The organism is Sinisalibacter lacisalsi (genome assembly GCF_014640115.1).
Lineage (GTDB): Bacteria > Pseudomonadota > Alphaproteobacteria > Rhodobacterales > Rhodobacteraceae > Sinisalibacter > Sinisalibacter lacisalsi.
This window is the reverse complement of sequence record NZ_BMGI01000005.1, coordinates 167,386-219,742: the sequence shown is the minus strand read 5'-3', so window position 1 is coordinate 219,742 and position 52,357 is coordinate 167,386. Positions and strand designations below refer to the sequence as shown.

The following is a 52,357-nucleotide window of genomic DNA, read 5'->3' as shown; positions in this document are numbered from 1 at the left end:
CTCGGGCTGGCGATCAGCCGTGAAATCATGAACAAGCTCGGCGGGGCGATCGCCTATCTGCCGGGGCAGGGCGGGGCGGCGTTCCGGGTGACGCTGCCATCGCCCGAGGGCTGATCGCGGGCGACGATCTGCGATCTCAACACTTTGTAAACCTTGTCCTGCCACACCTTCCTGCAAGCCAGCCGGTGTGTGGAAATGCAGGAAACAGACCATCCAAGCGCGATGCGGCGCAAGGCCGGGGCGGGGCGTCCGCCGCCCGAGATCGGCCAGGTCACTCCCGAAAAGGCCCTGCGCGCCGCCGTGGCGCAGGCCGCGCAGGACGTGGCCGCGCTGGTGGCGGTTGCGGGAAGGGTGGTGGAGGCGCGGGTCACGCTGGAGCGGGCCGGCGAGGCGCTGCCCGAGCAGCCTTTGCTGGCGCTGGTCGAGGGGCCGGGCGGCGGCTTCGGCCTGGTCGTGCTCGATGCCCAGGCCGTCGCGGCGCTGATCGAGATGCAGACCACCGGCCGCGTCGTGCCCCGCCCGGCCGAGCCGCGCGCGCCAACGCGGACCGACGCGGTCATGTGCGCCGATTTCATCGACCGCGTGCTCGAGAGCCTTGAGCAGCGGGTGGGCGAAGCGGGGCTTGACCTCGCGCCCGCGCTCACCGGCTACCGCTACGCCATGGCGCTGGCCGAGCCGCGCGCGGTGGCGATGACGCTCGACGATATCGCGTACCGGAGCTTTTCGGTTTCGGTGGATTTTGGCCACGGCGCCAAGACCGGCCAGCTCCAGATCCTGCTGCCGCAGGATCCACCGGGCCGGGGCGCGCGCGCGCTGGGCGACGCGGAGGGCTTCACCGAGGCGCTGCAGGACCGGGTGATGGCGGCGAAAGCGCATCTCGTGGCCCGGCTCGCCCGCCGCCGGATCACGCTGGCCGAGCTGGGTGCGCTGCAGGTCGGCTCGGAGATCACGCTGCCCCGCGCCGCTCTCTCGGAGGTTGCGCTGGAGGATCTGGAGGGCCGGGTGGTGGCGCGCGGCCGCCTCGGCCAGGCCCTCGGCCATCGCGCATTGCGGCTTGCCGCGCCGGCGGATGCCGGGGCGTCCATGGCCGGGCAGGGCGTCGCCGCCGCCGGTCTCTCCCTCCCCGTGGCCGACACCGCGCCTGCGCCTGCCGCCGCCCTCCCGGGGCCGGACCCTGACCCGCTGGCGGCCTTCGGCAGCGATCCGGACGCGATGCCATCGGTTGACGACGGGCCTTGACCGCATCGGCCGCGGGCTTGACCTGTATCAAGGCGCGCCCGGGTCCTGTGCAGGCACCATGTGTCGAACCCGAGGAGGCTATTATGGTCAACACCGAGAAATTCCGTGGCATTCTCGAAAGCCGCCGCGACGAACTGATCGAACGGCTGCGTGAAATCGACGAGACGCTCGACAGCCACCAGTCGAAGGACTGGGAAGAACTGGCGACCGAGCGCGAAGGCGACGAGGTGCTCGAAGGCATGGGCGTCTCGGGCAAGGCCGAAATCGCCAAGATCCAGGCCGCGCTCGAGCGTGTGCAGACGGGCGAATACGGCTATTGCGTCAGCTGTGGCGACGAGATCTCCGAGGAACGGCTCGACGTCGTGCCCTACACCCCGTTCTGCCGCGATTGCGCAGACAAGCGCGGCTGAGGCCGCGCGTCAGCGAGGAGGCAACATGGCATTCGAAGAGATCAAGGCCGCGATCGACGCCTTGATGGTGGAAATCGCCGAACGGCCGGAAGACCGCCACGTGCTGCAGGAGCAGATCCGCGTGAAACTGGCGGAACTGCGCGCGCTGGGTCTGCCCGTGCCCGCCGACCTGAAGCAGTTCGAGGAAGACCTGTCCGACGACGACGACGACGACGGCTTCGACAACGTGCCGGTCTGACGCCGGCCCCGGCGATTGCGCTTTGCATGCGTGGGGCCTGCGCCTAGGATCCCTGCATTGTCTGGTAAGCGGGTTGCCGCCGTTCATGGTGGCGCTGGTGGGGGTATATGGGCGAGGTCGTTCGGGTCAGGCTGCGCGAAGCCGTGGCGCTTGTCGCCATCGACAATCCCCCGGTCAACGCGATGGACCGCGCCGTGCGCGTCGGTCTCGTCGCGGCGTTGGACGCCGCGCTCGCCGATCCTGCTGTGTCCGCCATCGTGATCCGGGCCGAAGGCCGCGGCTTTTCCGCCGGTGCCGATCTGCGCGACCTGTTCCGCCCCGATGCCGCGCCGACGCTCGCCGATCTATGCCAGCGCATCGAGGATGCGCCGAAACCGGTGCTCGCCGCGATTCACGGCAATGCGCTCGGCGGCGGCTTCGAACTCGCGCTCGCCTGCCATTACCGCCTTGTCCACTCAGGGGCGCGGCTCGGCCTGCCCGGGGTGGCGCTCGGGCTGGTGCCCTCGGCCGGGGGCGGGCAGCGCCTCGCCCGGATCGTCGGCGCGCGCATCGCGCTCGACATGCTGATCTCCGGCCGCCCGGTCGGCGCCGAGGCAGCCGCGCAGCTCGGGCTGGCGGACAGGGTGATCGAGAAAAACCTCGACCGCGCGGCGTTCGGCTCGGCGCGCAACCTCGCGCGCGCCGAGGCCGGGCCAAGGCCCACCGGTGCGCGCCGCGAGGGCTTCGCCGATCCGGCGGGCTACCTTCAAGCCATCGCCGAACGCCGCGCCGGCATTGCCGGCGATCGGCGCGACGTGGTGCATCGGGCCGTCAATATCGTGGAGGCGGCGCTGCTCCTGCCGTTCGAGGCAGGGCGGGCGATGGAGCGGGCGCAGTTCGAAGCGCTGGTCGCGAGCGATCAGGCCCGGGCGCTGCGCGATGCCTTCCTCGCCGAGCGCCGCACGCTGCGTCACCCCGCGCTGGCCGGGCAGGCGCCGCGCGCGGTGGCGCGGGTTGGGGTGGTCGGTGGCGGGCGGCTTGGCGCGGGGATCCTGCGCGCCTGCCTCGCGGTGGGCTTCGCGGTGACGCTGGTGGAAAAGGATGCCGTCAGCCGCTCGGCGGCCCGCGCGCGGATCGTGGCCGGGATCACGCGCGAGGCCGGTCTCGGGCGGCTCGACGCGGCCGCCCGCGCCGACCAGATCGACCGGCTGGCGGTGGCGGACGAGATCGAGGCGCTCGCCGGGGCCGACCTCGTGATCGAGGCGCTCCCCGAGGATCTCGAAGGCCGGCGCGCGGTCTTTGCCCGGGCCGGCGCGGTGACGCGGCCGGGCACGGTGCTGGCGAGCGCGGGCCTCGGCCCCGACCTTGCCGCGCTCGCCCGTGCCTCGGGCCGCCCGGCGGACGTGATCGGCCTGCGGTTCTTCCTGCCGGCGCAGCGGGTGCGGCTGCTGGAGGTGGTCTGTCCGCCCGAGGCCGCGCCGGACCTCGCCGCCACCGGCGTGGCCTTCGCCCGGGCGCTGGGCAAGCTGGCGGTGCTGCCGGGTGCCGGCGGCGACAGCCTCACGCTGCCGGTGTTCGCCGCGCTTTTCGGCGTGGCGTCCGAGGCGCTGCTGGGTGGTGCCGGCCTGGTCGAGACCGATACGGCCCTGCGGGACTACGGTTTCGCGCTCGGCCCCTTCCAGCTCGCCGATCTTGCCGGGCTCGACCGTCTCGCCGCGCTGGGCTGGTCCGGCCCGGGCGGCGCGTTGCTCGGTGGCATGGCCAGCGCGGGGCTGCTGGGCCGGGCGGTTGGCCGGGGGTTCTACAGCTATGGCGCCGGCGGCAGAGCCGATGGCCCGGCGCCGGGTCTTGCCGCGGTCGTCGCCGGGCTGCGCGCCGATCCCGGAACGGGCGGGCCTCGACCGGCGCAAACAGGGATCGCCGAACGCGCGGCGCTGGCGATGGCCAACGCGGGCGCGCGGCTCGTCGCCGAGGGCGTCGCCCATCGCCCGTCCGACATCGACGCGGCGATGCTCGCGGGCTTCGCCTATCCGCGCTGGCGCGGCGGGCCGATGCGGGCCGCCGATGCCGCCGGGCTGCTGAATGTGCGCAACCGGCTGCGCGCGCTCGACGGGAGCGGGGCCGGGCTTGGCCCGCCGTCGCCGCTGTTCGACAAGTTGATCAAGGAGGGCGCCAGCTTCGCGCGGCTCAATGCCGGTGCGGCCAGCCGGCCTCCGGACGGAAGCGGCGGGGTCAGGTGAGGATCACGCCGACAACAACCATCATCAAGCCGATGGCGGAGAGCGCGAAGGCCCCCATGTTGAGCGGCAGGGCGCGGGCCACCGCCTGCTTGAGCGCCTCGTCGTCAAGGCCGGCCCGCTTGGCTTTCACAACCCGGACCATGGAAAGCACGAGCCCCGCGAGGCCGATGCCCGCGACGATCGCACCCGTGAAGATGAGCCAGTCCATGCACGTATCCTCCCCGCCGCCGGTGGGCGGCGTCTGCGTTGCGGACATAGCGCGCGACAGCGCCGGATTGAAGCCCGAAACCGCAACGACCCGCCGGGGCGCGGCGCGGCGCCGGAACACCCTTGAAGGATGCGGTCGGCCCGGGTAGCAAGGCGCGACCCAACCCCCCGGAGGACCCGATGGACACGCCCTCAGACGATATCACCAAGCCCGAAAGCTACCGCGTGACGGCCGACGAACTGCGCCAGTTCATCGAACGGTTCGAGCGGCTCGACGCCGAGAAGAAAGACATCGCCGACCAGCAGAAAGAAGTGATGGCCGAGGCCAAGGCGCGCGGCTACGACACCAAGGTGATGCGCAAGGTGATCGCGCTGCGCAAGCGCGACCGCGACGATATCGCCGAGGAAGAAGCGGTGCTCGAGATGTACAAGGAAGCGCTGGGGATGTGACCTTCGCGCCCCGGCGGATCAGGCGGTCAGCACCGTCACGCCGGGGATGCGGGCGATCTCGATCAGGTCGTCATCGTAATTGGCGGTGAACTGGTCCATCAACTCCGGGGTCCAGCCCGGCAGGTCGATCTCTTCCTCCACCTCGTCGTCGAGAGCGTATTTGTCGAGGAAGGCCGCCAACACCCGGCGCCGCTGGATCTCGTTGGCCGGCGGGTGGCTCGCGAGGTAGCTGCGCAGCCGCTTGATCCCTTCCTTGGCCATGATCCGGGCGAGAATATCGAAGCCGCCCATGAGCTTGACCTGCGGGTCGAGCCCGCCAACCTCGTGCATCACCTCGGGCCAGATCATCGGCGTGTCTTCGTTGCACCAGACCGTGATTGGCGTTTCGGGATTGTGCTCGCGGATGTCGAGCACGACGTCCGACCACACCAGCGTATCGGGATCGACCCCGGCGACGTAATCCTCGAAGGGGCCGGGCTGCACCACCTGGTGCAGTGCCGGAACGAAGGTGGCCGGGTTGCGCACGGCGAGGAAGAACTCGACATGGCTGTCGGGAAACAGGTTGCGCAGCGCCGCCGAATTGCGCCCGGCGTTGCGGTAGAGCAGGCCGTTCTTGAGCGCATTCACCGAGTTGCCGAGGAAATTGTCGTTCGAAAGCACCAGCCGTTCGGTTCCGTCGCTCTCGAGGATCGCCTCGAAGATCACGTCCTGGGTATCGAGATTGGCGGGCGCGCCGTCGAGTCTGTCGAGCACCTCGCGCAGCAGCGGGCGGTAGCGGCCGGGCCCCGGCACGCTGACCCCGTGCTCCGACAACACGTCCTGATTTCGCAGCAGGGACTTGATCAACTGGTCATCGTCGGTGCAATGCGCGCCGAAGTGGATGGATATGTTGGTGGAGTGCATGAGGTGAGGGTGCCTGCGATCTCGCTTGCTGGAATTTCCCTGCAATATACCGGGTTTTCCGTCTAGATAAACCGGTTATAAGGGGCGACGATGGCCGACGAAAAGACTCAAGTTTCCCTGCCCCGTCCGGGGCTGCGCCGCCCGAGCCCGTGGTCGATCGGTGCGCTGGTGATCGGGCTCGCGGTGGTCGGGCCGATCCTCGCCGTTCTGTGGATGGCGCTGAACCCCGAAGACAACGTCTGGCCGCACCTCATGGCCACGACGCTGCCGCGCTACATTTCCAACACCGCGCTGATCGCCGGGTCGGTGGCGTTGCTGGCGGCGGTGGTCGGGACCGGCGCGGCCTGGCTGATCGCGACCTACCGCTTCCCCGGGTCGCGCTACCTCGAATGGCTGTTGCTGTTTCCGCTGGCGATCCCGGCCTACGTCGGGGCCTATGCCCTCGTCGATTTCCTCGAATACTCCGGCCCGGTGCAAACCGGCCTGCGCGGGCTGATGGGCTGGCAGGACGCGCGCGACTACTGGTTCCCCGAGATCCGGTCGCGCTGGGCGGCGGTGATCGTGCTGGCCGCGGCGCTCAACCCCTACGTCTACCTGCTCGCGCGCACCGCCTTTCGCGAACAATCGGGCGGGATCTACGAGGTCGCCCGGGCGCTCGGCGCGGGGCCCTTCGCACGGTTCTGGCGCGTCGGCCTGCCGCTGGCCCGCCCCGCCATCGCCGCCGGCACCGCCATCGTGATGATGGAAACCGTGGCCGACTTCGGTGTCGTCGATTTCTTCGCGGTGCAGACGCTCACCACCGGCATCTTCACCACCTGGCTTGAAATGCGCAACGCCGGCGGCGCGGCGCAGCTCGCCATGGTGATCCTCGTCCTCGTGCTCGCGCTGATGGCGATCGAGAAGGCGAGCCGGTCGAAAAGCCGTTTCTACCAGACCGCCCGGCACAGCAGCCCGGTGGAAACCATCCGCCTCACCGGCTGGCAGGGCTGGATGGCGACGGCGCTGTGCGTCGTGCCCTTCGCGGTGGGCTTCATCCTGCCCGCCGGGGTGATCCTGTGGCACGCGCTGGCCAATGCCGAGGGCTGGCTCGCGCCCGGCCTGGTGCAGGCGATGCTCAACACCCTGTTCGTCGGCGGCACCGCGGCTATCGTCACCGTGATCGGCGCGCTGTTCCTCGTCTACGGCGTCAAGCTCACCAACTCGAAACTGCCGCGCCGGATCATGCCGATCTCGACGATCGGCTACGCCGCGCCAGGCGCGGTGCTTGGCGTCGGCATCCTGATCCCGCTCGCCAGCATCGACAACCGGCTCGCCGACGCGATCCTCGGCCTCACCGGCTGGGACCCGGGGCTGATGCTCACCGGCACCGCTTTCGCGGTGATCTACGCCTATTCCGTGCGCTTCTTCGCCATCGCCCAAGGGGCGGCGGAGGCGGCGATGGACCGGGTTTCGCCCTCGCTGCCGATGGCCGCGCGCTCGCTCGGGCGAAGCGCGGGGGGCGCCCTGCGCTCGGTCTACGTGCCGCTGATCCGGGGGTCGGTGGGTACCGCGCTGCTGCTCGTTTTCGTCGATTCCGTCAAGGAACTTCCGGCGACGCTCCTGCTGCGGCCGTTCAACTACAACACGCTCTCCACCCGGGTTTACGAGAAGGCCTCGCTCGAACAGATCGGGCAGGCCGCGCCCGCGGCGATGCTGGTGATCCTGGTCGGGCTCGTTGCGGTTGTGCTGGCGGCGCGGGTGAGCCGGTAACACGGTGAGCTCCCTTGGCGAATCGTTCGCGGTGACGTAGCCCGCCGTTCAGGAGGACAAGACATGTGGAATGACCGTTTCGCCGGGGCCGACTACGTGTTCGGCAAGGAGCCTGCGCGCTTTCTCGTCGATCACGCCGACTGGCTGGTGCCGGGCGCGCGCGGGCTTTCGGTGGCCGATGGCGAGGGGCGCAACGCGGTGTTCATGGCCGGGCGCGGGGTCGAGACCGTGGCGATGGACGCGAGCGAGAACGCCATCGCCAAGGCCCGGGCGCTGGCCCGCGAGCGCGGCGTTTCGGTGGAATTTCACTGCGCCGACATCTTCGACTGGCCCTGGGAGCCGGAGGCTTTTGACCTCGTGGTGGCGGTGTTCATCCAGTTCCTCGCCCCGCCCGAGCGCGATGCGATCTTCGCGGGCATGGTACAAACCCTGAAGCCCGGCGGCGTGCTCCTGCTACACGGCTACACGCCGGAACAGATCGCCCATGGCACCGGCGGGCCGCGTGTGGCGGAAAACCTCTACACCGAGGCGCTGCTGCGCGAGAGCTTCGCCGGGCTGGAGATCGTCGAACTCAACGCCTACGAGCGTGAGATCAACGAGGGCGTCGGCCACAGCGGCATGTCGGCGCTGATCGACCTCGTGGCGCGCAAACCCGGCTGAGGCTTGCCCGGCGCGATACGCCATGCAAAAGGAAGGCATGACCCGCGCCACCCCGTTCCGCGACCAGATCCGCGCTCATCTCACGCTTGGCCTGCCGCTGATCGGCAGCCATCTGGCGCAGATGGCGATCGGCACCACCGATATGGTGATGCTGGGCTGGTATGATGTCGAGGCGCTTGCCGGTCTGGTGCTGGCCACCACGCTCTACATGGTCGTCTTCCTGTTCGGCTCGGGCTTCGCCTTCGCGGTGATGCCGCTGGTGGCGGCGGCAGCGGAGGCGGACGACGAGGTGCGGATCCGTCGCGTCACCCGGATGGGGCTGTGGATCTCGACCGGCTTTGCGCTCGCGGTGATGCCGCTGTTGTGGTTCTCGGCGCCGCTCCTGCAGCTGCTCGGGCAGAATCCCGTGCTGGCCGAAGGGGCCCAGGATTACCTGCGGATCATGGGCTGGGGGATCATCCCGGCGCTCGCGGTGATGGTGCTGAAAAGCTACCTGTCGGCGCTGGAGCGCACCCGGGTTCAGCTGATCGTCACGGTGGCGGCGGCGGTGGCCAACATCGGCTTCAACCATGCTTTCATCTTCGGCAACTGGGGCGCGCCGGAACTCGGCATCAAGGGCGCGGCCATTGCCTCGCTCGGGGTTCAGGTCATATCGGTGGCGGCGCTGGTGCTTTACGCGGTGCGGCGCTTCCCGACGCACGATCTTTTCGCCCGGCTCTGGCGACCCGACCGCGAAGCCTTGGGCGAGGTCACCGCGATGGGGTCGCACGTCGGGCTGACGGTGCTGGCGGAGGTCGGGATGTTCTCGGCGGCGGGGCTGCTCGTGGGCCTGCTCGGCACCGTGCCGCTGGCCGCGCACGGGATCGTCCTGCAGATCACCTCGCTCGCCTTCATGGTGCCGCTCGGGCTTTCCAACGCCGCCACGGTGCGCGCGGGCCGGGCCTTCGGCCGGCGCGACGGGCCGGCCCTGCGGCAGGGGGCGGCGGCGGCGCTCACGCTCGGGGTGGGTTGGGCCGGCCTCGCCGTCATCGCCTTCGTGGCGCTGCCCGAAGTGCTGATCGGGCTCTATATCGAGCCCGGCGAACCCCTGCGCGCGGAAATTCTCGCCACGGGGCGGGGGCTGCTTCTGATCGCCGCGCTGTTCCAGCTGGCCGATTCGACGCAGGTGATCGCTGTCTCGCTGCTGCGCGGGATGCAGGATACCCGGGTGCCGATGCTGATCGCCGCGGCGAGTTACTGGCTGGTGGGGATGACCTCGGGCTGGTTCCTCGGCTTCGTCATCGGTCTCGGCGCGGCGGGCGTCTGGCTCGGCCTGCTCGCCGGGCTGGGCACGGCGGCGGTGCTGCTGAGCGCGCGGTTCTGGCGGCACGCGGCGGCGCTTTGAGCGCGGGTTTGTCCTGACCGTCGCTTGGTGCACGGCAGGCTTGGCGGAACAGGGGAGGAAGGCGGGATGCGGATAGCTGCAGTGATCACCGCGCTCGTCGTGCTGGCGGGATGTGTGCCGGAGGCGGGGCGCGCGCCGCTCGCGCCGCTGGCCACCGGCGGACCTGCCGGCACCTGCACCGGCGCGCCGCAGTTCGAGGCGCCGCCGCTCAACACCTGCTCGGGCCCGCGCGCGCGGCTCGCCTTCGTGGGCGACGTGCTCCTGCACGTGCAAATGCAGGACCATGGCTACAAGGTCGGATTTGGCAACATCTGGCATCAGCCCGCGCGCTACCTGCGCACAGCCGACGTGGCGGTGGCCAACCTCGAGGGCGCGGTCGCCCCCGGCGTGGCGCAGGATGGCACGATCGGTCCCGACCCCGGACCCGGGGTCGACATCCGGGTCTACACCGGCTTTCCGCAGTTCAACTATCACCCGGTCGTGCTGCGCGACCTCGCGGCGGCCGGGGTCGATCTCGTGACCACGGCCAACAACCACGCGATGGACCGGGGGAGCGTTGGCGCCGACATGACGCTGGCCGAGGTGGCGAAGGCCGGACTTGCGGCGGTGGGCACCGTGCCGGCAGGGGCCCCGCGTGATTTCGTGCACCGCCGCGCTACCCCGGCGGGGACCATCGCCTTCATCGCCTGCAGCTTCTCCACCAATGGCCTGCCCGACCCGAAGCGCCAGCTGCTGCGCTGCTTCCGCGACGAGGCGCAACTCACCGCGCTGGTGCGGCGCGAGGCGGCGGATCCGGGCGTTGCGGGGGTGATCGTGCTGCCGCATTGGGGGGTGGAATACCGCACCAGCCCGTCGGCGAACCAACGCGCGCTGGCCCGGGCGCTGGTGGCGGCGGGAGCGACCGCGGTGGTGGGCACGCATCCCCACGCGGTGCAGCCCTTCGAGGTTCTGACCTCCCCCGGCGGCGGCGGTGCCCCGGTGGTCTACTCGACCGGTAATTTCGTCGCGATCCAGGATTTCATGCCGTCGAAGGTGGGCGCCATGGCGCTGATCGACCTCTGCCGGGGCGCCGACGGGCGCGCGGTGGCCGAGCGCGCGGGCTGGATCGCGATGGAGATGCTGTTCACCGATCGCGGCTATTGGGCCGAGATCGCCCCGAAAGGCGCCGAGGGCCGCACCGGCCGGGCGGAAGCCTTCCTGAAAAGGGTCGCCCCCGGCTTCTCCGCCCAGCCGCCCGCCTGCACGCGCTGACCGGTTTCCGGACGGAAACCGTCCCGAAATCCGTGCGGATTTCGTCTCGGAATTCGTCGCGAATTCCGCCCCCGCCGTCAGTCGCCCTTCATCATCCGGTCGGCCTTCTTGCGCACCAGGACGCTGCGCAGATCGTGCATGGCGAGCAGCAGCGCGTCGGTCACCGCCTCGAGATCGCCGTCGGAGGCGCGGGTCTGCGCCCAATGCGCGGTGAGGTTGAGGTGGTCGACGGTGCGCAGGATATCGTCGATGTCGCGCGCCGCCAGCGTGGCCTTGCGCTCCTCGATCCAGTCGTCGATCGCGGCGCGGTCTTCCTCGCTGAGGTCACGGTCGCCATGCGCCTTCACCTCGCCGTTCTTGATGTTGATCACGGCGATCTGGTCCATCTCGATCCGGCGATGGCGGTTCTCGGTATCCACGCGGAACACGAAGGCGCCGTTTTCGCGGACCCGGAAGAAATAGTCGGGCAACTCGGTTGTCATGGCTCTGCTCGTCCCTCACCGCCGCGCCGGATGCCCCGGGCACGGATCACCGCCAGTTAACGCGAGCCCATGCGCCGGTTCAAGGGGGGCGGGCCGATCAGCGCAGGGTTGCGCAGAACCTCTGGATCCGGCTGCAGGCCTCGCGCAGCTGCTCGTCGGAGGTGGCATAGCTGACGCGGAACGCCGGGCTGAGGCCGAAGGCCGCGCCGAACACCACGGCAACGCCGGTTTCCTCCAGCAGCGCGCGGGAGAAATCCTCGTCGGTCTCGATCTTCGCGCCGCCCGCGCTGGTCTTGCCGATGCAGCCGGCGATCGAGGGGTAGACGTAGAAGGCGCCCTCTGGCGTCGGGCAGGTGATCCCCTCCGCCTCGTTCAGCATCGCCACCACCAGGTCGCGACGGCGCTGGAACACCACCTTGTTCTCGGCAAGAAACGCCTGCGGCCCGTTCAGCGCCTCGACGGCGGCCCACTGGCTGATCGTGCAGGGGTTCGAGGTGCTCTGACTCTGGATCTTGCGCATCGCCGTGATCAGTTGCTCCGGCCCGCCCGCGTAGCCGATCCGCCAGCCGGTCATCGCGTAGGCCTTCGACACGCCGTTGCAGGTCAGCGTGCGGTCATAGAGCTCCGGCTCGACCTGGGCGGGCGTGGTGAAGGTGAAATCGTCGAACACCAGGTGCTCGTACATGTCGTCCGACATCACCCAGACATGCGGGTGCCGCATCAGCACATCCGTCAGCCCCTTCAGCTCGGCGGCGGTGTAGCCCGCGCCGGTGGGGTTGGAGGGCGAGTTGAAGATCAGCCACTTCGTGCGCGGCGTGATCGCGGCTTCCAGTTGTTCGGGCGTCATCTTGAACGAGGTCTCGATCCCGCATTCCACCGCCACGGGCTCGCCGCCGGCGAGCAGCACCATGTCGGGGTAGCTCACCCAGTAGGGCGCGGGGATGATCACCTCGTCGCCGGCGTTCAGCGTTGCCATCAGCGCGTTGTAGAGGATCTGCTTGCCGCCGGTGCCGACGCTGATCTGGCGGGTGGTGTAGCTCAGCCCGTTCTCGCGGGCGAACTTGTCGACGATCGCCTGCTTGAGTTCCGCTATCCCGTCGGGCGCGGTGTATTTCGTCTTGCCCGCGTTGATCGCGGCGATCGCGGCGGCCTTGATGTTGTCGGGCGTGTCGAAATCGGGCTCGCCCGCGCCAAGGCCGATCACGTCGCGCCCCGCCGCCTTGAGCTCCTGCGCGAGCGTGGTCACGGCGATGGTGGGCGAGGGTTTGACGCGGTCGAGCGTCGCGGAAAGGAAAGGCATGGTCGGTCCCGGATTTGTGCTTTGCTCGCGCATCTCTTAGGTTGACCCCAGAGCGCGATCAAGCGCGAAGGGAGAGCACAGATGACCGACATCGCCACCGACGACTGGTTTTCCGACGAACACGCCACCTTCGGCGACCGCCTTGCCGCCGCCCGCGAAGCGGCCGACCTCAGCCAGAAAGACCTCGCCAAGCGCCTCGGCGTGAAGTCCAAGACCGTGGCGGCCTGGGAGAATGACCTCTCCGAGCCGCGCGCCAACCGGCTGCAGATGCTCGCCGGGCTGCTCAACGTCTCGCTGATGTGGCTGCTCAACGGCAATGGCGAGGGGGTCGACCCGCCGGGCGTGGAACCCGCGCTCACCCGTGACGCGCGCCAGGTGCTGCTCGAGATGCGCGAACTGCGCGGCGACATCGACGAGGCCGCGAACCGCCTCGCCCGGCTCGAGAAAAACCTCAAGAAGCTGATGGAAGCCTCGCTGGTATGAGCGAGGATCACGCCACCCGCCTCAAGCGGCTCGCGATGCGGTCGGCCCGGCGCGGCACCAAGGAGATGGACATCATCCTCGGCCGCTACGCCGGCGTGCACCTGGCCGCAATGGCGCCGGGCCGGCTCGATCTTTACGAGGCGCTGCTCGAGGAAAACGACCAGGATCTCTACCAATGGGTCACCGGCCAGGTGCCGCCGCCCAGCCGCTACAGCGCGCTTTTGGCCGAGATCGCCGAACACACGGGCACCGCGGCGCGCGGTTAACCATGGTGCCGGATCGGCGCGGAAAAGCTCGTTTTTTCCGCGTCGTTTAACCGAATGTTCGATGTTTCCACCGAAGGTCCGAATTCAAACGGAATTGGTGGAGAGTTGAATGAGCATGCATTCATCCATCGGGCAGGCCCTGAAGCCGGGCTACCTCGGCGATTATCTCGAAACGCTCGCTCTGGTCGAACGGCTGCATCGGCTGGTGCTGGACGTGATCAAGGACGAGTTCGAGCGCCTCGGCATGCTCGAGATCAACCCGGTGCAGGCGCTCTTGCTGTTCAACATCGGCGACAACGAGGTGACCGCGGGCGAACTCAAGTCGCGCGGCTACTACCAGGGCTCCAACGTCTCCTACAATCTCAAGAAGCTGGTCGAGATGGGCTACATGCACCACCAGCGCTCCGAGGTCGATCGCCGCTCGGTGCGGGTGCGGCTGACGGCGAAGGGCCGCGAGGTGCGCGAAACCGTGGCGGGGCTGTTCGCGCGCCACGCCGAGGGGCTGGAAACGCGCGCCATCCTCGGCCCGGGCCAACTCGACGAATCGAACGCCGCGCTCAAGCGGATCGAACGCTTCTGGACCGACCAGATCCGCTACATCTACTGACCGGGCCCCCGGCGCCCCTCGCGCCGCCGCCCCCCGGCATCACCCGCTGGCGTGCTCCGTGATCTCGCGGGTGCGTCGGCGCATTGCGCAAGATATAGTGGGGCGGATCAACGAGGGAGAGATTCGCCATGGCCCTGAGCCCGGAACAACAGGCCGAGATCGACGCGCTGCGCGCATCACCCAGCCAGACGCTGCGCGCCACCGCCCCCGGCATGGAGCGCCACCTCTACAGCGCCCACGCGGTGCTCGACCACGGGATGGTGCGGGTGATCGACTACATGGGCGACGACGCCGCGATCTGCCAGGCCGCCCGCGTCAGCTACGGCAAGGGCACCAAGAGCGTGCAGAACGACGAGGGGCTGATCCGCTACCTGATGCGGCACTGGCACTCCACGCCGTTCGAGATGTGCGAGATCAAGCTGCACGTGAAACTGCCGGTCTTCGTCGCCCGGCAATGGATCCGCCACCGCACCGCCAACGTGAACGAATACTCCGCCCGCTACTCGATCCTCGACCGCGAATTCTACATCCCCGCCCGCGAACACCTCGCCGCGCAATCGACGGTGAACAACCAGGGCCGGGGCGAAGTGCTGGGCGACGAGGAAGCCGCCCGCGTGCTCGAAATCCTGAAAGCCGACGCCGGGCGGGCCTACGACAATTACGAGGCGATGATTTCACAGGACGGCCAGCAGGGCCTCGCCCGCGAACTGGCCCGGATGAACCTGCCCGCCAACATCTACACCCAATGGTACTGGAAGGTGGACCTGCACAACCTCTTCCACTTCCTGCGCCTGCGCGCCGACCCCCACGCGCAATACGAAATCCGCGTCTACGCCGAAACCATCGCCGCCGTGGTCGCCGACTGGGTGCCGTTTGCCTACAAGGCCTTCGAGGACTACCGCATGGGTGGCGCCACCCTCTCGGCCACCGCCCTTGATTGCATCCGCCGGATGGTCAAGGGTGAAACCGTGACGCAGGAAAACTCCGGCATGTCCAAGGGGGAATGGCGGGAGTTCGAGGGGGTTTTGAGGGGGTAGGGGAGGTGGCCTCGGAGATCGAATTGGAGACCGTTTTTGGCAATGGATAGCGATCAGATCTCTGACGTAGACCGTTTTCTGGCAAACGAAAGCAAAGTGTTGGATGGGTTTCAACCGCACTGGACGCACGCCAAGGGATACAGAGACTACCAACTCGCTTGGCCAATATCGGAAGAGGACACAGGCCGTACCCGAGCTCATCTACGTTTCCGCCTGCCCGATCAGGATTTCCGTTTCCCCTCTATCAGCCTCATTTTTCGCGGCCAAAATGTGGCTCGCGTGGACCAAGCCCCACCGGAAGTATGCAAGCCGAACCATCCGGCGGCGCAGCGCTTGGGCTTGCCGCATCAAGTATGTGGCCCCCATTTCCATTCATGGGAAGACAACCGGGAGATTGTCAGGGGTAGTGAGCAATGGCATTTGCCGGTGAGGCGACCAATTCATGAAGAATTGAATGACCTAGACGCTATGTTCTTCTGGTTCTGCAGCCAAACAAATGTAAGGATCGAGGCCCACAACAGACCCATCTTGCTCCCGGATGCGGGGCTCTTCGGTATTGGCCATGCTTGACTGTTCACAGATACGCAGAGTTTTGGAAACGTACGATGTGTGCGAACGCACCGATCAGGGTATGCGCGTGTCAACACATTGTCTTTATCCTTCATTCGAACAAGTCGACGTTTTTATTGTAGGGCACGGAGATGGGTATCTCGTTCACGATGGAGGCGGTGCTGCAAGGGTTGCGTGGTTGCATGGGTTGGAAGGTAGATCTCTGACAAGAAGTCTGACACAGGCGGCATCGATATTCGGATGTGAAACAAAAGACGAAACGATCGCAATCGAAGTGCCTTCGGGCGACTGGCTTTGGTCCGCTGTGGCCAGTGTTGCAAATGCGGCCGCAGATGCCGCTCGCGCTGCCGTCGGTCGCGTCGGGGCAACGAGAGAGAGCAATCTCATCGGCAGGACAAAAGCGATTTTGGACAAAGCCCAATGGAAGCCCAAAACGTCGCGCGATTTCAAGTATCCTGGTAAGAGCGGGAAGATCCATACTTTTGATCTTTCGATAGAGAGCGACCACAAGTTGGCGTTGGTGGACGCTGTCGTCGCCCATCCCGGCTCGATTGCGGCGAAGTATTTGGCATTTTCGGACACGGAAAGCCGACCCGGCTTATTCAAGTATGCGTTGTACGAGAACGAGTTGGCACCAGAGGACAAGGCACTTCTGTCCAATGTCGCAGACCTGATTTCGTACAAAGCGATATCAGGCACTAACGGAGAATTCCTGCTATATCAGTAGGTCCCGATCCTCCGGAGCGACGCGGGTGCGACCCGCGCCCACCCACTGTCCGGGCGCGAACCTGTCCGGGGCGCGCCGATCGAAACGCGGGGCAGGCCGGACTTCACCCCGGCAATCACCGCCCCACGGCGTCGCGACGCCCACACAAAGAAAAACCCCGCCGGGGCGATGCCCGGCGGGGTTTCTTATTCAGCGGTGTGCCGAACTTTAGGCGAGGCGGATCGCGCCAGCCGATTCGCGGCCGTCACGGCCGGACTCGAGCTCGAATTCCACCTTCTGGTCATCGGCGAGGCCGGTGAGGCCGGCGCGCTCGACGGCCGAGATGTGGACGAACACGTCCTTGCCGCCGTTGTCGGGCGCGATGAAGCCGAAGCCTTTAGTTGCGTTGAACCATTTCACGGTGCCAGTAGCCATCGTGTTTTCTCCTATCAATGGGTCCACGTATGTGGTCCCCTCTTACCGCCCACGGAATGCGGCGGCTTGGTAGCGCAGTCAGGTCTCAGTCCGACTGCTAGTGATAGAAGGCGGGAAGATAGATCTGTGGTACGCTCCCCACATGGGGCCTCGCGGGGCGCATTGCAAGGAAAATCGCCCCGGCCCCGCGAGATTCATCCAGTTCCCGGTGCCGGGCGTAACCAGTTCAAACCAAAGGATCGGACCCAGCGATGCAACTTCTCGTGCTCTACCTCGTCACCGCCCTCGTGTTTCTCGGCCTCGACGCCGTGATGCTGAAAAACGTCCTGCGCCCGCTGTTCGCCTCGCGGCTGGGCGACTGGCTGCTCGAGGATATCCGCATCGTTCCGGCGGTGCTGTTCTACCTGTTCTACGTCGGCGGCGTGCTGTGGTTCGTCTCGCTCCCGGCGCTGCGCGACGGGGCGCCGCTGAACGCGCTGATCTTCGGCGCGCTGCTCGGCGCGATGGCCTATGGCACCTACGAGTTCACCAATTACGCCACGCTGGCGCGCTGGTCGCCGCAGATGGTGGCGATCGACGTGGCCTGGGGCGCGGTGCTCACCGGGGTTTCGGCCTGGGTCGGGGTGCTGGCGGCGCGGGCGATCGGCTAGGCCCGGCGCGGCCACGAAAAACCCCCGCTGGCACGCTGCCCGCGGGGGTTCGGTCTTGCGAGGGGCGCTGGCCCCGGATCAGAGCAGCTTGAGGTCGCCCGCCGACTCACGGCCGTCGCGCCCGGCGATCAGCTCATACTCGACCTTCTGGTCGTCCTTCAGCCCGGTCAGCCCGGCGCGCTCGACGGCCGAGATATGGACGAAAACGTCCTTGCCGCCGTTATCGGGGGCGATGAAGCCGAAGCCCTTCGTTGCGTTGAACCATTTCACGGTGCCAGTGGCCATCCGATCTCTCCTTCGTGTTACCCGTCCGCGGGATTGCGACGGGGTGGTGCAGCCAGTCTTCAGTCATCGGCTGCCCCGGAAGGAGCGGTCGTCTGGAAGTTCTGTTGTCACCCGATTAGGGTGGCAAATCGGTAAAAAAACGCAAGAGAAGATTTTGTGAAAGCGAGGCGGGCATGAAGGTTTACGGGATCGCGAGCTGCGACACGGTGAAAAAGGCGCTGCGGGCGCTGGACGCGGCGGGGCACCGGCCGGAATTCGTCGATATTCGCAAGACGCCGCTGGAACCGGCTGAAATCGCAAGGTTTTTTGCCGAGTTCGGCGAGGCGCTGGTAAATCGGCGCTCGACCACGTGGCGCGGGCTTTCGGAAACGGAGCGCGCAGAGGCCCCCGACCGGCTGATTTCCGCGCATCCGGCCTTGATGAAACGTCCCGTGATCGAGGCCGGGGAGGGCCTCACGCTGGGCTGGGACGCGCAAGCCCAGGCCCGCTGGCTTGGCAAACCGGGCGAGGGTGCCTAGGTCTGACGCGGTACAAGGAGAGCTGATATGCGCAACGCGGCACTGGTTCTGGGCATCATCGCCGGGAGCATCGGGATGATCGTCGGTTTGTTCGGCTACGGCTGGACCTCGCTGGTGGAACGCCAGCCCGACGTCGAGACGATCTTCGGCAATTTCGACAATCCGGCGCTGGTGCGCTTCACCTCGATTGCCGCGCCGGTGCTGGCGATCGCGGGTGGTGCGATGGCGAGGGTGCGCGCGCTCTGGGGCGGCATCCTGCTGCTGATATCGGCGGTCCTGATGTACCAGGCGTTCAGCTTCAACACCGCGACGATGTTCCCCATCGTCATGGCCGGTCTCGCGGGCGTTCTGGCGATCGCCGCGGGCAAACCGGACGAACCGAAATCACATTTCTAGCCGCCGCGCGACCAGCCGGTCGAGCGAGAGGGGCCCTGCGCCCTTCACGATCAGGGTGACGAACAGCAGCATCCAGAACAGGCGTTGATCGAGGATGTGGCTGTCGGGCACCCGGTCGAACCAGGCGCCGATGGCGGTGGCGTCGGCGCCGTGGCCGATGATGTCGGTGAGCGATTGCACCACCACGAAGCCGATCATCCCCAGCCCGGCGAGCCGCGTGGCAAGGCCGAGGATGACCAGCGCCGGCAGGATGAACTCGGCCAGCGTGCCGGCGGTGACCACGGCCCAGTGGAACAGCCCGAGCTGCGTGGCGTCGTAGCCCGCGGCCTCCATCGCGCGGGGGAAGATCTGCGCATAGGCCCCGAGCGAGGGCGAGAGAAAGCCGAAAAACCCGTCGCCCAGCTTGGTCAGCGCCGAGGCCCAGAAATAGCCTGCGAGCGTGGCGGCGAAAGTGAAGCGTGCCAGCGTCGGCAAGAGCCAGTCGCCCGTGGCATCGAGGCGGGTGAGCAGGGTTTTGATCATTCGGGCACCTCGATGGCGATGATGGACTTGGTGTCGAGCAGAAGGGTGAGGGTAGCCGCAAGGTCGATGTCGTCGCCCGCGGCCTCGAGCGCCGCGGCGAAGGGTAGGTCGGCAAGCAGCGCGAGGATCAGGCGCGCCGCGGCGGGCGCGATCGGCCGCGGCCATGGGTCCCAGTCGGGGCGGGTGACGAGCACGGTCTCGGCGCCGCCTTGCGCCGGCGGGGCGTCGGCTTCGGTATTGGCGCGCCAGATCGCGTGGATCGGGTAGGGCGAGGCGACGACGCGGGTGGCGGGCGCAAGCCGCAGCCGCGCCTCCATCAAGCGCGGGTGGGCGAGCGCATCGGGGGCGACGGGCGCGGCATCGGCGGCGTGGTAGGCCGCGCGCATCGCCAGTTCCAGCCGCGCCACGTCGGCGAGATAGGGCAGCTGCGCCACCGGCTCGAAGGTTTCCAGAAATCCGGGGAAGGCTGCGCCATATCGCGCCAGCACCGGCGAGTCCGGCGGGTGCGCGCGCACGAATACACCGGCCATGGCACGGAAGAACTCGTCGCCCACGAGCTTGAGGATCACCGGAAAACCGGTGGCCATCGCATCGGTCAGGCTCACCACCACGTTGTTGCGGTAGACCGCGAAGCGGCGGTCGGCGGGGCCGCCGCGCGCATCGCTCAGCCCCGGCGGGATGGCGAGCGTCGGGTCGAGCAGGGCAGGGGCGAAGTCGCTCATGGCCGCGCCTCGGCCAGCATGGCGTTCGCCCGGGCCGCTTCGGCGGCGAGCACCGGCCAGGCTGGCACGTCGTTGTCCCATTCGATGAGCGTGGGCATCGGGCCGGTGCGGGCGAGCGTATGGGCATAGAGCTGCCACACCGGATCGACCACCTCGGCGCCGTGGCTGTCGATCAGCAGCGGCGCGCCGCGATCGTCGACCTGCGCATCGTGGCCGCCGAGATGGATCTCACCCACCGCCTCGACCGGGAAGGCGTCGATATAGGCCTCCGGGCGCTCGCCCCGGTTGGTGCAGGCGACGAAGACATTGTTGACGTCGAGCAGCAGCCCGCAGCCGGTGCGGTGCACCAGTTCGGCGAGAAAGTCGGTCTCGGCCAGCGTGGTTTCGTCGAAGTCGAGGTAGGTCGCCGGGTTCTCCAGCAGCATCCGCCGCCCGAGCGCGTCTTGCACCTCGGCGATATGATCGGCGACGCGGGCAAGGGTGGCCTCGGTGTAGGGCAGCGGCAGGAGATCGTTGAAGAAGGTGCCGCCGTGGCTTGACCAGGCGAGATGTTCGGAAAAGCTCGCGGGGGTGAGCCAGTCAACGAGGCGCTTCAGCCGGTCAAGATGGGCGCGGTCGAGCGGATCTTCGCCGCCGATCGACAGCCCGACGCCGTGGACCGAGATCGCGAAGCGGTCGGCCAGCGCGCGCAGTTGCGCCAGCGGTCGGCCACCGTCGCCCATGTAGTTCTCGGCGTGCACCTCGAGCCAGCCGACAGCGCCGGGATCGGCGAGGATGTCGCTGTAATGCTGCGGTTTGTAGCCAACGCCGGGGGCGGCGGGCAGACTGGGCGGGGACGTGTCGAACATCGGGGCCTCCGGGGTCTGCCCCCGGGCCAGCGCAGCCCGGGGGCGGTTCGATGCGGGATTACGCCGGCACGTCGCGCTCGAGCGCTTCCAGCGAGCCGTCGCGGCCTTCGGGCAGGATCTTCTCCCAGGCCACGCCCTCGCAGGCCCCGGCGGGCACCAGCGTCCAGGCATTGCCCTGGTAGTCGACGGTCGACGTTCCGGCGCAGGTGGTGCCGGGCCCGGCGGCGCAGTCGTTCTTGCCGGCCAGCGAGATGCCGAAGCACTTCTCGTTTTCCTGCGCCTGGGCAGGCAGGGCGTGAGCGGCGAGCGCGGTGGCGACGGCGGCGGCAACGCTCAGGGATTTCGTCGGCTTGTTCATGGGGTCCTCCTCGATTGAACCAGTTTTCAAGATCGCACGTATTGGCGATGGGGGGAGGCTAGCGGCTGCTGCATGTCACGCGCCATTCACGGCCGCGTGTCGCACCGTGGAGTGACGTTCTGAAACATACGAAAGATTGAATTGACGCGTGAAGAAGGCGGCCCCAAGGCCGCCTTTTTCATTTGGCATCAGTGCTTTGAAGCGCGTGATCTAGCGCAGGTCGGGCGGCGTTGCCTCGGCTGCCAGATCGGCGACGACCTCGTCGAGTGCAACAACCCGGGTGTGTTTCTCGCCCAGCCTGCGCAACGACACGGTGCGCTCCTCGACTTCCTTCATGCCGATCGCGAGGATCACCGGCACCTTGCCCACGGAATGCTCGCGGACCTTGTAGTTGATCTTCTCGTTGCGCACGTCGGCCTCGGCCCGCACGCCCGCGGCCTTCAGCGTCTCGACCACCTCGTGCACGAAATCGTCGGCGTCCGACACGATCGAGGCCACCACCACCTGCCGCGGCGCGATCCAGAACGGCAGGCGCCCGGCGTGTTCCTCGATCAGGATGCCGATGAAGCGCTCGAAGCTGCCCAGCGTGGCGCGATGCAGCATCACCGGGCGGTGCTTGGCGCCGTCTTCGCCGATGTAATTGGCGTCGAGCCGCTCGGGCAGGACGAAATCCACCTGCAAGGTGCCCAGCTGCCAATCGCGCCCGATTGCGTCGGTGAGCACGAATTCCAGCTTCGGCCCGTAGAACGCGCCCTCGCCGGGGTTGACCTCGTAGTCATAGCCCGCCGCCTTGGTGGCTTGCGCCAGCGCCGCCTCGGCCTTGTCCCAGACCTCGTCGCCACCGGCGCGCTTCTCGGGCCGGTCGGAGAACTTCACCGTCCAGTCTTCGAAGCCGAGATCGGCGTAGACCTTGGCGAGGAAGTCGATGAATTTCTTCGTCTCGGCCTCGATCTGGCTCTCGGTGCAGAAGATATGGGCGTCGTCCTGCACGAAGCCGCGCACCCGCATGATGCCATGCAGCGCGCCGGAGGGCTCGTAGCGGTTGCAGGAGCCGAATTCGGCGATCCTGAGCGGCAGGTCGCGGTAGGACTTGAGGCCCTGGTTGAAGATCTGCACGTGACCCGGGCAGTTCATCGGTTTGAGCGCGTTCATCGTCTTCTCGCGGGCATGTTCCTCGTCGACCTCGACGATGAACATGTTGTCCTGGTATTTCTCCCAGTGCCCCGAGGCTTCCCAGAGCTTGCGGTCGATCACCTGCGGGGTGTTGACCTCGACGTAACCGCCCTTTTCCTGCTGCCGGCGCATGTAGTCCTGCAGCGTGGTGTAGATCCGCCAGCCGTTCGGGTGCCAGAAGATCTGGCCGGGGGCTTCCTCCTGGATGTGGAACAGGTCCATCTCGCGGCCGAGGCGGCGGTGATCGCGCTTCTCGGCCTCTTCGAGAAAGGTAAGGTATTTCTTCAGCCCGTCGCGGTTGAGAAAGCCGACGCCGTAGATGCGCTGGAGCATCGGCCGGTTGCTGTCGCCGCGCCAGTAGGCGCCGGCCACCTTCATCAGCTTGAAGGCGTCGGCGGGGATCTGGCCGGTGTGCTGCAGGTGCGGGCCGCGGCACAGATCCTGCCAGTGGCCGTGCCAGTACATCCGGATCGGCTGCCCGTCATCGGGAATCGCGTTCACCAACTCGACCTTGTAGGGCTCGTTGTTGGCCTCGTAATACTTGATCGCGCGGTCGCGGTCCCAGACCTCGGTGGTCACCGGATCGCGGCGGTTGATGATCTCTTTCATCTTCGCCTCGATCTGGCCGAGATCCTCCGGCGTGAACGGCTCCTCGCGGTCGAAATCGTAATACCAGCCGTTCTCGATCACCGGGCCGATGGTGACCTTCACCTCGGGCCAGATCTCCTGCACCGCGCGCGCCATGATATGGGCGGCGTCGTGGCGGACCAGTTCGAGCGCCTGGGCCTCGTCTTTCATCGTGTGGATGGCGATGGCGGCATCCTCGTCGATCGGCCATTGCAGATCGTAATGCTTGCCGTTCACGGTGGCGGAAATCGCCTTCTTGGCCAGCGAATTGGAAATCCCGGCGGCAACCTCGGCGGGGGTGATCCCGGCCTCGAACTGTTTCGCATTGCCATCGGGGAAGGTCAGGGAAATCTGGGCCATAAGGCTCTCTCCTCGTCGGTTTGGCGCCCACGGAACGCCCGGTTGCGGGTTTTGTGCGCCCCCATGTGCCTCCGCGGTGGCCGGAAGTCAACGCCGCAGCGGCCTTGCCGCCCGGCGAAACCCCGCCCCCCTCCGGATGGCCCCTTTCCAAGCCGCGCCCCTTGCGGCAGGATCGCCACCGAAACAGGGGGCCGCGATGAGCGAACCGGATTTTCTCACCACCGAGGCAGGGCGGCGGATCGCCTATCACCGGACGGCGGGCGCCGGGCCGGGCGTGGTGTTTCTCGGCGGTTTCATGTCCGACATGGAAGGCACCAAGGCGCTGGCGCTGGAGGATTGGGCGCGGGCCAGTGGCCGGGCCTTTCTGCGGTTCGACTACTCGGGCCACGGCCAAAGTTCGGGCAGCTTCGCCGAGGGCTGCATCGGCGACTGGGCGGCCGACGCGAGGGCGGTGATCGAGGCGGTCACCGAGGGGCCGCAGGTGTTGGTGGGCTCATCCATGGGAGGTTGGATTTCTGCAATCCTGATCCGCGAAATCCCCTCGAAAGTTGCCGGTTTTGTTGGAATCGCCGCGGCTCCGGACTTCACCGAAGACAGCATGTGGCGCGATTTCTCGGCAGATGAACGGGCGCGGCTGATGGCGGAGGGGCTGGTGCACCTGCCCTCCGACTACGGCGATCCCTACCCGATCACGCGGCGGCTGATCGAGGACGGCCGCCGGCATCTCGTGCTGCGCGAGGCGCTGGCGATGCCGTTCCCGGTGCGGCTGTTGCAGGGCACCGAGGACGAGGCGGTGGAGCGCGCGGTTGCGCTCCGGCTGCTCGATCACATCTCGGGCGACGACGTTCGGCTGACCTTCGTGAAGGGCGCCGATCACCGGTTTTCCAGCCCCGAGTGCCTCGCGCTTGTCGAACGCGCGGTCGAAGAGGTGATCGGGTGAGCGAGCCGATCCTCCTCGTGCCCGGCATGATGTGCGACGCGCGGGTGTTCGGGCCGCAGATCAACGATCTCAGCCGCGATTTCACCGTGCAGGTGGCGCAGGTCACCAAGGGCGAAAGCATCCGCGAGATGGCGGCGGAGGCGGTGCATCACGCGCCGCCGCGCTTCGCCCTGGCCGGGATCTCGATGGGTGGCATCGTCGCGATGGAAATCCTGCGCCGGGTGCCCGATCGGGTGACGCGGATCGCGCTGATTTCCACCACGCCGCTGCCGGAAACGCCCGAGCAGGCGGCCTGGCGCGAGCCGCAGATCGTCAAGGCGCAGTCGGGCAACTTCGGCGAGGCGCTGCGCGGGGCGCTGCCGCCCGACAACCTCGCGCCCGGGGCAGGGCGGGCACAGGTGCTCGCCGTGCTCGACGCGATGGCCGCCGATATCGGCGTGGCGGCTTTCGTCCGCCAGTCGCGCGCGCTGCAGCGGCGGCCCGATGCGCAGAAGGTGCTGCGCACCACGCGTGCGCCGGCGCTGGTGCTGTGCGGCGCGCATGACAAGATCACCCCGGTCAAGCGGCACAGCTTCATGGCCGAACTGATCCCCTATGCCGAACTGGCGATTATCGAGGAAGCCGGGCACCTGCCGACGCTGGAAAGCCCGGCGAAGGTCAACCTCGCGCTGCGGGCGTGGATGGACCTGCCCATGGTGCTGCGCTGAGGCTCAGAGCAGCCGCAGATCTGCCTCGAGAAAAGGATAGCGCGCCACCGCCGGGGTGACGATCAGGCTTGATAGCAGCGGCTTGAGGCGGCGGGCGAGGTCGCCCGGCATCTCGCCCAGAACCCCCTTGCGCGCCGAGAGCGAGATCCGCCGCGACAGCGGGGCGAAGGGCAGGGGCGCGATCTCGACCTCGTTGACGAAGCGCATCGCGCGCAGCACGCCGAGCGGCGTCAGGATCGTCCATCCCGCGCCCGCCGCCACCATCGCCATGATCGCGTGGTAACTGTCCATCTCGAAGCGGTGGGCGAGGGTGAGGTGCTGGCGCGAGAGGTGTTCGGCGATCTGGCGGCCCATGTGGTGGCGTTGGGTGTAGAGGATGAGGGGCAGCGCGGCGAGGGTGTCGAGCCCGGTGCCCATGCCGCGCGGCACCGCGGCGACGAAGGGCTCCTCAAGCAGTGGGTGCACCTCCATCCAGTCAGCCGGCGCGCCGATCTCGGCGGCGACGATCACGTCGAGGGCGCGGGCGTCGAGCTGGTCGGCAAGACGGTGGGAGGCGCCGGTCTCGAGCAGGAAGCGGGTGTCGGTGAGGTCGCCGGCCATGTCGGCCAGCAGCCGGGGCGTCACGTCGGCGTCGAAATCCTCGATCATGCCGAGGCGAAAACGGGTGAGGCGGGCCAGGTCGGCGCGGGCCAGCTCGATGCGCGCCTGCTCGGCCTCGTTGAGAATGGATTGCGCCCGGCGGCGGAACAGCTCACCCGCCGGGGTCAGGCTCAAGGGGCGGGCGGAGCGATCGACCAGCCCCGCGCCGAGGCCGGCCTCGAGGTTGCTCAGTTGCTGGCTGACCGAGGAAGGGCTTGCCCCGAGCCGGCGCGCCGCGACCGAGATCGAACGTTCCTCGGCGATGGCGAGGAAAACCTCGATCCCCCAAAGCGTGATCCGCCCCGCGGTTTCAACCATGTCGCTGGCCTTTCGCGCCTCCGGCGGGCGTTGTCCGGGCGGTTACAGCCCCGAGAGCTTTGCCTGCAGCTCGGCGAGTTGCTTCTTGATCGCGTCGAGCTCGGCCTCCTTGTCGGCCTTCGCCGGCGCCTCGCCCTCGTCTTGCACGGCCTCCGACCCGGCGTTGCCCCAGCCCTGCATCATCGCCTTGAGAAAGGCCTGTTGCTGCGCCTGCATCGCCTCGAAGCCGGGCATGCCAGCCATCGGGTTGGGGATCTGGCCGATGTTCTCCATCATCTTCGACTGGCCCTCGCGCAGCATCTCGAAGGAGGCGGCGAGGAATTGCGGCACCACGCTTTGCGCCTGCGTCGTGTAGGAGCGCACCAGGTCGGTGAGCACGTCGATCGGCAGCACGCTTTCGCCCCGGCTCTCGTGTTCGGCGATGATCTGCAGCAGGTATTGCCGGGTGAGATCGTCGCCGGATTTGAGGTCGATGATCTGCACTTCGCGGCCGTCGCGGATGAAGCCCGCGATATCGTCGAGCGTCACGTAATCCGACGTTTCGGTGTTGTAGAGCCTTCGGCTGGCATAGCGCTTGATCAGAAGCGTGTCGCTGTCCTTTGCCACTCGGGCGTCCTCCCTCGTTGGTCGCGGCTCTTCGCCGTTGCAGAAACAACCCTACGTTACGGCTGAAACGAAAAGCAAGCACCCCATCGCTTGCGCGGCCGGGAAGGGCGCGCGCAAGGAAAAAGGGCGAGCCATTGGCTCGCCCTTCACGACGGCTGGCCGGGAGGCGACCAGCTGAGGAGGAAGTCTTACTTCGCGGTGGCTTTCTTCGCCGCCTTGGTCGCCTCATCGGTCGCGTTCTTCATCGCGGCCGAAGCTTCGGCGCCCATGTCCTTGCCGGCGGCGAGCATCAGCTCGACGGTATCCATCTGGACCTTCTTGGCCACCTCGGCGAAGGCCGACATGTTCTCGGCGGCCATTTCGGCCTGGGCCGAGGCGAAATCGGTCATCGCCTTGCCGTAGTCGGCGGCCTCGGTCTTGACGGTGGTGACTTCGCCGATCTTGCCCAGCGTGTCTTTCGTCCACTTGGTCGAGATCTCGACTGACTGGTTGGCGGCGTCGATCGCCATCTTCGAGAATTTCTCGCCCATCGCGGCCTGCGACTTGAAGGCGTCTTCCATTGCCGACATGTCCATCGGGAACGCGCCCATCATGTCCTGGAACATCTTGGTGTAATCATTCGTCTTCGCCATGGTGATCTCCAATCATTTGCCGGGCCTCGCCCGGTGAATTCTGCATCTGCAAGGAATATGCATGCTGCAGTGCAGAAAATCAAGCTTTTTCTGCACTGCAGCATTTGCCGGGTTTCCGTCGCGTCAAACGCCGGGAAAATCAGGTATTTGGCCGGGCCACGACATAGGTGCCGGGGGCCGGGGCGAGCACCGGGTGCTCCGAATCACCGGGGGTGCGGGCCGGAACCATCTCGCCCGAGCGCGCCGCCAGCCATTCGCCCCAGCGAAACCACCACGTGCCCTGGTGAAACGTGGCGCCCGCGCGCCAGTCGTCTGGGTTTTCCGGCCAGGATTCGTTGGTGTAGTGGCCGTATTTCTTCTTAGACGGCGGGTTGACGATACCGGCGATATGGCCGGATTCGGAGAGGATGAAGGTCTTGTCTTCCGCCCCCATCGCGCGGATGCCCCGATAGCTCGACCGCCACGCCGCGATATGGTCGGTCTCGCAGGCCACGGCGCAGAGCGGCAGGGTCACGTCGGTGATCTTGAGCCGGTGGCCGAGCAGCGGAAAGCCCGCGCCGGGCCCGGCGAACTCGTCCTGCTGGCACAGCCCGCGCAGGTATTCCACCGCCATCTTGCCGGGCAGGTTGGTGCCATCGCCGTTCCAGTAGAGCAGATCGAAGGCGGGTGGCGCCTCGCCCATCATGTAGGCGCGGATCGCGGGCTTGTAGATCAGGTCGTTGGCGCGCAGGAAGGAGAAGGTGCGGCTCATGTAGAGCGACGACATCAGCCCGGTTTCGCGCGCCTCCTCCTCGATCCCGTCGACGAAATCGTCGTCCAGAAACACCCCCACCTCGCCCTGGTCGGAAAAATCGGTGAGCGCGGTGAAGAAGGTGGCGGCGTTCACGCTGTCGTCGCCGCGCTGTTTCATCAGCGCCAGGGTGAGCGCCAGCGTGGTGCCGGCGATGCAGTAGCCCACCACGTTGATCTTTTCCTGCGCGGTGATCTTCTTCACCTCGGAAATGGCCTCAAGATAGCCCTCCTCGATGTAGTCGGCGAGCCCGACATCGGCATAGGAGGCATCGGGATTGACCCAGGAGACCACGAACAGGGTGAAGCCCTGCTCGGTGATCCAGCGGATCAGGCTGTTGTCGGGCTTGAGATCGAGGATGTAGAACTTGTTGATCCAGGGCGGGAAGATCACCAGCGGGATCGCGTGCACCTCGTCGGTGCGCGGCGCATACTGGATCAGTTCGAACATGCGGTTGCGAAACACCACGGCACCTTCGCTGGTGCCGAGGTTTTCGCCGACCTTGAAGGCATCGGGGTCCGACAGCGTGACGATCAGCTCGCCGTCGTGCCGCTCGAGGTCGCGGATCATGTTCTCCAGCCCGTCGACGAGCGATTGCCCCTCGGTTTCGATCGCCTTTTCCAGCGCGTCGGGGTTGGTGGCGAGAAAGTTGGTCGGCGCCATCATGTCGACGATCTGGTGGGTGAAGTAGCGCATTCGCCCCTTGTCGTGCTCGTCGATCCCCTCGATCTCGTCGACCGCCTTTTCCATCGCCTCGGCGGAAATGAAATACTGCTGCTTGAGGTAGTTGAACCAGGGGTGGGATTGCCACAACGGGTTGGAAAAGCGCGGGTCCGGCGGGCTTTCGTCCTCGGGCACCAGCGCGCCCTTGCCGTCGAGCAGCGCCTGCTGCGCCTCGATCGCGTGGCCCAGCGTCTTGCCCCAGTATTCGAGCTGCTGTTCCCAGAGCTTGGTCGGGTTGGCCATCATCTCGGCCCAGTAGGCCCCCATGGCCTTGCCGACGAACTCGGGGCCTGGCCCCTGCAGGGAGGGACGAATGGCCTTTTTGTGCGCCATGGCCGCGACGAGCCGCGCGGTAAGCGCCTCGATCTTGGCCATGTTGGCGGCAAGCGTTTCGCTCATCTGTGGCGGCGCGCTGTCTTCAGTTGTCATAAATCCGATTCCGCCCTATTCTTTCGCACCCGCAGCATTCGCCGCAAGGTTCTCCCTTGCGACAGGCTATCTGACCCGAGTGCGGCAAGGCAACAGGGAGGGAGCGAGATGCGCTTCATGGCGACCTACGACCTGATGGAGACGATGCGCACCACCAACCAGTGGCTGGGGGCGACGGCATCGGCCTTCGGCTCCTACCCCGCGGTTGCCGCGCTGCCCAACCCCTGGCTGCAGTGGCTCGCGGCCTGGGGCGAGGTGACCGAACGCAGCTTCGCGCGGATGGTGGCCAAGCCGGACTGGGGGATCTACTCGGTGGTCGGCGAAGACGGCCGCGATCACGTGGTGAGTGTGGAAAAACTGGTGGAGCGGCCGTTCGGCGACCTGGTGCATTTCAAGGTTCAGGGCCGGCCGGAGAAAGCGCGCCGCGTGCTGCTCGTCGCGCCGATGTCGGGCCACTACGCCACGCTCCTGCGCTCGACGGTGAACTCGCTTCTGCCCGATGCCGAGATTTACATCACCGACTGGCACAACGCGCGCGACATCCCGGTTTCGCAAGGCAAGTTCGATATCGAGGATTACACGATCTACCTCGTCGAGTTCATGCGCGCGCTCGGGCCCGACATCAACGTGATCGCCGTGTGCCAGCCCGCGCCGCTCACCCTCGCGGCCACCGCCTACCTCGCCGAACTCGATCCGGAGGCACAGCCGCAGACCCTCACCCTGATCGGCGGGCCGATCGACCCCGATGTGGCGGCCACGGACGTCACCGATTTCGGCCGCCGGGTGACGATGGGCCAGCTCGAGGAACTGGCGATCCAGCGCGTCGGGTTCAAATACAAGGGCGCGGGGCGGATGGTCTACCCCGGGCTCATGCAGCTGGCCGGCTTCGTGTCGATGAACGCCGAAACCCACGCCGGCGCCTTCACCAACCAGATCGCCAAGGTGATGAAGGGCGAGGCGGGCGAGCACGACAAGCACAACAAGTTCTACGACGAATATCTCGCGGTGATGGACATGACGGCGGAGTTCTACCTCACCACCGTCGAGCGCATCTTCAAGAACCGCGAGATCGCGCGCAACGCCTTCACCGTGAAGGGCCACCGGATCGACATCGGCAAGATCACCGACGTGGCGATCAAGACGGTGGAGGGCTCGAAGGACGATATCACCGCGCCCGGCCAATGCGCCGCCGCGCTGCCGCTCTGCACCGGGGTGCCCGACGAGATGAAGGCGGGTTACATCGAGATCGGCGCGGGCCATTACGGGATCTTCGCCGGCAAGTCGTGGCGCAACCACATCCGCCCGCTGGTGCTGGAGTTCATCGACCAGAACGCCGGCGCCCACGCCGCGCAGGCGCGCAAGAAGCGCGGCAAGACGAAGGCCGGCAAGCCCGCGCTGAAAGCGGTCTGAGCCGGGGCGCGCGCCTCTCAGGTGCCGTAGGCCCGCGCCGCGCCCTTCACGCCTTCCGCCGCACCCAGCAGCGTTTCGGCGATGAAATCAAGTTCCGGCCGCTGCAGCCGCACCGGCAGGCGGGTGTCGCAGGCGCGCGTCAGCATGGCGCGGGTCATCGGCAGCGGCCCCGGATCTTCCGGCAGGAACTGCCAGTTCCAGAAGGCACGCGCGTTGTCCTGCGACAGGCCGAACACCTGAACGCTCACGCCGCGCTCGCGCGCGATCGCCTGAAACAACCCCACCTCGTCATCGGTCATGCCGACGAGGTTGAACTGGATCGAATCGGGCGCGCGGGTTTCGGGGCCGAGCGGCGGCGGCACCTCGATCCAGGGGCTGGAGTTCAGCCGCGCCGCGACATGGTCGTGGTTGGCGAGGCCGTCGCGCACCCGGCGCGCAAGCTCGCCGATCTGCGGGCGTACCACGGCGGCCGAGAGGTTCGACATCCGGGTGTTGTAGAGCGGCAGCCGGTTCTGCCAGCGCGCGAAGGCATCGGCCAGTTCCGCCGAGTTCTGCCCCTGCGGCCCCTTGTGCTTTTTCCAGTTGTGCTCGTAGGCGCCCGACATGATCACCGCGCGGGCGATCACCTCGGCGTCATCGCTCACCAGGATGCCGCCCTCGCCGGCGTTGAGCATCTTGTAGGACTGGAACGAGAAGGCGCCGATCTTGCCGATGGTGCCGATCTTGCGGCCGTTCCAGAGCGTGCCGAGGCTGTGGGCGGCATCTTCTACCACCGGCACGCCGCGCGCGTCGCACAGCGCCATGATCGCATCCATGTCGGAGGTGTGGCCGCGCATGTGGCTGATGATGACGGCTTCGATGTCGTCGGTGAGCTTGGCCTCGAAGTCGGCCATGTCGATGCGGTAGTTCTCACCCACCTCCACCAGCACCGGCACGCAATCGGCATGCACCACCGCCGAAGGCACGGCCGCGAAGGTGAAGGCCGGGACCAGAACGCGCGCATCGCGCGGCAGATCCAGCGCCTTCAGGGCCAGAAACAGCGCCGCCGAGCAGGAGGCCACCGCCAGCGCGTATTTCACCCCCAGCGCGTCGGCGAATTCGCGCTCCAGCAGCGCTACCGGGGCATCCTCGGGCGCGGTGTAGCGAAACAGGTCGCCGGAGGCGAGCAAACGGTCGATCTCGGCGCGTGCCGCCTCGGGGATCGGTTCGGCGTCGTAGACGTTCGGTGCCAGCGCCATGGGTCTCTCCCTTTTCGGTTTTTCCGAATTCCTTTTTCGGGAAAACCGTAACAGGATTGTGGCGTCCGCGACAGCGTTTTGTAACAGTCAGACGTTGAGCAGCAGATGCTCGCGTTCCCACGGGCTGATGACACCGAGAAATTCGGCATGTTCCGCGCGCTTGATCGCGGTGTAGACATGAACGAATTCGGGGCTGAGCAACTCCGTCATCGCGCTGGCGCCTTCGAGCACGTCGAGCGCCGCGGCAAGATCGCGGGGGATGCCCTCGTCGCTGTCATAGGCGTCGCCGCGGAACTGCGGCTCGGGGCGGCGCTCCTCGATCAGCCCGAGATAGCCGGCGGCAAGGCTCGCCGCGATCGCGAGGTAGGGGTTGGCGTCCATCCCGGCGAGCCGGTTCTCGATCCGGCGGCTTTCCGGCCCCGAAAGCGGGATGCGAATGCCGGTGGTGCGGTTGTCGCGGCCCCATTCGAGGTTGATCGGCGCGGCGTAGTCGCGCACGTAGCGCCGGTAGGAGTTCACGTAAGGCGCGAGCAGGGCGATCACCGAGGGCAGGTGGTATTGCAGCCCGCCGATGAAGTGGAAGAAGGCATCGGTATCGCCGCCCTGGGGGCCGGAGAAGATGTTGTGCCCGGTCTGGGTGTCGATGATCGAGTGGTGGATGTGCATCGCCGACCCGGGCTCGTCGCCGATCGGTTTGGCCATGAAGGTGGCGAAGCAATCGTGGCGCAGCGCCGCCTCGCGGATCAGCCGCTTGAAGTAGAACACCTCGTCGGCGAGCTTCACCGGGTCGCCGTGGCGCAGGTTGATCTCGAGCTGGCCGGCGCCGCCTTCCTGGGTGATGCCGTCGATCTCGAAGCCCTGGGCCTCGGCGAAATCGTAGATGTCGTCGATCACCGGGCCGAACTCGTCCACCGCGGTGAGCGAATAGGCCTGGCGCGCGGCTGCCGGGCGGCCCGAGCGGCCCATCATCGGCTCGATCTGCTTGGCCGGGTCGATGTTGCGGGCGACGAGGTAGAATTCCATCTCCGGCGCCACCACCGGCTCCCAGCCCTGCGCGTGGTAGAGCGCCACGATCCGCTTGAGCACGTTGCGCGGGGCGAGCGGGATCGGCGCGCCGCTGCGGTCGTAGGCGTCGTGGATCACCTGCAGCGTCCAGTCCGCCGTCCAGGGCGCGGCGGTGGCGGTTTCCATGTCGGGCTTGAGGATCATGTCGCGCTCGACGAAGCCCTCTTCGGCGGCGTCGTCCGACCAGTCACCGGTGATGGTCTGGAAGAAGATCGATTCGGGCAGGTGGAAGGAGGATTGCCGGGCGAACTTCGCGGCCGGCACCGCCTTGCCCCGGGCGATGCCGGGGAAATCCGAGATCACGCATTCCACCTCGTCGAGCCGCTTGCCCTCGAGATAGGCCCGGGCGGCTTCGGGCAGGGCGTCGGTCCAGTCAGTCTTGGCCATCACTTGGCTCCTTTTCGCAGGAAATCGGCCATCCGGCGGCCAAGTTCGGCGTTGTCGGTCTTGCTGCCGAGGTCCGCGCGCGCCTTGGCGACGAGGGCCTCGGGCACCTTGGCGGCGCGGTGGTCGATCAGCCCGGCGATCATCTCGGCGGTGAACTCCGGGTGCGGCTGGATCGTGAGCACGTTCTCCCCGATCACCAGCGCGGCGTAGCGGCAGAAGTCGTTCGAGGCGATCACCTGCGCGCCCGGCGGAAGCTCGACCACCTGGTCCTGGTGCCAGGCGTTGAGCGCGAGCCGGGCGTCGCCGAAATCATAGTCCTGCGGCCCCACGGCCCAGCCGCCCGCGAATTTCTCGACCTTGCCACCGAGCGCCTGGGCGATCACCTGGTGGCCGAAGCAGACCCCGACCAGCGGCTTGCCCGAGGCCACGATCTCGCGCACCAGCTCTTCGAGGCGTGGCAGCCAGGGGTGAGGCTCGTACACGCCGTGGCGCGAGCCGGTGATGAGCCAGGCATCGGCCTCGTCCGGGCCTTCGGGGAAGATATTGTCGACCACGTCCCAGCGCCTGAAGCTGAAATCCTGGCCCGCGAGCAGCCGCTCGAACATGTCTGCATAGTCGCCCAGGTCGCCGCGAACTTCGTCGGGGGCGTGGCCGGGCTGAAGGATGCCGATCCGCATGATGCACCAATTTGATCAAATTTCGCGTGCAGACTAGCCGAGCCCGGAAAGACCGGCAAGGGGGGCTGTTTGCTCTTCATCCTGGCCCAAATACCTCGGGGGTGCGGGGGCAGAGCCCCCGCGTCGGTCGGCCGGGCGCAGCCCGGCCGAAACCTCAGCGGATCAGGTTGAGTCGGATACGCAACCGCCGGCGCGCCTCCTGCGGCAGGTGGCGGTTGAGGTATCGGTTGGCGAAGCCGTAGAGTGCGATCACCGCCAGCGTGAGCAGGATGAAGTAGAAGGCGAGGATCGGGTAGGGGACGAAGGGATTGAAGGTCTTGTCGGCGAAGAACTTGGCGTAATAGAGCGCGTCGCCGCGCTGCTGCCATGCCGGGAAGCCGGAGAAGAACACCAGCGTGGTGGCGTGGAACAGGAAGATCGCCTCGTTGGTATAGGCGGGCCAGGCGAGGCGCAGCATCGTGGGGAAGGTGATCCGCCGGAACCGCGCCCAGCCCGAGAGGCCGTAGGCGTCGGCGGCCTCGAGATCGCCCTTGGGGATCGACTTCAGCGCGCCGTGAAAGATCTCGCCGGTATAGGCGGAGGTGTTGAAGAACAGCACGATCAGCGCGCCGAGCCAGGCGGCGGTGAACGGGTCGAACACCGGGCTCACGCCCTTCAGCGACAGGAAGGTGAAATAGGCGAAGAAGAACTGGATGAAGAGCGGCGAGCCGCGGAAGATGAAGATGAACCATTCCGCCGGCTTGCGCGCGATCCGGTGCCGCGAGCCCTTGCCGAGCGCGAGCACGGTGGCGAGGAAAAACCCCGCCGCCAGCGCCATCACGCCGAAATATATGTTCCAGATCATCCCCGAGCCGATCAGGGTGAACTGCTGGCAGAGGGTGAAATCCGAGCGCGGCAGCAGGCGCTCGCCGATCCCGATCGAGCGCAGGCCGTAATCGGCGATGGTCTGCAGGCAACTCATGCGCCCGCCCTCCGCATCGCCTCGCCCGCCGCTGTGGCCTGGCCGTGAGAGAGCCGGCGCGTCAGCCGGTCGAGCACCTTTTCCGAAACCCAGGTGAGGGTCAGGTAGAACACCAGCAGCGCGCCGAAGTAATACATCCGCCAGTCGCCGTGCGGGTAATCGGTGAAGCGCGCCTGCTTGGTGCCGCCGAGGTCGCGTGCCCAGTAGACGATGTCCTGGATGCCGAGCAGGAACAGGAGCGGCGTGGCCTTGACCATGATCATCCACAGGTTGCCGAGGCCCGGCAGGGCGTAGATCCACATCTGCGGCACCAGGATGCGCCAGAACGCCTGGGCATGGCTCATGCCATAGGCCTCGGCGGTTTCGATCTGGGCGCGCGGCACCGCGCGCATCGCGCCGTAGAGCACCTGCGCCGCAAAGGCGCCGTAGACGATGGCGAAGGTGAGCACGGCAAGGAAAAACGCATAGGCATCATGCATCCACGCCGGGCTGGTGGAGAGCGGCAGCTTGGCCGCGGTGCAGACGACGAAATCGTTGCCCTGGCGCACCGGCTCGCTCCAGTCGGGGCAGAGCGCGCGGTGGCGGACGTATTCGAAGGCCTGGTCGAGCGCGATCACGAAGAACAGGAAGAAGGCGATGTCGGGCACGCCGCGCACGATCGCCGAGTAGGTCTTGCCGAGGATCGACAGCGGCCAGAACCGCGACCGCGCCGCCGAGGCCCCGGCGAACCCGAACAGCAGCGAGGTCGGCAGGATCACCGCAAGCAGCAGGAGCACCGTCCCGAAGGAGGCGTAGAAGGCCATGTGCTTGCCGGTCGTGAGGTAACAGGCGAGCCAGCTCAGGCCCTCGAGCGAGGCAGGGTCGGTGCAGAATTCAAACATCTTGCTGTGTCGGGCAGGGCGCCGGAGCGCCCCGCCCGGAACGTATCAGCAGTCGCCGAAGGTGCTGGCGACGTCCCATTTCTCGATCAGGGCGTTGAGCGAGCCATCGCATTTCATCTCGCCGATCACCGCGTCGAAGGTCTCCCTGAGTTCGTCGTCGCTCTGGCGCAGGCCCATGCCGACGCCGCCGCCGATCTGCTCTTCGCGCGCGAGCAGCACCAGACCGTCATCCTCCGCCGCGATCGGCTCGAGGTAGGACTTGTCGGCCAGCACCGCGTCGGCCTCGCCGCTGCGCACCGCCGAGATAGTTTCTTCCGGCGTCGCGAATTCCACCAGCGTCCAGCCCTGGTCGGCCACGAAGGCGGCCTGGATCGTGCCGGTCTGGGCGGCGACAACACCGCCGGCAAGGTCGACATCGTCCGTCAGGGCGATATAGGCCGAGGGATCCGGCGGCGTGTATTCCTGGGTGAAGGCGATCACTTCGGCGCGTTCCGGCGTGATCGACATGCCGGCGATGATGGTGTCGTAGTTGCCCGAAACGAGGTTGGGAATGATCGAATCCCAATCGTTCACCACCCATTCGCAGGTCAGCTCGGCGCGGGCGCAGAGCTCGTCGCCCAGATCGCGCTCGAAGCCGGCGATGTTGCCGTCGTCATCGAGGTAGTTCCACGGAGGGTAGGCGCCCTCGGTGCCCATGCGCACGACATCCTGCGCCATCGCGGTGCTCGCCACGAGTGCCAGCGATGCGGCGGTGAGGATCAGTTTGTTCATTGGTTTTCTCCCTGTTGCCAGTGGTTCAAGCCGGTGCGGTGTGCGACAGGAACTGCCGCAGTCGCTCGGTTTGCGGGTTGTTGAAGACCGCCTCGGGGGGGCCTTCCTCTTCGATCTTCCCCAGATGCAGGAAGATCACGTGATCCGCCACATCGGCCGCGAGCCGCATGTCGTGGGTCACGATGATCATGGTGCGGCCCTCGGCGGCGAGGTCCTTGATCACCCGGATCACCTCCTGTTCCAACTCGGGATCGAGCGCGGAGGTGGGTTCGTCGAACAGAAGCGCGCGCGGCTCCATGCACAAAGCGCGGGCGATCGCCGCGCGCTGCTGCTGGCCGCCCGAAAGCTGCGCCGGCCAGACCCCGGCCTTGTCTCCGATGCCGACCTTGTCGAGATAGGCCTGCGCGGCCTTCTCGACCTCGGCGCGCTCGCGCTTGAGCACGTGCAGCGGCGCTTCCATGACGTTTTCGAGAATCGTCATGTGCGACCACAGGTTGAACTGCTGGAACACCATCGAAAGGTTGGTGCGGATGCGGGTCACCTGCGCGCGGTCGGCGGGATACCGGGCGTGGCCCTCGCCGCGCCAGCGGATCGGCTCGCCCTCGAAGAAAATATCGCCCTGCTGGCTGTCTTCGAGCAGGTTGGCACAGCGCAGCAGGGTGGATTTGCCCGAACCCGACGAGCCGATCAGGGCCACCACGTGGCCGCGCGGCGCCACCAGGTCGACGCCCTTGAGCACCTCGAGATCGCCATAGGCCTTGTGCAGGCCACGGATCTCGATGACGGGGTGTTCGATGTCTTTCAAGGTCTCGGCCATCGGTTGTTCCGGGGACCGAGTAGGGCGCAAAACGCCTCTTGATGCAACGATTTTTACCGTTTGGTTGCCGTGGCGTCAGGGCCGCTGCGGGGATTTTCTCGCCCGGGCGCGCATCGTCTGGGCGGCGTGCTCAGGATTTCGCCGCTTGCAGCCGCGCGATGTTCGAATCGCGGTCGCTGACGCCGAGGAAACTGGCCACCATCCGCATCAGCGCGACCTCCTCGTCGGCCCGCACGCCATCGGCCAGAACCACCGCCCAGGCATTTTCCACCACCCGGCGGCGGTCTTCGTAGGGCACGGCCTGCTTGATCGCCTGGGTGAAGCGCACGGTGTCGGGCGCCTCGGCCTCCAGCGCCTCGGCCTCGTGGCGCAATGCGGTCGCCTCGGCCTGGCCGAGATGATAGCGCGCGGCGATGATCGACTCGATCTGGTTGATCTCGGCGTCGTCGTAATCATGGTCGGAGCGGGCCAGCCGCACCAGAAGGGCAGTGAGGGCGAGGCGGGAATCTTCTTCCGCGAGCTCTTGGGGCTCGGCAGCGAAGAGCGATTTGATGAGACGGTCAATCATGACCCCGATATAGCGCGGGCGTCGCGGTGTGCCAATCACGGCTGCGTGTCAATCGCCCGGCTGCGGCCCTTCATAGCCCTCGATGATGATGATATCGCCGACCGACACCGGCTCCCGCAGCGCCTTGGCGGCCTGGTATTCGGGGCTGTGATAGCAGGCGCGCGCGGCCTCGATGCTGGGAAACTCGATCACCACGTTGCGCGACCGGGCTTCGCCCTCGACCGTCTCGAAGGCCCCGCCGCGGATCAGAAAGCGCGCGCCGAAGCGGGCGAACGGCTCGGCGTTCGCCTCGATATAGGCGCGGTAGCCGGCGTCGTCCTGCACATCCACCCGGCCGATCCAGTATCCCTTCGCCGCCATGCTCAAGCCTCCCCTGCAGACGTGGCCCGATCCTCGGGCGCGATTCCAAACGCGTCGGCGACCTCGGCGAGCAGGGCCTCCTCCTCCGGCTTCAGCGCCCTGTCGGCCACCGCGACCTGGCGCAAGGCCTCTATCAGCTCGGCGCGGGTTTCGTAGGCCACGCCGTTCTGCACCATCGTGGTGAAGGTCTCGGTCGCCGGGGCCTGGGCTTCGAGCTTCTCGCAGGTGGCGCGCAGCTTGGCCGCCTCCACCGGCTTCAACCCGTGCGCGCGGGCGAGGATCCGGTCGATCTCGGCGATCTCCTCGAACACGTATTGCGAATCGGCCTTGGCGATGCGCACCAGCAGCGCGCCGGAGGCCAGCCGGGCGTCGAGCGGCGGCAGCGGCGCTTCGGGCCTGATGCCCCGCAATCGTTTCAGGAAATCGGTAAACATGGGCGCTCCCTTCACGCGTCGCGCCGAGGCTAACCCCGAGGGCGCGGTGCGTCCAGTGGTCAGCCGTTGAGGTCGGGCAAAGGGTAGCGGATATCGTCGATGGCGATGCCGCCGGGGTCGTCGTTGGTGATCGTCACCCCGGCGAAGCCCGGCCCGGTGCTGGCGAAACCCAGCGCGAGCACGCCGTGGGCAAGGCCGACATGGTGGCGGTCGATGAGGCCGCCGGCGCGGTCGTGGAAGGTAAGCGTGGCGGTGCCGGGGGGCGGGCGGGTGCCGAGCGGATCGGCGTAATCGGCGTGGATCTTCAGCGCGAGGGCGCGCACGTCGGCCTCGAACAGCAGCGCCACCGCCCCCTCGCCGCGGGCTTCGATCACGGGAAAGCCGGCCGGGCCGAGAGGAAACAGCGCGGTCGAGCCGAAACCGGCATGCCAGGCGGTGGCGAGCCCCTGTCCGGGCGCAATGGCGGCCAGGGCGAGCGGGCCGCGCGGCGCGCCCTCCAGCCGGTCATGTGGCGCGCCGGTGACGGCCTGGCCGGCGAACCGCGCGCCAAGCGCCAGCCCCGGCGCGGTGAGCGGCGCGTCATGCGCCAGCCCCGGTTCGGGCAGAAGGGGGAGGGCCTCGAAATCCATCCGCCCGGCAAGCGCAAGGCTCTCGGGATCGACCTGCGCCACCGGCCCGGCCGCCGCCGCCTGCGCGCAGGCCAGCGTCACGGCCAGCGCGCGGATCACACCAGCCGCTCCACCTCCATCGCCGCGCGGACGAAATCGGCGAACAGCGGCGCGGGGGCGAAGGGCTTGGATTTCAGCTCGGGATGGAACTGCACGCCGATGAACCACGGGTGATCGGTCCATTCGACGATCTCGGGCAGCCGCCCGTCGGGCGAGAGGCCGGAGAAGGTCAGCCCCTTGGCCTCCAGCTCGTCGCGATACTTGATGTCGACCTCGTAGCGGTGGCGGTGGCGTTCCTCGATCTCGGTCTTGCCGTAGATCCCGGCCACTTTCGAGCCGGGTTTGAGCGTGGCGGTATAGGCCCCGAGGCGCATCGTGCCGCCCTTGTCATCGGAAACCTTGCGCTTCACCTTGTAGTTGCCCTGCACCCATTCCTTGAGGTGATACACGACCGGCGTGAAGCGCTTCTCGCCCGCCTCGTGGTCGAACTCCTCCGAGCCGGCGTTGGTGATGCCAAGCGTGTTGCGCGCCGCCTCGATCACCGCCATCTGCATGCCGAGGCAGATGCCGAGATAGGGGATCTTGCGCTCGCGCGCGAACTGCGCGGCGCGGATCTTGCCCTCGGTGCCGCGCTCGCCGAAGCCGCCCGGCACGAGGATGGCGTGATAGCCTTCGAGGTAGGGGGCCGGGTCTTCCTTTTCGAAGATCTCGGCGTCGATCCACTCGGAGATCACCTTGGTGCGGTTCGCCATGCCGCCATGGGTGAGCGCCTCCTTGATCGACTTGTAGGCGTCTTCGAGCTGAACGTACTTGCCCACGATCGCCACCCGCACCTCGCCCTCGGCGTGGTTGATGCGGTCTTCCACGTCCTGCCAGCGCGAAAGCTCGGGCTTCGGCGCCGGGCTGATCCGGAAGGCGTCGAGCACGGCCTGGTCGAGACCGACGCCGTGGTAGGCCATCGGCGCCTCGTAGATCGACTTCAGATCATAGCCCGGGATCACCGCTTCCTTGCGGACGTTGCAGAACAGCGCGATCTTCTCGCGCTCCTTGTCGGGGATCGGGTGCTCGGCCCGCGTCACCAGCACGTCGGGGGCGATGCCGATCGAGCGCAGCTCCTTGACGCTGTGCTGGGTCGGCTTGGTCTTCAGCTCGCCGGCGGCGGTGACGTAGGGCACCAGCGTCAGGTGCATGAAGATGCATTGGTCGCGCTCGCGCTCCTGCGCGAACTGGCGGATCGCCTCGAAGAACGGCAGCGCCTCGATGTCGCCCACCGTGCCGCCGATCTCGCAGAGCATGAAATCGACCTCGTCGTCGCCGATGGCGATCCAGTCCTTGATCTCGTTGGTGACGTGCGGAATCACCTGGATCGTCTTGCCGAGGTAATCGCCGCGGCGCTCCTTCTCGAGCACGTTGGTGTAGATCCGGCCCGACGAGACCGAGTCGGTCGCCCGCGCCGCGACGCCGGTGAAGCGTTCGTAATGGCCAAGGTCGAGATCGGTTTCGGCGCCATCGTCGGTGACGAACACCTCGCCATGCTCGAACGGGCTCATCGTGCCGGGATCGACGTTGAGATAGGGGTCGAGCTTGCGCAGCCGCACCGTGAAGCCGCGCGCCTGCAACAGCGCGCCGAGCGCGGCGGAGGTCAGGCCCTTGCCGAGCGAGGAAACCACGCCGCCGGTGATGAAGATGTATCGTGCCATGTGCGCGGCTGCCCCCGTGATTTCCGTTTTGAATTGGGAGCGATTTCCACAGCGAACCATGCCCGCGGAAATCGCTCCATCACGGGAGTCAATGGATAGACGATTCCCGGCCCCCGCGCAACCGAGACGCTACATGATGAGGCTATTTTTCTCGCACCATCAATGTGTTGTGGTTGGTGGCGGGGGCTATTACCCCGCCCGGGCGGAACGCCGCCCGGTTGTCATGGCCTGTCCGGCCTCAATCCGCGCGCGGCGGCGCGACCGGCGCGTCACCCGTTGCCGGCGGCATCATGTCGGTCACGTCCGGCGCGGCCGGCGCCGGAACCGGCGCGGTTTCGGTCGCCTCTTCGCCGACGCGGTCGATCACCGAGGAATCGGCCGACTTTTGCGCCGAGACGATGGTCATCGCCAGCGAGATCGCGAGCAAACCGATGCCGAGCACCCATGTGAGCTTGCCCAGCGCCGTGGCTGCGCCGCGTGCGCTCATCACGCCGCCGCCGCCGCCGCCGCCGCCGATGCCAAGGCCGCCGCCCTCGGAGCGTTGCATCAGCACGACCGCGATGAGCGCGAGCGCGAGGATCAGAAGGATGACGAGAAGGACGTTTTCCATGGGGGCCCCGGGTTTCGGTCTTGCTGCGCGTATCTAGGAGGTTCGCCCCGGCGTCGCAACCCAAAACCGGGGGAGGGGCCAGGTTGGAGATTTCGGTTTCACCCGCGGGGCGGCTTCGCTATAGCTCTGCGCGGTTCATTACCCGGAGGATCGAATGGCCAACGTTGTCGTCGTGGGCGCCCAGTGGGGCGACGAGGGAAAGGGCAAGCTGGTGGACTGGCTCAGCGAGCGCGCCGACGTTGTCTGCCGCTTCCAGGGCGGTCACAACGCCGGCCACACGCTGGTGATCGACGGCGAAGTGTTCAAGCTCAACGCGCTGCCCTCGGGCGTGGTGCGCGGCGGCAAGCTCTCGGTGATCGGCAACGGCGTGGTGCTCGATCCCTGGCACCTGGTGGCCGAGATCGCGGCGATCCGCAAGCAGGGCGTGGAGATCAGCCCCGAAACCCTGATGATCGCCGAGAACACGCCGCTGATCCTGCCCTATCACGGCGAGCTCGACCGCGCCCGCGAGGCGCAGGCGAGCGTGGCCAAGATCGGCACCACCGGGCGCGGCATCGGCCCGGCCTACGAAGACAAGGTCGGCCGCCGGGTGATCCGTGTCGCCGATCTCGCCGACCCGGCAACGCTGGAATTGCGGGTCGACCGGGCGCTGGTGCATCACAACGCGCTGCGCGCGGGCCTCGGCCTCGACGCCATCGACAAGGCCGCGCTGATCGCCTCGCTGAACGAGATCGCGCCCGAGATCCTGCAATACGCCCAGCCGGTCTGGAAAGTGCTCAACGAGCAGCGCCGTGCCGGCAAGCGCATCCTGTTCGAGGGCGCACAGGGCGCGCTGCTCGATATCGACTTCGGCACCTATCCCTTCGTCACCTCCTCCAACGTGATCGCCGGGCAGGCCGCCACCGGCACCGGCATCGGCCCCGGCGCGATCGACTTCGTGCTGGGGATCGTGAAGGCCTACACCACCCGCGTTGGCGAGGGCCCGTTCCCGACCGAGTTGTTCGACGACGACGGCCAGCGGCTCGGCGAGCGCGGCCGCGAGTTCGGCACCGTGACCGGGCGCCAGCGACGCTGCGGCTGGTTCGACGCGGTGCTGGTGCGCCAGACCTGCCTCACCTCGGGGGTGAACGGCATCGCGCTCACCAAGCTCGACGTGCTCGACGGTTTCGAGACGCTGAAGATCTGCACCGGCTACGAGCTTGACGGCGCGGTGCTCGATTACCTGCCGACGGCGGCGGACCAGCAGGCCCGGGTGCGCCCGGTCTACGAAACGCTCGAAGGCTGGAACCAGTCGACCGAGGGTGCGCGCTCATGGGCCGAACTTCCGGCGGAGGCGATCAAGTACGTGCGCCGCGTCGAGGAACTGATCGGCTGCCCGGTGGCGTTGCTTTCGACCAGCCCCGAGCGCGAAGATACTATCCTCGTCACCGATCCTTTCGCGGATTGAGCGCATGACCTTCAAAGCCCGCAAACGCCTCGCCATCGCCGTGCTGGTGATCGGCCTGCCGCTCTACATCGTGGTGGCGGTCACTCTTGTCGGCCTGTTCGAGACCCGGCCCTCGATCCTCGTTGAACTGGCGATCTACGTCGGACTCGGGTTCCTGTGGATGCTGCCGCTGCGAAAGCTGTTCCTCGGCGTCGCGCGGCCCGACCCGGACGAAAACGACAAGGCGGAGTGACCGGGGTCACTCCGCCTTTTGGTTTCGGGGGCGGCACTCAGCAATCGGCGTCGTAAAACCGGCTGCTCTCGCCAAGCACGAACACGCCGCGCCGTGGGCGCTCGATCCGGCCACTTGCAACCAGCGGGCTCAATGTGGCCAGCACGTCTTTCCGGTCCAGGGTCGGTTCGGTTTCGATCACCAGCGATACCACTTCGGGCCGGGTAACGGTTGCCAGTCCGACTTCCTGGGTCATGAAGGCGATGGCGGCCTCGACGATTCCCTCGGGGCCGGTCACGTCTTCATGGTCGAGGTAGGCGGCGAACCCGCTGGTGAGCGCGTCACGGTCCGTCTCGCCTTTGACCTCGGCAGATGCCCCTTCTGCGGCGGAGGAGACGGGCGGCAGGTCCGCGTGCGGTTCCGTCGGCGCAGCGTAGCGGTCTTGCTGCTGGTCTTCATCCTCTGCCTCGAAGTTGTCCTGCGCGACGGCATGCAGGGCCCGCGCCACGGCGACGTTGCCCTTTGTCACTCGGCGCGGGCGTACCGGGGCGGCCGACTGTGACACCGGCGCGCCGTTGGCTTCCGGCTTCGGCGTGTCGATCCGCTGCTCGGACACCAGCACGAGCGGCGCGAGACGGCGCTGCGGGCGATCACCGTCGCCCGCGGCGTCGGGCCGGCGCGGGCGCACCACGCGTTCGAGATCGGCGCGGTAGGCGTCGCGCGGATCATCCTCGTCGGCGGGCGGCGTTTCGGCGGCGCGATCGGCGCGGGTGGCCTGCACCGCGGCCTTGAGGTGGCGGATCGCGGAATGCCGGCGCGAGGCTTCGCCGCTTTCGAGCTGGGTATTGGTCTTCTCCAGGATACGGTCGATCGCGAAGTCGGTTTCGCTGAAGTCATGATCGTCGAAGGCGGTCTTGCTCGGCTCCTTGCGCGCGCGGATGCGGTCTGCGGGGGCCTCCTCGGGGACAACGGCGAGCGGCGTGGCGCCCGCCTGCTCCGCGTCGGCGGCTTCGCGGGCCTCGCGCTCGACCTCGGCGAGTTCGGCGGCAAGCTCGGCCTCCTCCTCCTCCGACAGCGTGCTTTCGCCGGGGATATCGAACGCCTCGACCGTGTCGTCGTCGAACGCCGCGCCGGGTTCTTCCTCGGCGTCGTCGTCCGCCATGTCAGGCGCGGTGTCTTCGGCAACCGCCGCACGCCGCACCTTGACCACCCGTGCCACCGGGCGGCGGCCCTGCTCGGGCGAGGTTTCTGCCTCGGCCTCGGCCGCGGGCTCCGCCTCGGCTTGTGCCTGCGGTTCCGCCGCCGGCGCCTGTTTCAACGCCGCCAGAACGCGCGCCGCTTCGGCTTGCGCGTCGGGCTGATCGCTGTCTGCCGCCTCCGGCTGGGCATCCGCCTCGGGCGCGTCCACGGCCGTCGGCTCTTCCATCACCGGCGGATGCTGCGCCAGCGAGCCGATCACCGCGCTGATCGCGGCTTCGTCGGCGTCGAAGCTGGCGGTAACGGTCTGCGGTGCGACCTCCGGCCCGGCCTCGGCCGCTTCGGTAACCGTGGGCATCTCGGCCCCGGCCTCGCCCTCGAACCCATCTTCGAGCAGCGCGTCGTAATCGGTCTCTAGTGGGACCTCGGCGAAAAAGGTGTCGGCGTGTTCGTCCTCGAGATAATCGCCGGGGATCGCGCGGGCGCCCTCTACGACGGCGCGGATACGCAGGAGCTTGTCGGCGGCGGAGATCCCGGCGGTATCGCCGCTGTCGGCCACGGCGCGCGGCGCGGTCTCGGTCGACGCTTCACGCCGTGCCCGCTCGACGGCTGCGCGGCGCGCGGCATCTTCCGCTTCGGCGGCTTCGCGCGAATCGTCCGCCTCGGAGGCGCGCGCGGCCTCCGCTTCTGCGGCGCGGCGCGCGGTGTTCGCCTGCTCCATCGCGGCCTCGCGTTCGGCTTCCGCTTCGGTCTGCGCCACCCGGGCGGCCTCGGCCTCGCGTTCTGCTTCGGCTTCGCGTTCCGCCTGTTCGGCTTGCGCGGCGCGTTCGGCCTGTGCGGCGCGTTCGGCTTCGGCTTCGGCTTCCGCCACGCGCGCGGCCTCGGCCTCGCGTTCGGCCTGTTCCGCCTCGGCCTGCGCTGCGCGTTCGGCGTCCGCCTCGGCCCGGTCCCCGGCCGCGCGTTCGGCACGGTCCGACGCGATCAGGCCGGGTGCATCCTCTTCGGTGCCTTCGGCCTGGCGCAGCACCACGCCATTGTCGCTGATTCGCGCCTCGACCCGCTTGCGGACCTCGCGCTCGGCGATGCGGTGCAGCATTTCCGCATCCGGCGTCGGGGGCTCGGCCCCGAAGTACCTGTCATCCGCGGCAAGGTCGCGAAAATACTCCGCAATCGACTTCATCGTCGAAAACGGGTCGTCGAACCCTTCCAGCGTACAGCTGAAAGTGCCGTAGGAAACAGTGAGAATCCTGCTCGTGCTCACCATGAACTCGTCGCTTTCTCCCCCGATCCAGCAAGAGTAGATTTACCACGATCCCCCCGTGAGAATTGCACAATTCCGCGAAAATGGCGGTATTTTTTCGCGGCGGGATTATGGTTAGTTTCGCAGACGGAAACATATAGGCATATGACAGGCAGATTTGCACCCTTTTTGGAAATGGTCACGCTCCTCGGCGGAGGCGAGCTTACGCCCGAGACCGTTTCCGAACTCTTGACGCTGGCGCCGAATCTCGTCGTTTGCGACGGCGCGGCGGCGCGGGCGCTGGCCCTCGGGCTGACCCCGGACCGCGTCGTCGGCGACATGGACAGCATCGCGGACGCCACCCGCGCCCGGCTCGATCCCGCCACGCTGCACGAGATCACCGAGCAGGACAGCACCGATTTCGACAAGGCGCTGCGCACCATCGCGGCGCCGCTGGTGCTGGGCGCGGGGTTCACCGGGCGGCGGCTCGATCATGAACTGGCCTGCTACAACGCGCTGGTGCGTCATCCCGACCGGCCCTGTATCCTCGTCGGCGGTCACGACATCTGCTTTCACGCCCCCCGCCCGCTGCGGCTCGATCTGGCGCCGGGCGGCCGGGTGTCGCTGTTTCCGATGGCCGAGGTGGTGGTGAGCACGAGCGGCCTCGAATGGGAACTCGAGCGGCTTCGGCTTGCGCCCTGGGCGCGGGTGGGCACCTCGAACCGGGCGCGTTCCGGGCCGGTCGAGATCGCGCCGGAGGGTGCGGGGCTGCTCGTCATCCTGCCGCGCGCGAGCCTCGCCGCGGCGATCGCGGCGCTCAGCAGTTCGGCACGTTGACGGCGAGGCCGCCGAGCGCGGTCTCCTTGTATTTCTCGCTCATGTCGCGCCCGGTTTCGAACATCGCGCGGATGCAGTTGTCGAGCGGCACGAAATGCGAGCCGTCGCCGCGCATCGCCAGCGCCGCGGCGGAGACTGCCTTGATCGCGCCGAGCCCGTTGCGCTCGATGCAGGGCACCTGCACGAGGCCGCGCACCGGGTCGCAGGTCATCCCGAGGTGGTGTTCCAGCGCGATCTCGGCGGCGTTCTCGATCTGCTCGGGGCTGCCGCCCATTACCGCCGCCAGCCCGGCGGCGGCCATCGCGGCGGCGGAGCCGACCTCGGCCTGGCAGCCCGCTTCCGCCCCCGAGATCGAGGCGTTGTGCTTGATCAGCCCGCCGATGGCGGCGGAGGTGAGCAGGAACTCGGGCAACCGGGCGCGGGTCGCGCCGGGCATGTGGTCGAGCCAGTAGCGGATCACCGCCGGCATCACCCCGGCCGCCCCGTTGGTGGGCGCGGTCACCACCCGCCCGCCGGCGGCGTTTTCCTCGTTCACCGCCATGGCGTAGACCGACATCCACTCGTTGGCGATATGCGGCTGGGCGAGGTTGAGCCCGGCCTCTTCCTTCAGTCGGGCATGGATCGCCGCCGCGCGCCGCTTCACCCCGAGGCCGCCGGGCAGGACACCCTCGTGCGACAGCCCCCGGTCGATGCATTCGGTCATCACCGACCAGACCTTCTCGATGCCATCGGAAATCTCGGCCTCGCGCCGGTGCACGCGTTCGTTTTCGCGCTTCATCTCGGCGATGGTCTTGCCGCTGTCGCGCGCCATTGCCAGCATCTCGGCGGCGGTTTCAAACGGGTAGGGGTGGGTCTTGGCGTCGGCCCGGTCGAGCGCCGGCTCGGCGGCCTGCTCGGCCTCGGTCACCACGAAGCCGCCGCCGATCGAATAATAGGTCTCCTGCACGATCACGTCGCCCTGCGCGTCGGTGGCCATCAGCACGAGGCCGTTGGGATGGCCCGGCAGCGGCGCGCCCTTGTCGAAGACGAGATCGCGGGCGGGGTCAAAAGCGAGGTTGGCAAGGCCTTGCGGGGCGACGTGGCCGCTGGCGGTGATTTCGGCCAGCGCCGCCTCGGCCGCCTCTGCGTCGTAGCTTTCCGGCAGGAACCCGGCGAGCCCGAGGATCACCGCGCGGTCGGTGGCGTGGCCGACGCCGGTATGGGCGAGCGAGCCGTGGAGCCGGGCGCGCAGGCCATGCGCGGTGAACCCGGTCGCGCGCAGCTTGTCGAGAAAGCGCCCGGCCGCCACCATCGGCCCCATCGTGTGCGACGACGACGGGCCGATGCCGATCTTGAACATGTCGAAAACGGACAGAAACATGCGCGCGCTCCCTTGTTGCCCGCGCAGGATGGCCGAGGCCCGCGCCGGGGCAAGCCCGAAAGCGACATATCGCGCGCTTTTTGCCGACGTCCGGACCGGGTCAGCTTGGGCGGGTCAGGACGAAGGCGAGGCCAACCGTCACCCCGGCGACCTGCAGGGCCAGCACCCAGCCCGGCACGCCGAGCGCGAGGCTCAGCGCCACCACCGCGGCGATCGCCACGGCAGCGCGCAGCTTGTTGCGCCGCGAGATCGCGCCGCGTTCGGCCCAGTCGCGGATCGGCGGGCCGAAGCGCGGATGCCCTTCGAGCCAGGCCCGCAGCCGCGGCGAAGACTTGCCGAAGCCGAAGGCGGCGACGAGCAGGAACGGGGTCGTGGGCAGGCCGGGCAGCGCCACGCCGATCAGCCCGAGTGCCAGCGCACCCCAGCCAAGCGCGAGGAAGGCGAGGCGGGCCATCGCGCGCCCGCTCAGACGATGCGCCGGGCGAGGTCGGCGGCGGCGGCCTCGACTTGCCAGAACGCCTGCGCCTCGGGGCCGATCGCGGCCAGCACGCGGTCGAGATCGGGCTGGCGCACGGCGCGGCGCAGGGCGCGGGCGACGGCGGCGATCGGCGCGTCCGGCGTGAGGTTATGGTGCGGCCGTAGCGCCCCCGCTTCCGCTTCGAGCGCGTCGCGTGCGGCCCAGGGTTCCGCCTCGGCCTCGGGATCCCAGCCCGCGACGAACAGCGCGCGCAGCACGGCCGGCAGCACGTCGGCGAAGGCCATCACCTCGCGCGGGCCAAGCCGGCGGCGGAAGGCGAGCAGCACACCCTGCACGGCGGTGTAGGCCATGTTGTCGCTTTCCAGCCCGAGGCCGTCCTTCGCATCGGCGAGGAAAGCCTGCCAGTCCTTGCTGGCGTGTCGGTAGGCCCATGGCATCGGCATGGCGACAATATAGGTGCCGCGCGGGCTTGCGGGAAGGGTGGCGGTGGCCCCGCATCCAGACCCGCCGCCCCGACGCGCGCTATTGTCCTTTGCCGGGCGGTCGACTAGATTATCCGCGCGTAGCCCTAGTAGCTCAGTTGGCCAGAGCAGCGCTCTTGTAAAGCGAAGGTCCGCGGTTCGAATCCGTGCTGGGGCACGCCATATCCCTCTCCACTCCGCACGGCCTCGGGCGCGTTTTCGGCGCCGCGCGGGGCAATTTCGGCACCAGATGCCCGCGATTGGCCCGACTCTCTGCGCCAGATCAAGGCGTGGATCATATTTTGAAATGAGAATATAAGCAGGAGATCGAGCACGGCGCGCCTTTTCGGGGCGTTCGGACCGGGAGGAGACGGGATGTCGGATCATCGGCAAACCAGCGGCGCGGGCAGCGGCTTTCAACGCGTGCTCGATGCCGAGAAGGCCGCCGACGCGCGGGTGGAAGCCGGCCACCGCGTAGCGCGGGAGGCGGGGCAGGCCGCGCGCGCCGAGGCGCGCCGGATCGCGGCCCGCGCCGACCGGCGGCTGCAGGCGCTTCACGCCGGCATGCAGGAGTTCATCGCAGAAGAGAAGGCGCGGATGGCGCAGGCCTTCGAGGCCGAACGGGTCGATCTCGCGGCACCGCCCGACGATGCGCGAATCACCGCCGCCGCGCGCCGCCTCGCCCGCCGCCTCGCCGGGATCGACAGCTCATGAGACAGGCCGGTTTCGCATATGCCCAGGCCCGGATGCAGGCCCGGTTCGCGGCGCGGCCAGAAGCGCCCGAGTGGCAGATGATCGAAACCGGCCGTGATCTGGTACAGGCGCTCGACGCGGCCAAGCGCACGGCGCTTGCGCCCTCCGTGGCCCGGCTCGGGCGCGAGAGCAGCCGCGAGGCGGTCGAGACGGGCTTGCGCAAAGCCTGGGCGGAGCAGGTCGACGAGGTGGCGCGCTGGACGCCCCCGGCCTGGCGCGCGCCGCTGGAATGGTGGGTGCTCCTGCCACATCTCGGGCTGGCCGATGCCGATACGCCGCTGGCCCTGCCGGGGGGCGATTCGCTCGCGCAGGCCATCGAGGCGGGCGCGCGCGCCGGTGCGGCGTGGCAAACGGGCTTCACCGCGCGCCTGCCGCGCGGCGGGGCGGCCGCGCTGGAACCGCTCGCCCCGCTGATCGCGGCCTATCTCGAGGGTCCGCCGCGCGCGCTCACCGAGCGGCGGGTGCTCAAACGTGGGCTGGAACGGCTGTTGCGCGCCCGCGCCGGCGAGCCCGCCGCCGCCTTCGCCTTCCTCGGCCTGATGGCGCTCGATCTCGAACGGCTGCGCGGCGCGCTCCTGCTCGCGCGGATGTATCCCGTCACCGGCGAAGGGGAGGCTGCCTGATGCTGCGCCCGCGCCCGACGACATGGTTCGAACTGCTCACCAGCCGCCAGCATTTCGCGCTGGCGATGCAGGTGCTCGCCGCCAGTGGCGCGGCCCAGCTCGAAGCGCGCCCGCTGGCGGACTCCGAGCCGGTGCTGCCCCGGCTCGAGGAGTTCTTCGCCGCCTTCCACGCGCTCGAGGCCGATTACGGCGGCTACTGGCCCGCCGCGCGCGGCCATGCCGGGCTGGTGCTCGAAAACCCCATCGCGGTGCTCGAGGAAACCCTCGACCGGCTCGAAAGCTGGGTGAAGGCGGCCGATCCGATCATCGCCAGTATCCGCGCCTGCGAGGCGCGGCTGGGCGAGCTTGCGCTGATCGGGGAACTGGTGGAGGCGGCGCCGGGCCACCTGCCGCTGGCCCGCCTCGGTGCGGGCGGCGGGCGGCTCGTCGATCACGCGATCTTCTTCCTGCCCGCGCCGGTGCCCGATCTGCCCGATCTCCCCGATCTGGGCGCGGCGTTCACCGAGCTTTTCCCCACCGAGCGCGGCGCTTTCCTCGTGGTGCTGGCCGAGCGTCGTGCAATGGCGGGGCTGGCCGAACGGATGGCGAGTCTGCGGGCAACCCCGGTGCCGCTGCCCGATTTCCTGCGCGACGATCCCATCGGCCACGCGGCCCAGGTGCGCGAGCACAGTGCGGCCATCGCCGATACCTGCGGCGTGCACCGCGACCGCCTCGACGAACTCGCCGAGGAAACCGGCCTGGCCGGGCTGCTCGACCGCGTCGCGGTGCTCGAATGGCTCGCCGCCAATTCCGCCGACATCACCGCCAGCCGCCACGTGATGCGGATCACCGGCTGGACCCGCGATCCGGCCGGGGCCGAGATCCGCGCCGCGCTCGACGCCGCCGAGGCCGATTATGCGCTCACGCTGGGCGAAGGCGCGCCGGGCGATCCGCCGATGCTGCTCGACAACCCGGGCTGGCTGAAATCCTTCGAGTTCTTCCCGCGCCTGCTCGGCGTGCCCGCCGACCGCGAGATCGACCCCTCGATCCTCACCGCGATGATCGCGCCGGTGCTGTTCGGCTTCATGTTCGGCGATGTCGGGCAGGGCGCGGTGCTGGTGCTGGTGGGGCTCTTGCTGCACCGCCGCCTGCCGCTCCTGTTCCTGCTGATCCCCGGCGGGATCATGGCGATGGTCTTCGGCGTGCTGTTCGGCTCGCTGTTCAGCATGGAGGGGATCATCCCGGCGCTCTGGCTGCACCCGCTCGACGAACCGATCACGGTGCTGGCCGCGGCGCTGGCGATCGGCGCGGCCCTGCTGGCGCTCGCCATCACGCTCGACCTGCTGCAGGCGGCCTGGCACGGGCAGCTGATGCGCTGGGCCGCCGGGGTCGGCGGCGTGGCGCTGGCCTGGGCCGGGCTGCTCGCGGCCTGGGCGGTGCCGGCGCTGGCCTGGGCCCTGCCGCTGGGGCTGGCGCTCACCCTCGCCGGCGCGCGCGGCGCCGACGGCTGGTCGCCCGCCGCGGCGGGCAAGGCGGCGGCCGAGTTCGTCGAAACGCTGATGCGGCTGCTGGTCTCCACCGTCTCCTTCGCCCGGGTCGGCGCCTTCGCGCTGGCGCACGGCGGGCTTTCGGCGGCGGTGGTGGGCGTGGCCGAGGCGATGGGCGGCGTCGGCTTCTGGATCGCGCTGCTGCTCGGCAACCTGCTGATCCTGACGCTTGAGGCGCTGGTGACCGGCATCCAGACCACCCGCCTTATCCTGTTCGAGTTCTTCATCCGCTTCTTCCGCGCCGAGGGCCGCGAGTTCCGCCCGCTCTCGGCGCCGGGCCAACATTTCAAAGAGGGAACCACATCATGAAACCTATCACCGCCCCCTTCATTGGCCTCATCGCGCTGGCGCTGCCGCTCGCCGCCGCGCTCACCTATCTCTGGCTCGGCCCCGCGGCGGCCCAAACCGCCGTCGAAGCCGCCGGGGCTGCCCCGGCCGCGCCCCATGCCGGGATGGCGATGATCGGCGCGGCGATCTCGGCCGGGCTCGCCTCTCTGGGTGCTGCTTACGCCGTGGCGGTGGTGGGCAGCGCCGCGGTGGGCGCGCTCACCGAAAAGCCGGAACTGCTCGGGCGGCTCCTGATCCTCGTCGGCCTCGCCGAGGGGATCGCGATCTACGGCCTGATCGTGGCCGTGCTGATCCTGAACGCGGTGTGAGCGATGCGGGAGATCGTCTTCATCGGCGACGCGGTGACGGCCGCCGGCTTCCGGCTCGCGGGCGTTGAGAGCTTCGCGCCAGGGCCGCAGGAGCTGGCGGCGGTGGTCGAGGCCGAGGCGCCGGGCGCGCGGGTATTGATGATGACGGCGGCGGCGCATGCGGCGCTGCCCGATGCGCTCGC

At 68.0% G+C, this 52,357-nt stretch carries 62 protein-coding genes and 1 tRNA gene (2 of these 63 running past the window's edge); 31 read left to right on the top strand and 32 right to left on the bottom strand.

Annotated elements, in window-relative coordinates:
- The 5 genes from IEW01_RS15110 to IEW01_RS15090 all read left to right on the top strand — a co-directional run.
- On the top strand, positions 1-114 hold the final stretch of the coding sequence (locus IEW01_RS15110; protein ID WP_188529244.1) for an ATP-binding protein. Its footprint begins 2,562 nt before the window's first position; the window shows 114 of its 2,676 coding nt (coding positions 2,563-2,676); its start codon lies off the left edge, out of view; it ends in the stop codon at positions 112-114.
- Between the two features lie 81 nt (positions 115-195).
- Complete coding sequence (locus IEW01_RS15105; RefSeq protein ID WP_188529242.1) at positions 196-1,239, top strand: FliM/FliN family flagellar motor switch protein; 1,044 nt, start codon at positions 196-198, stop codon at positions 1,237-1,239.
- An 83-nt stretch (positions 1,240-1,322) separates the two neighbouring features.
- Positions 1,323-1,649 carry a TraR/DksA family transcriptional regulator gene (locus tag IEW01_RS15100; protein WP_188529240.1) on the top strand — a complete coding sequence of 109 codons (327 nt, stop codon included), beginning with the start codon at positions 1,323-1,325 and terminating at the stop codon, positions 1,647-1,649.
- A 25-nt stretch (positions 1,650-1,674) separates the two neighbouring features.
- A complete protein-coding gene (locus tag IEW01_RS15095; protein WP_188529238.1) occupies positions 1,675-1,887 on the top strand; it encodes a hypothetical protein in 213 nt (70 codons plus the stop codon).
- Between the two features lie 107 nt (positions 1,888-1,994).
- Positions 1,995-4,106: an enoyl-CoA hydratase-related protein gene (locus tag IEW01_RS15090; protein WP_188529235.1), complete on the top strand. Its 2,112-nt coding sequence runs from the start codon at positions 1,995-1,997 to the stop codon at positions 4,104-4,106.
- Here IEW01_RS15090 and IEW01_RS15085 read toward each other — a convergent pair.
- Positions 4,099-4,314 carry a hypothetical protein gene (locus IEW01_RS15085; RefSeq protein WP_188529233.1) on the bottom strand — a complete coding sequence of 72 codons (216 nt, stop codon included), beginning with the start codon at positions 4,312-4,314 and terminating at the stop codon, positions 4,099-4,101. The two genes, IEW01_RS15090 and IEW01_RS15085, sit on opposite strands and share 8 nt — an antisense overlap.
- Before the next feature lie 179 nt (positions 4,315-4,493).
- Here IEW01_RS15085 and IEW01_RS15080 point away from each other — a divergent pair, with 179 nt between their 5' ends.
- A complete protein-coding gene (locus IEW01_RS15080; RefSeq protein ID WP_188529231.1) occupies positions 4,494-4,763 on the top strand; it encodes a DUF2312 domain-containing protein in 270 nt (89 codons plus the stop codon).
- 18 nt (positions 4,764-4,781) lie between these two features.
- On the opposite strand, the gene IEW01_RS15075 is transcribed toward IEW01_RS15080, so the two are convergent.
- Positions 4,782-5,666 (bottom strand): hypothetical protein, encoded by an 885-nt coding sequence (locus IEW01_RS15075; RefSeq protein WP_188529229.1) that lies wholly within the window; start codon positions 5,664-5,666, stop codon positions 4,782-4,784.
- Between the two features lie 90 nt (positions 5,667-5,756).
- On the opposite strand from IEW01_RS15075, the gene IEW01_RS15070 reads away from it, so the two are divergent.
- From IEW01_RS15070 to IEW01_RS15055, 4 genes are all read left to right on the top strand, one after another.
- The gene (locus IEW01_RS15070) at positions 5,757-7,415 is read left to right on the top strand and encodes an ABC transporter permease (protein ID WP_188529227.1); all 1,659 of its coding nucleotides are present in this window, start codon (positions 5,757-5,759) and stop codon (positions 7,413-7,415) included.
- Between the two features lie 63 nt (positions 7,416-7,478).
- Positions 7,479-8,075 carry an SAM-dependent methyltransferase gene (locus IEW01_RS15065; protein ID WP_188529225.1) on the top strand — a complete coding sequence of 199 codons (597 nt, stop codon included), beginning with the start codon at positions 7,479-7,481 and terminating at the stop codon, positions 8,073-8,075.
- A gap of 37 nt (positions 8,076-8,112) precedes the next feature.
- On the top strand, positions 8,113-9,459 hold the full coding sequence (locus IEW01_RS15060) for an MATE family efflux transporter (RefSeq protein ID WP_188529223.1): 1,347 nt from the start codon (positions 8,113-8,115) through the stop codon (positions 9,457-9,459).
- Positions 9,460-9,525: 66 nt separating this feature from the next.
- Positions 9,526-10,710: a CapA family protein gene (locus IEW01_RS15055; protein ID WP_188529221.1), complete on the top strand. Its 1,185-nt coding sequence runs from the start codon at positions 9,526-9,528 to the stop codon at positions 10,708-10,710.
- A 77-nt stretch (positions 10,711-10,787) separates the two neighbouring features.
- On the opposite strand, the gene IEW01_RS15050 is transcribed toward IEW01_RS15055, so the two are convergent.
- Entirely contained in the window at positions 10,788-11,192 is a 405-nt protein-coding gene (locus IEW01_RS15050; RefSeq protein ID WP_188529219.1) for a hypothetical protein, read from the bottom strand.
- Between the two features lie 97 nt (positions 11,193-11,289).
- Positions 11,290-12,492 (bottom strand): pyridoxal phosphate-dependent aminotransferase, encoded by a 1,203-nt coding sequence (locus IEW01_RS15045; protein ID WP_188529217.1) that lies wholly within the window; start codon positions 12,490-12,492, stop codon positions 11,290-11,292.
- A gap of 81 nt (positions 12,493-12,573) precedes the next feature.
- Between IEW01_RS15045 and IEW01_RS15040 the strand changes: the two genes are divergently transcribed.
- The 6 genes from IEW01_RS15040 to IEW01_RS15015 all read left to right on the top strand — a co-directional run bounded on the left by IEW01_RS15040 (position 12,574) and on the right by IEW01_RS15015 (position 16,182).
- The gene (locus tag IEW01_RS15040) at positions 12,574-12,975 is read left to right on the top strand and encodes a helix-turn-helix domain-containing protein (RefSeq protein WP_188529215.1); all 402 of its coding nucleotides are present in this window, start codon (positions 12,574-12,576) and stop codon (positions 12,973-12,975) included.
- Positions 12,972-13,241 (top strand): FAD assembly factor SdhE, encoded by a 270-nt coding sequence (locus IEW01_RS15035; RefSeq protein WP_188529213.1) that lies wholly within the window; start codon positions 12,972-12,974, stop codon positions 13,239-13,241. The genes IEW01_RS15040 and IEW01_RS15035 overlap by 4 nt, the downstream gene beginning before the upstream one ends.
- A 109-nt stretch (positions 13,242-13,350) precedes the next feature.
- Positions 13,351-13,848 (top strand): MarR family winged helix-turn-helix transcriptional regulator, encoded by a 498-nt coding sequence (locus IEW01_RS15030; protein ID WP_188529211.1) that lies wholly within the window; start codon positions 13,351-13,353, stop codon positions 13,846-13,848.
- A 128-nt stretch (positions 13,849-13,976) separates the two neighbouring features.
- Positions 13,977-14,885: an FAD-dependent thymidylate synthase gene (thyX, locus tag IEW01_RS15025; protein WP_188529209.1), complete on the top strand. Its 909-nt coding sequence runs from the start codon at positions 13,977-13,979 to the stop codon at positions 14,883-14,885.
- A 42-nt stretch (positions 14,886-14,927) separates the two neighbouring features.
- On the top strand, positions 14,928-15,455 hold the full coding sequence (locus IEW01_RS15020; RefSeq protein ID WP_188529207.1) for a hypothetical protein: 528 nt from the start codon (positions 14,928-14,930) through the stop codon (positions 15,453-15,455).
- The gene (locus tag IEW01_RS15015; protein WP_188529205.1) at positions 15,448-16,182 is read left to right on the top strand and encodes a hypothetical protein; all 735 of its coding nucleotides are present in this window, start codon (positions 15,448-15,450) and stop codon (positions 16,180-16,182) included. The genes IEW01_RS15020 and IEW01_RS15015 overlap by 8 nt, the downstream gene beginning before the upstream one ends.
- A gap of 207 nt (positions 16,183-16,389) precedes the next feature.
- Here IEW01_RS15015 and IEW01_RS15010 read toward each other — a convergent pair whose 3' ends face one another.
- Positions 16,390-16,596 (bottom strand): cold-shock protein, encoded by a 207-nt coding sequence (locus tag IEW01_RS15010; RefSeq protein ID WP_188529203.1) that lies wholly within the window; start codon positions 16,594-16,596, stop codon positions 16,390-16,392.
- A 251-nt stretch (positions 16,597-16,847) separates the two neighbouring features.
- Here IEW01_RS15010 and IEW01_RS15005 point away from each other — a divergent pair, with 251 nt between their 5' ends.
- On the top strand, positions 16,848-17,246 hold the full coding sequence (locus IEW01_RS15005; protein ID WP_188529201.1) for a DUF2177 family protein: 399 nt from the start codon (positions 16,848-16,850) through the stop codon (positions 17,244-17,246).
- A gap of 78 nt (positions 17,247-17,324) precedes the next feature.
- Here the strand turns inward: IEW01_RS15005 and IEW01_RS15000 are convergent, their stop codons facing one another.
- Complete coding sequence (locus IEW01_RS15000; protein ID WP_188529199.1) at positions 17,325-17,531, bottom strand: cold-shock protein; 207 nt, start codon at positions 17,529-17,531, stop codon at positions 17,325-17,327.
- A gap of 173 nt (positions 17,532-17,704) precedes the next feature.
- Here IEW01_RS15000 and IEW01_RS14995 point away from each other — a divergent pair, with 173 nt between their 5' ends.
- Complete coding sequence (locus IEW01_RS14995) at positions 17,705-18,049, top strand: arsenate reductase family protein (RefSeq protein WP_188529197.1); 345 nt, start codon at positions 17,705-17,707, stop codon at positions 18,047-18,049.
- A 27-nt stretch (positions 18,050-18,076) separates the two neighbouring features.
- Positions 18,077-18,445 carry a hypothetical protein gene (locus IEW01_RS14990; protein WP_188529195.1) on the top strand — a complete coding sequence of 123 codons (369 nt, stop codon included), beginning with the start codon at positions 18,077-18,079 and terminating at the stop codon, positions 18,443-18,445.
- Here IEW01_RS14990 and IEW01_RS14985 read toward each other — a convergent pair.
- The 5 genes from IEW01_RS14985 to thrS form a co-directional block, all read right to left on the bottom strand.
- Entirely contained in the window at positions 18,434-18,967 is a 534-nt protein-coding gene (locus tag IEW01_RS14985; RefSeq protein ID WP_188529193.1) for a DoxX family protein, read from the bottom strand. The genes IEW01_RS14990 and IEW01_RS14985 overlap by 12 nt on opposite strands.
- A complete protein-coding gene (locus IEW01_RS14980; protein ID WP_188529191.1) occupies positions 18,964-19,689 on the bottom strand; it encodes an HvfC/BufC N-terminal domain-containing protein in 726 nt (241 codons plus the stop codon). The genes IEW01_RS14985 and IEW01_RS14980 overlap by 4 nt, the downstream gene beginning before the upstream one ends.
- The gene (gene bufB, locus IEW01_RS14975) at positions 19,686-20,537 is read right to left on the bottom strand and encodes an MNIO family bufferin maturase (protein WP_188529189.1); all 852 of its coding nucleotides are present in this window, start codon (positions 20,535-20,537) and stop codon (positions 19,686-19,688) included. Before bufB ends, IEW01_RS14980 begins: the two co-directional genes overlap by 4 nt.
- A 58-nt stretch (positions 20,538-20,595) precedes the next feature.
- Positions 20,596-20,895 (bottom strand): BufA1 family periplasmic bufferin-type metallophore, encoded by a 300-nt coding sequence (locus tag IEW01_RS14970; RefSeq protein WP_188529187.1) that lies wholly within the window; start codon positions 20,893-20,895, stop codon positions 20,596-20,598.
- A 210-nt stretch (positions 20,896-21,105) separates the two neighbouring features.
- On the bottom strand, positions 21,106-23,055 hold the full coding sequence (gene thrS / locus IEW01_RS14965; protein WP_188529185.1) for a threonine--tRNA ligase: 1,950 nt from the start codon (positions 23,053-23,055) through the stop codon (positions 21,106-21,108).
- 196 nt (positions 23,056-23,251) lie between these two features.
- Here thrS and IEW01_RS14960 point away from each other — a divergent pair, with 196 nt between their 5' ends.
- A complete protein-coding gene (locus tag IEW01_RS14960) occupies positions 23,252-23,995 on the top strand; it encodes an alpha/beta fold hydrolase (RefSeq protein ID WP_188529183.1) in 744 nt (247 codons plus the stop codon).
- The gene (locus tag IEW01_RS14955) at positions 23,992-24,702 is read left to right on the top strand and encodes an alpha/beta fold hydrolase (RefSeq protein WP_188529181.1); all 711 of its coding nucleotides are present in this window, start codon (positions 23,992-23,994) and stop codon (positions 24,700-24,702) included. The genes IEW01_RS14960 and IEW01_RS14955 overlap by 4 nt, the downstream gene beginning before the upstream one ends.
- A gap of 3 nt (positions 24,703-24,705) precedes the next feature.
- Here IEW01_RS14955 and IEW01_RS14950 read toward each other — a convergent pair whose 3' ends face one another.
- From IEW01_RS14950 to phaC, 4 genes are all read right to left on the bottom strand, one after another.
- On the bottom strand, positions 24,706-25,659 hold the full coding sequence (locus IEW01_RS14950) for a LysR family transcriptional regulator (RefSeq protein ID WP_188529179.1): 954 nt from the start codon (positions 25,657-25,659) through the stop codon (positions 24,706-24,708).
- 42 nt (positions 25,660-25,701) lie between these two features.
- Entirely contained in the window at positions 25,702-26,265 is a 564-nt protein-coding gene (gene phaR, locus IEW01_RS14945) for a polyhydroxyalkanoate synthesis repressor PhaR (RefSeq protein ID WP_188529177.1), read from the bottom strand.
- A gap of 188 nt (positions 26,266-26,453) precedes the next feature.
- Positions 26,454-26,897, bottom strand: coding sequence for a Phasin (locus IEW01_RS14940; RefSeq protein ID WP_188529175.1), 444 nt, complete (start codon positions 26,895-26,897; stop codon positions 26,454-26,456).
- A 139-nt stretch (positions 26,898-27,036) separates the two neighbouring features.
- Positions 27,037-28,809, bottom strand: coding sequence for a class I poly(R)-hydroxyalkanoic acid synthase (phaC, locus tag IEW01_RS14935; protein ID WP_229738298.1), 1,773 nt, complete (start codon positions 28,807-28,809; stop codon positions 27,037-27,039).
- A gap of 138 nt (positions 28,810-28,947) precedes the next feature.
- Here phaC and phaZ point away from each other — a divergent pair, with 138 nt between their 5' ends.
- Positions 28,948-30,249 (top strand): polyhydroxyalkanoate depolymerase, encoded by a 1,302-nt coding sequence (gene phaZ, locus IEW01_RS14930; RefSeq protein WP_188529171.1) that lies wholly within the window; start codon positions 28,948-28,950, stop codon positions 30,247-30,249.
- A 17-nt stretch (positions 30,250-30,266) separates the two neighbouring features.
- On the opposite strand, the gene IEW01_RS14925 is transcribed toward phaZ, so the two are convergent.
- The 13 genes from IEW01_RS14925 to secG all read right to left on the bottom strand — a co-directional run bounded on the left by IEW01_RS14925 (position 30,267) and on the right by secG (position 41,386).
- Positions 30,267-31,487, bottom strand: coding sequence for a DegT/DnrJ/EryC1/StrS family aminotransferase (locus tag IEW01_RS14925; protein ID WP_188529169.1), 1,221 nt, complete (start codon positions 31,485-31,487; stop codon positions 30,267-30,269).
- 87 nt (positions 31,488-31,574) lie between these two features.
- Positions 31,575-32,939, bottom strand: coding sequence for a glutamine synthetase family protein (locus tag IEW01_RS14920; protein ID WP_188529167.1), 1,365 nt, complete (start codon positions 32,937-32,939; stop codon positions 31,575-31,577).
- Entirely contained in the window at positions 32,939-33,616 is a 678-nt protein-coding gene (locus IEW01_RS14915; RefSeq protein WP_188529165.1) for a type 1 glutamine amidotransferase, read from the bottom strand. Before IEW01_RS14915 ends, IEW01_RS14920 begins: the two co-directional genes overlap by 1 nt.
- A gap of 154 nt (positions 33,617-33,770) precedes the next feature.
- Positions 33,771-34,577, bottom strand: coding sequence for an ABC transporter permease (locus tag IEW01_RS14910; protein WP_188529163.1), 807 nt, complete (start codon positions 34,575-34,577; stop codon positions 33,771-33,773).
- On the bottom strand, positions 34,574-35,458 hold the full coding sequence (locus IEW01_RS14905; RefSeq protein ID WP_188529161.1) for an ABC transporter permease: 885 nt from the start codon (positions 35,456-35,458) through the stop codon (positions 34,574-34,576). The genes IEW01_RS14910 and IEW01_RS14905 overlap by 4 nt, the downstream gene beginning before the upstream one ends.
- A 45-nt stretch (positions 35,459-35,503) precedes the next feature.
- Positions 35,504-36,229, bottom strand: coding sequence for a transporter substrate-binding domain-containing protein (locus IEW01_RS14900; RefSeq protein WP_188529159.1), 726 nt, complete (start codon positions 36,227-36,229; stop codon positions 35,504-35,506).
- Positions 36,230-36,254: 25 nt separating this feature from the next.
- Positions 36,255-37,046 (bottom strand): ABC transporter ATP-binding protein, encoded by a 792-nt coding sequence (locus IEW01_RS14895; protein ID WP_188529157.1) that lies wholly within the window; start codon positions 37,044-37,046, stop codon positions 36,255-36,257.
- Between the two features lie 130 nt (positions 37,047-37,176).
- Positions 37,177-37,614, bottom strand: coding sequence for a tellurite resistance TerB family protein (locus tag IEW01_RS14890; RefSeq protein WP_188529155.1), 438 nt, complete (start codon positions 37,612-37,614; stop codon positions 37,177-37,179).
- 48 nt (positions 37,615-37,662) lie between these two features.
- Entirely contained in the window at positions 37,663-37,974 is a 312-nt protein-coding gene (locus tag IEW01_RS14885; RefSeq protein ID WP_188529153.1) for a DUF1330 domain-containing protein, read from the bottom strand.
- 2 nt (positions 37,975-37,976) lie between these two features.
- Positions 37,977-38,408: a tellurite resistance TerB family protein gene (locus tag IEW01_RS14880; RefSeq protein ID WP_188529151.1), complete on the bottom strand. Its 432-nt coding sequence runs from the start codon at positions 38,406-38,408 to the stop codon at positions 37,977-37,979.
- A gap of 59 nt (positions 38,409-38,467) precedes the next feature.
- On the bottom strand, positions 38,468-39,136 hold the full coding sequence (locus IEW01_RS14875) for a hypothetical protein (protein WP_188529149.1): 669 nt from the start codon (positions 39,134-39,136) through the stop codon (positions 38,468-38,470).
- Positions 39,133-40,776: a CTP synthase gene (gene pyrG / locus IEW01_RS14870; RefSeq protein ID WP_188529147.1), complete on the bottom strand. Its 1,644-nt coding sequence runs from the start codon at positions 40,774-40,776 to the stop codon at positions 39,133-39,135. Before pyrG ends, IEW01_RS14875 begins: the two co-directional genes overlap by 4 nt.
- A gap of 238 nt (positions 40,777-41,014) precedes the next feature.
- Positions 41,015-41,386, bottom strand: coding sequence for a preprotein translocase subunit SecG (secG, locus tag IEW01_RS14865; RefSeq protein WP_188529145.1), 372 nt, complete (start codon positions 41,384-41,386; stop codon positions 41,015-41,017).
- A gap of 154 nt (positions 41,387-41,540) precedes the next feature.
- Between secG and IEW01_RS14860 the strand changes: the two genes are divergently transcribed.
- Positions 41,541-42,833, top strand: coding sequence for an adenylosuccinate synthase (locus tag IEW01_RS14860; protein ID WP_188529143.1), 1,293 nt, complete (start codon positions 41,541-41,543; stop codon positions 42,831-42,833).
- Positions 42,834-42,837: 4 nt separating this feature from the next.
- The gene (locus tag IEW01_RS14855; protein ID WP_188529141.1) at positions 42,838-43,065 is read left to right on the top strand and encodes a DUF2842 domain-containing protein; all 228 of its coding nucleotides are present in this window, start codon (positions 42,838-42,840) and stop codon (positions 43,063-43,065) included.
- 37 nt (positions 43,066-43,102) lie between these two features.
- Here the strand turns inward: IEW01_RS14855 and IEW01_RS14850 are convergent, their stop codons facing one another.
- Positions 43,103-45,505 carry a hypothetical protein gene (locus IEW01_RS14850; protein WP_438810828.1) on the bottom strand — a complete coding sequence of 801 codons (2,403 nt, stop codon included), beginning with the start codon at positions 45,503-45,505 and terminating at the stop codon, positions 43,103-43,105.
- A gap of 171 nt (positions 45,506-45,676) precedes the next feature.
- Between IEW01_RS14850 and IEW01_RS14845 the strand changes: the two genes are divergently transcribed.
- Positions 45,677-46,318 (top strand): thiamine diphosphokinase, encoded by a 642-nt coding sequence (locus tag IEW01_RS14845; protein ID WP_229738297.1) that lies wholly within the window; start codon positions 45,677-45,679, stop codon positions 46,316-46,318.
- On the opposite strand, the gene IEW01_RS14840 is transcribed toward IEW01_RS14845, so the two are convergent.
- The 3 genes from IEW01_RS14840 to IEW01_RS14830 form a co-directional block, all read right to left on the bottom strand.
- Positions 46,299-47,678 (bottom strand): L-serine ammonia-lyase, encoded by a 1,380-nt coding sequence (locus IEW01_RS14840; protein WP_188529135.1) that lies wholly within the window; start codon positions 47,676-47,678, stop codon positions 46,299-46,301. The two genes, IEW01_RS14845 and IEW01_RS14840, sit on opposite strands and share 20 nt — an antisense overlap.
- Positions 47,679-47,778: 100 nt before the next feature.
- Positions 47,779-48,132 (bottom strand): YbaN family protein, encoded by a 354-nt coding sequence (locus IEW01_RS14835; protein ID WP_188529133.1) that lies wholly within the window; start codon positions 48,130-48,132, stop codon positions 47,779-47,781.
- A gap of 11 nt (positions 48,133-48,143) precedes the next feature.
- Positions 48,144-48,599, bottom strand: coding sequence for a DUF2267 domain-containing protein (locus IEW01_RS14830; protein WP_188529131.1), 456 nt, complete (start codon positions 48,597-48,599; stop codon positions 48,144-48,146).
- A gap of 122 nt (positions 48,600-48,721) precedes the next feature.
- Here IEW01_RS14830 and IEW01_RS14825 point away from each other — a divergent pair.
- From IEW01_RS14825 to IEW01_RS14800, 6 genes are all read left to right on the top strand, one after another.
- A tRNA-Thr gene (locus IEW01_RS14825) sits at positions 48,722-48,795 on the top strand.
- A gap of 197 nt (positions 48,796-48,992) precedes the next feature.
- A complete protein-coding gene (locus IEW01_RS14820; protein ID WP_188529129.1) occupies positions 48,993-49,331 on the top strand; it encodes a hypothetical protein in 339 nt (112 codons plus the stop codon).
- On the top strand, positions 49,328-49,993 hold the full coding sequence (locus IEW01_RS14815; RefSeq protein ID WP_188529127.1) for a hypothetical protein: 666 nt from the start codon (positions 49,328-49,330) through the stop codon (positions 49,991-49,993). The genes IEW01_RS14820 and IEW01_RS14815 overlap by 4 nt, the downstream gene beginning before the upstream one ends.
- Positions 49,993-51,828 (top strand): V-type ATPase 116kDa subunit family protein, encoded by a 1,836-nt coding sequence (locus tag IEW01_RS14810; protein WP_188529125.1) that lies wholly within the window; start codon positions 49,993-49,995, stop codon positions 51,826-51,828. Before IEW01_RS14815 ends, IEW01_RS14810 begins: the two co-directional genes overlap by 1 nt.
- Positions 51,825-52,175: an ATP synthase subunit C gene (locus IEW01_RS14805; protein ID WP_188529123.1), complete on the top strand. Its 351-nt coding sequence runs from the start codon at positions 51,825-51,827 to the stop codon at positions 52,173-52,175. The genes IEW01_RS14810 and IEW01_RS14805 overlap by 4 nt, the downstream gene beginning before the upstream one ends.
- 3 nt (positions 52,176-52,178) lie before the next feature.
- On the top strand, positions 52,179-52,357 hold the 5' portion of the coding sequence (locus tag IEW01_RS14800) for a V-type ATP synthase subunit F (protein ID WP_188529121.1). 118 nt of this gene lie beyond the right edge of the window; only the first 179 of its 297 coding nucleotides appear in the window; the start codon lies at positions 52,179-52,181; its stop codon lies off the right edge, out of view.

What these genes read in the sequence shown, in the direction of transcription:
- IEW01_RS15105 (WP_188529242.1), top strand. Translation starts at nt 196, where the DNA reads ATGCAGGAAACAGACCATCCAAGCGCGATGCGGCGCAAGGCCGGGGCG.
- IEW01_RS15100 (WP_188529240.1), top strand. Translation starts at nt 1,323, where the DNA reads ATGGTCAACACCGAGAAATTCCGTGGCATTCTCGAAAGCCGCCGCGAC.
- IEW01_RS15095 (WP_188529238.1), top strand. Translation starts at nt 1,675, where the DNA reads ATGGCATTCGAAGAGATCAAGGCCGCGATCGACGCCTTGATGGTGGAA.
- IEW01_RS15090 (WP_188529235.1), top strand. Translation starts at nt 1,995, where the DNA reads ATGGGCGAGGTCGTTCGGGTCAGGCTGCGCGAAGCCGTGGCGCTTGTC.
- IEW01_RS15085 (WP_188529233.1), bottom strand. Translation starts at nt 4,314, where the DNA reads ATGGACTGGCTCATCTTCACGGGTGCGATCGTCGCGGGCATCGGCCTC.
- IEW01_RS15080 (WP_188529231.1), top strand. Translation starts at nt 4,494, where the DNA reads ATGGACACGCCCTCAGACGATATCACCAAGCCCGAAAGCTACCGCGTG.
- IEW01_RS15075 (WP_188529229.1), bottom strand. Translation starts at nt 5,666, where the DNA reads ATGCACTCCACCAACATATCCATCCACTTCGGCGCGCATTGCACCGAC.
- IEW01_RS15070 (WP_188529227.1), top strand. Translation starts at nt 5,757, where the DNA reads ATGGCCGACGAAAAGACTCAAGTTTCCCTGCCCCGTCCGGGGCTGCGC.
- IEW01_RS15065 (WP_188529225.1), top strand. Translation starts at nt 7,479, where the DNA reads ATGTGGAATGACCGTTTCGCCGGGGCCGACTACGTGTTCGGCAAGGAG.
- IEW01_RS15060 (WP_188529223.1), top strand. Translation starts at nt 8,113, where the DNA reads ATGACCCGCGCCACCCCGTTCCGCGACCAGATCCGCGCTCATCTCACG.
- IEW01_RS15055 (WP_188529221.1), top strand. Translation starts at nt 9,526, where the DNA reads ATGCGGATAGCTGCAGTGATCACCGCGCTCGTCGTGCTGGCGGGATGT.
- IEW01_RS15050 (WP_188529219.1), bottom strand. Translation starts at nt 11,192, where the DNA reads ATGACAACCGAGTTGCCCGACTATTTCTTCCGGGTCCGCGAAAACGGC.
- IEW01_RS15045 (WP_188529217.1), bottom strand. Translation starts at nt 12,492, where the DNA reads ATGCCTTTCCTTTCCGCGACGCTCGACCGCGTCAAACCCTCGCCCACC.
- IEW01_RS15040 (WP_188529215.1), top strand. Translation starts at nt 12,574, where the DNA reads ATGACCGACATCGCCACCGACGACTGGTTTTCCGACGAACACGCCACC.
- IEW01_RS15035 (WP_188529213.1), top strand. Translation starts at nt 12,972, where the DNA reads ATGAGCGAGGATCACGCCACCCGCCTCAAGCGGCTCGCGATGCGGTCG.
- IEW01_RS15030 (WP_188529211.1), top strand. Translation starts at nt 13,351, where the DNA reads ATGAGCATGCATTCATCCATCGGGCAGGCCCTGAAGCCGGGCTACCTC.
- thyX (WP_188529209.1), top strand. Translation starts at nt 13,977, where the DNA reads ATGGCCCTGAGCCCGGAACAACAGGCCGAGATCGACGCGCTGCGCGCA.
- IEW01_RS15020 (WP_188529207.1), top strand. Translation starts at nt 14,928, where the DNA reads ATGGATAGCGATCAGATCTCTGACGTAGACCGTTTTCTGGCAAACGAA.
- IEW01_RS15015 (WP_188529205.1), top strand. Translation starts at nt 15,448, where the DNA reads ATGCTTGACTGTTCACAGATACGCAGAGTTTTGGAAACGTACGATGTG.
- IEW01_RS15010 (WP_188529203.1), bottom strand. Translation starts at nt 16,596, where the DNA reads ATGGCTACTGGCACCGTGAAATGGTTCAACGCAACTAAAGGCTTCGGC.
- IEW01_RS15005 (WP_188529201.1), top strand. Translation starts at nt 16,848, where the DNA reads ATGCAACTTCTCGTGCTCTACCTCGTCACCGCCCTCGTGTTTCTCGGC.
- IEW01_RS15000 (WP_188529199.1), bottom strand. Translation starts at nt 17,531, where the DNA reads ATGGCCACTGGCACCGTGAAATGGTTCAACGCAACGAAGGGCTTCGGC.
- IEW01_RS14995 (WP_188529197.1), top strand. Translation starts at nt 17,705, where the DNA reads ATGAAGGTTTACGGGATCGCGAGCTGCGACACGGTGAAAAAGGCGCTG.
- IEW01_RS14990 (WP_188529195.1), top strand. Translation starts at nt 18,077, where the DNA reads ATGCGCAACGCGGCACTGGTTCTGGGCATCATCGCCGGGAGCATCGGG.
- IEW01_RS14985 (WP_188529193.1), bottom strand. Translation starts at nt 18,967, where the DNA reads ATGATCAAAACCCTGCTCACCCGCCTCGATGCCACGGGCGACTGGCTC.
- IEW01_RS14980 (WP_188529191.1), bottom strand. Translation starts at nt 19,689, where the DNA reads ATGAGCGACTTCGCCCCTGCCCTGCTCGACCCGACGCTCGCCATCCCG.
- bufB (WP_188529189.1), bottom strand. Translation starts at nt 20,537, where the DNA reads ATGTTCGACACGTCCCCGCCCAGTCTGCCCGCCGCCCCCGGCGTTGGC.
- IEW01_RS14970 (WP_188529187.1), bottom strand. Translation starts at nt 20,895, where the DNA reads ATGAACAAGCCGACGAAATCCCTGAGCGTTGCCGCCGCCGTCGCCACC.
- thrS (WP_188529185.1), bottom strand. Translation starts at nt 23,055, where the DNA reads ATGGCCCAGATTTCCCTGACCTTCCCCGATGGCAATGCGAAACAGTTC.
- IEW01_RS14960 (WP_188529183.1), top strand. Translation starts at nt 23,252, where the DNA reads ATGAGCGAACCGGATTTTCTCACCACCGAGGCAGGGCGGCGGATCGCC.
- IEW01_RS14950 (WP_188529179.1), bottom strand. Translation starts at nt 25,659, where the DNA reads ATGGTTGAAACCGCGGGGCGGATCACGCTTTGGGGGATCGAGGTTTTC.
- IEW01_RS14940 (WP_188529175.1), bottom strand. Translation starts at nt 26,897, where the DNA reads ATGGCGAAGACGAATGATTACACCAAGATGTTCCAGGACATGATGGGC.
- phaC (WP_229738298.1), bottom strand. Translation starts at nt 28,809, where the DNA reads ATGAGCGAAACGCTTGCCGCCAACATGGCCAAGATCGAGGCGCTTACC.
- phaZ (WP_188529171.1), top strand. Translation starts at nt 28,948, where the DNA reads ATGCGCTTCATGGCGACCTACGACCTGATGGAGACGATGCGCACCACC.
- IEW01_RS14925 (WP_188529169.1), bottom strand. Translation starts at nt 31,487, where the DNA reads ATGGCGCTGGCACCGAACGTCTACGACGCCGAACCGATCCCCGAGGCG.
- IEW01_RS14920 (WP_188529167.1), bottom strand. Translation starts at nt 32,939, where the DNA reads ATGGCCAAGACTGACTGGACCGACGCCCTGCCCGAAGCCGCCCGGGCC.
- IEW01_RS14915 (WP_188529165.1), bottom strand. Translation starts at nt 33,616, where the DNA reads ATGCGGATCGGCATCCTTCAGCCCGGCCACGCCCCCGACGAAGTTCGC.
- IEW01_RS14910 (WP_188529163.1), bottom strand. Translation starts at nt 34,577, where the DNA reads ATGAGTTGCCTGCAGACCATCGCCGATTACGGCCTGCGCTCGATCGGG.
- IEW01_RS14905 (WP_188529161.1), bottom strand. Translation starts at nt 35,458, where the DNA reads ATGTTTGAATTCTGCACCGACCCTGCCTCGCTCGAGGGCCTGAGCTGG.
- IEW01_RS14900 (WP_188529159.1), bottom strand. Translation starts at nt 36,229, where the DNA reads ATGAACAAACTGATCCTCACCGCCGCATCGCTGGCACTCGTGGCGAGC.
- IEW01_RS14895 (WP_188529157.1), bottom strand. Translation starts at nt 37,046, where the DNA reads ATGGCCGAGACCTTGAAAGACATCGAACACCCCGTCATCGAGATCCGT.
- IEW01_RS14890 (WP_188529155.1), bottom strand. Translation starts at nt 37,614, where the DNA reads ATGATTGACCGTCTCATCAAATCGCTCTTCGCTGCCGAGCCCCAAGAG.
- IEW01_RS14885 (WP_188529153.1), bottom strand. Translation starts at nt 37,974, where the DNA reads ATGGCGGCGAAGGGATACTGGATCGGCCGGGTGGATGTGCAGGACGAC.
- IEW01_RS14880 (WP_188529151.1), bottom strand. Translation starts at nt 38,408, where the DNA reads ATGTTTACCGATTTCCTGAAACGATTGCGGGGCATCAGGCCCGAAGCG.
- pyrG (WP_188529147.1), bottom strand. Translation starts at nt 40,776, where the DNA reads ATGGCACGATACATCTTCATCACCGGCGGCGTGGTTTCCTCGCTCGGC.
- secG (WP_188529145.1), bottom strand. Translation starts at nt 41,386, where the DNA reads ATGGAAAACGTCCTTCTCGTCATCCTTCTGATCCTCGCGCTCGCGCTC.
- IEW01_RS14860 (WP_188529143.1), top strand. Translation starts at nt 41,541, where the DNA reads ATGGCCAACGTTGTCGTCGTGGGCGCCCAGTGGGGCGACGAGGGAAAG.
- IEW01_RS14855 (WP_188529141.1), top strand. Translation starts at nt 42,838, where the DNA reads ATGACCTTCAAAGCCCGCAAACGCCTCGCCATCGCCGTGCTGGTGATC.
- IEW01_RS14850 (WP_438810828.1), bottom strand. Translation starts at nt 45,505, where the DNA reads ATGGTGAGCACGAGCAGGATTCTCACTGTTTCCTACGGCACTTTCAGC.
- IEW01_RS14845 (WP_229738297.1), top strand. Translation starts at nt 45,677, where the DNA reads ATGGTCACGCTCCTCGGCGGAGGCGAGCTTACGCCCGAGACCGTTTCC.
- IEW01_RS14840 (WP_188529135.1), bottom strand. Translation starts at nt 47,678, where the DNA reads ATGTTTCTGTCCGTTTTCGACATGTTCAAGATCGGCATCGGCCCGTCG.
- IEW01_RS14835 (WP_188529133.1), bottom strand. Translation starts at nt 48,132, where the DNA reads ATGGCCCGCCTCGCCTTCCTCGCGCTTGGCTGGGGTGCGCTGGCACTC.
- IEW01_RS14830 (WP_188529131.1), bottom strand. Translation starts at nt 48,599, where the DNA reads ATGCCGATGCCATGGGCCTACCGACACGCCAGCAAGGACTGGCAGGCT.
- IEW01_RS14820 (WP_188529129.1), top strand. Translation starts at nt 48,993, where the DNA reads ATGTCGGATCATCGGCAAACCAGCGGCGCGGGCAGCGGCTTTCAACGC.
- IEW01_RS14815 (WP_188529127.1), top strand. Translation starts at nt 49,328, where the DNA reads ATGAGACAGGCCGGTTTCGCATATGCCCAGGCCCGGATGCAGGCCCGG.
- IEW01_RS14810 (WP_188529125.1), top strand. Translation starts at nt 49,993, where the DNA reads ATGCTGCGCCCGCGCCCGACGACATGGTTCGAACTGCTCACCAGCCGC.
- IEW01_RS14805 (WP_188529123.1), top strand. Translation starts at nt 51,825, where the DNA reads ATGAAACCTATCACCGCCCCCTTCATTGGCCTCATCGCGCTGGCGCTG.